Raw genomic sequence first — 45,510 nt, forward strand, 5'->3', positions numbered from 1 at the left:
AAGGTATAGAAGACTTACCTAGATTAGAGGTACTATGTTGTACTGATTATGATGCTAATCTACAACAAAGAAAATACGCTTTACTAGCAATACTAAGATGCAAACAAATACGACCAAGCAATAGCGATTTCGAACACTTTCCATGATGAATATGGAAGGTGTTTTTTCATGCCTGTATTCTCCGAAGGGAGAAAGCTGGGAGAGTCAAATTGTGTCGAAAAATATCGAAAATTAAAACGATTGTATAGCCAGAATTTGTATGATACATTGAGGGATACCGATATTGCAGATGAGAGAGAAGATAGATTCAGCCAGGGATCGGCTGTCCAGTCGCGCAAGAAGGATGTAAAGAGTAGAGAGGGTCAGGTGAAGTCATGAAAAGGATAATAAAACGGGCAACAGCCATGATGATGGTTGTTGTGCTCTCCATCGGTGTGATGGCAGCGACAGCTGGTGCAGCGGCATCGAAGTCAGGCATGCAAGCCAAGGAAATCGACGGTCAGGTGTATGTAAATACGAAAGATTTGGTGAAGATGTTCGGCGGTAGTGGACAATACAATGCCAAATCAGGAACGTATACGTATAAGGGAAGCGAAGCCATTCCTAAAGTGATTGAAAAGGTATCACCGTCTGTGGTAGGAATTATAGGCAAAACGACGGAAAACCAGAATGGATCGGCAAACGATCGTTATAATCTGGCACATGGTACAGGAGTTATCATTCGCGCTAATGGATGGATTGTGACGAATGCTCATGTGGTTGATCAGTTGGTCGATCCGGTCGTTGTGACGACAGATGGGAATACATATAACATTACAGAAACATTCAGTGATCCGTTAAGTGACCTTGCGCTGATTAAAATTAACGCCAAAGCACTCAAACCTGCGGTCTTTGCTAAAGCTTCGCAAGTGGCTGTGGGTGAAACCGTGATTGCGATCGGTACGCCAATCTCCTTTTCATTGCGTAACTCAGCTACAGTTGGCGTGATCAGTGGTCTGAACCGTGGCGTGGAAGCGTCCTACCGCTTGATTCAAACAGACACGGCGATTAATCCCGGGAACAGCGGAGGACCGCTTGTTAACTTGAAGGGAGAAGTCGTCGGTATTAACTCCATGAAATTTTCTGCAGTGGGCATCGAGAGCATGGGGTTCTCTATTCCTGTAGACACCGTGAACTTTGTCATCAATCAATTTTTTAAATATGGAACGATCAAACGGGCAAGTCTCGGATTACAGCTGGAAGAGAGCTGGTCGGCCATTGTAGGTCTGCCTGCGGAAGACCCGTTGACGGTTACGGGCGTACTGAGTCCGGAAGCGAAGAAAGCCAAGATCAAGGAAGGAGATGCCATCTACAGCGTCGCGGGCAAACGTGTATCGTCGGTAGTCGATATCAATGAGCTGCTCAAAGCCTACTTACCTGGACAAAAGGTAAAGTTGCTGGTGCAAACGGACGGCGACATTGTTACCCGCACATTAACACTTGTGGATCGAGCTTCGCTTGAGGGGCAGTCCGACGAATCGCTTCCAACGGATGAAGAACAATAAAGCCCGGCAAGCAACCCGAATCGAGAGAGGACGAATGAACGGAATGAAGAAGTCAGTGTTACGCGTGCTGAGCACGGGTGTATTAGCGGGAATGTTGCTGGCAGGCACAGCTCTGCCAGTATGGGCAACGGATAATTTGATCACCAATGAGCTGCGTGTCAAAGCAGGAAGTACAAGTGCTTTTATTAATGGCAAGAAACAAAACATCACGAAACCGCTCACGGTTAAAGGCGTGACACTAGTGCCTGTCGGTGTATTCAAAAAAGCCTTTGGCAGTGAAGTTCGACTGGAGAAAAACGATGTCATCAAAATCAAGGAAGGTCCGCACGTTGTGGCTTTGAGAATAGACAGTTCCATCGCATGGATTGACGGAGTCAAAGTGGAGATGGGCACTGCACCCAAAATGGTGAATGGTGTATTAATGGTGCCTCTTCGCCCGGTTGCGGCAGGAATCGGTGCGACGCTTGCGCCGAGCAGTTCGGGAGAGATCGTCATTCGTTTGCTGCAAGCGGGTGAGGGCGTGGATGAGGGCGGCATTGATCTGGACAAAGGGAAAACGAGAATTGGCAACAGCTATTATGGCTGGTCGATTCATTATCCAGCCGATCTTCTGGTGTTGCAAACGAATGAACAGGAACGGATGATGACCTTTGGCGCTGCGGATGAAAGTTATTATCTCGAAGTGTATGTGAGTGACCAGAATGTAGTATTGGACGCGGATGACTTGCTGACACAACTCGTGCAGGTGGCCAAACAGGCAGGAGATACGGTACTGGACCGTGAAGCGGTATCTAAAGGGAACAAACCTTATGCAAGAGTTGTCGTCAAAGATGCGGATGGCGTGTTATGGGAGTTGCGCCAATATATTTATGAAGGTCGTCAATATGATGTCTACTTGGCGGATTACGAGGCGATGAATTATAAAGATCTGGGCAAACATGCTTCATTACTCAATTCATTTGAACCAAGCTATTCACAGTCAGATCGAACCATTAAGGATCTTTCCACGGTGGAGGAAGGCATGCGCTCGGCATGGAATGATGATTACGGAATTGAATTAATGGTTCCAGCGGGCTGGTCCATGGACAATAATAATATGGTTTATAAAGATAAAGACGGTGCTTATTTGCAGCTTCGAGTGACTTCAGCCAAGTCCGGTGCAACGGTGAAGGACTGGAGTGACCAGCTCGAGAAGTGGATGCGTGAAACCTTTACAGCGGAGAGTTATCAGCAAGTAGGCTCGTTTACAACGGAAATCTCGGGTGAAACGGCCGAGGTGAATGAATTCCGTTATAACTTTGGATTAGGATGGCAGACCGAGTTTGACGTACTTTTGCAGAAGAACGGGTATCGTTACTACGCGGAATATACGTTCCCTGAAGGACAGGCCGTGGACCGGGCATGGTTTGAACGGATTATGAAGAGTGTGGAGATTGATTTTGACACGGTAAAAGATAATTTCGGTCAGCTGGATGAAGATCCATATCTGACAGATAAAATGAAAACGATCACGCGTACGTCCAAAAACTATCATTACAGCGTGGATATTCCGCGCTACTGGACGCCGTATAGTGATCGGTTTGAAAGCTCACCTGTCGTTTATACCTTCACGGGAGGCAACTTTTCCATTGCAGCTACAGAGGACAAGTCGATTGAGATGACGGTTAGTCAGCTGAGAGAGGCATATACAGAGGCAGCCAAAACGCGAAAAAACTTCAATCTGATCCGCAGCGAGGAACTGACTTTTGCAGGTGTACCTGCATTCTCCTTCACGTACCATGAAGTGGATAAGGGTGTGCCGTATACAGGTCGTCAGATTGTGTTTGAAAAGGATGGAATCACGTATACGATCACGAATGGTCTGAACGATGCGAACCGCACGCAAGTCCAGGCAGCCATGCTGGAAAAAGCAGTGAACTCATTTACTTTTATTAAATAAGAATATAGATGTGTAGAAATTGCCGGAGGGTTAAAGAACCTTCCGGTTTTTCTTTGGCTATGATTTCAAAATGGATGGGGGAAGAGGAAATGTGATGAGGATGAGTGGAATGCCTATGGAAAAATGATGAAAATGACAAACGGTTTTTTCAGGAAACCGTAGAAGAGTCGGTGCAGAAGTGGTACACTATACTAGTTCAGGAGTTATTACTGCTGATTTGAGAAATAGAGAGACTGTAGGCTTGGATTTCAGGCAATACAGACATAATGTATAGATATAGCGATACTTGACGTTGACAGCAATGCAGGCGTACCGAAATACAGGTACCAAGGGAAGAACACCGGCGTAGGCCGGTATGGGGAGGATCTACATGAAAACAGCAACAATACGAAGAGAAGACGTTGAGCTTCTGGCACCTGCTGGGGACTGGGATTGCATGCGTTCGGCGGTAGCCAACGGGGCGGATGCGATTTTCTTCGGGGTCGAAAAGTTTAATGCACGGGCTCGAGCGAACAATTTCCGTATGGACGAGCTGCCGGAGATTATGGCGTTTTTGCACAGTTATGGCGTGAAAGGGTTCCTGACCTTTAATATATTGATCTTTGAAAATGAATTGAAAGATGCCAAAGAACTCATCGATGCCTGCGTAGATGCCGGTGTGGATGCTGTAATCGTACAGGATCTGGGTCTGGTCAAAATGATTCGTGAGATTTCACCGGATTTCCCGATTCACGGTTCCACGCAGATGACGATTACGTCGCCTGAAGCGGTGGAGTTTACCAAGCCGTTTGACATGGAGCGTGTCGTACTTGGACGGGAAAACAATCTGAAACAGATCCAAAAGATTGGTGATCAAGCGAAACTTCCGATGGAAGTATTCGTGCATGGTGCACTCTGCGTGTCCTATTCGGGTCAGTGTCTGACTTCCGAAATGTGGGGCGGTCGTTCCGCGAACCGTGGAGAATGTGCGCAGGCGTGCCGTCTGCCGTACGATCTGATGGTGGATGGTGTTCACCAGCCGATGGGGGATGTCGCGTATCTGTTATCGCCAAAAGATCTGGCAGCCATTGATATCATGCCGGAATTGATTGAAGCGGGCGTAACGTCTTTCAAAATTGAAGGTCGACTCAAAACGCCAGAGTACGTGGCGAACGTAGTTAGCAAATATCGTAAAGCCATTGACCGTTATTTTGACGGTGACAGTACACGCGCAAGCAAGGAAGAGATTCGTGAATTGCAACAGAGCTTCTCGCGTGGATTTACACATGGTTTCCTGGACGGCACGAACAACAAACAGCTGGTAGACGGAACGTTCCCGAAAAGCCGCGGCGTTTACCTTGGTCGTGTAGACCAAGTGCTGCGTGATGGTGTGGTTCTGAAACTGGATGCACCCGTGAAACGTGGAGACGGCATCGTGTTTGACGCTGGTGATCCAACGAAAAAAGAAGAGGGCGGACGTGTATATGATGTACGCCGCAAAGGTGTGAAGATCGAAGGCGAAGCCGGCGAAGGCTGGATCGTGGACATCGTGCCAGGCCGCAGTGATGTGGATCTACGTCGTGTGAAAGTCGGCGATAAGGTATGGAAAACCAATGATCCTGCGCTTGACAAACGTCTGCGTCAAAGCTTTGAGACCGATAAGCCGTACCGTGTCTTCCCGGTCAAAGTGAAAGTCATCGGCAGCCCGGGCCAACCGCTCAGCACGTGGTGGACCGACGTGCAGAAGGGAACAACCGTGCGCGTGGATTCGGAGATGGAACTGGACATTGCCCAGAAACGTCCGATGACCCATGAATTGCTCGAGGAGCAATTCGGACGTCTCGGGGGCACCGTGTTCCAGCTGGAGGAACTGGACGTCAATCTGCACGGTGACGTCATCATCCCGATGCGCGAGTTGAACAATATTCGCCGTCAGGCGGTCGAACAACTCGCGGGCGAGCGCCCGAAACCGCCCGTCTACGTGAAACGGGCGGTGGACGTGTACGGCGATGCGGTACAACCGGCATCGCCAGTGGCTCGCGGTCAAGCAGAGCTGACCGCGCTGTGCCGCAGCCTGCCACAAGTGGAGGCAGCGCTGGAAGCTGGCGTCGGCATGATCTACGCCGACTTCGAGTTCATCAAGCAGTTCCCGGCAGCGGTGGAAGCTGTACATGCCGCAGGCCGCAAAATCGCGCTGGCTACGCCGCGTATTCATATGCCTGGCGAAAACGGCTATCACAACAATATCTTGCGTTTGGAGCCGGATGCGGTGCTCGTTCGTAATACAGGTGCGTTGTACTTCTACCTGCGTCACCGTAGAATGAACCCGGACGCGAAGCATCCGCAACTGATCGGGGACTTCTCCTTGAACATCGCCAACCATAAGGCAGTGGAACTGTTCCTTGAGGCAGGTTGCGACTGGATTACACCATCGTATGACCTGAACATTCAGCAAATGGTTGATTTGCTCGGTAACTCCCGTACAAGTCAGACCGAGGTGGTCATCCATCAGCATCTGCCGATGTTCCACACGGAGCACTGTGTATACTGTACGTTTATGAGTGAAGGAACGGACTATACGAACTGTGGACGTCCTTGCGAAGAAAAACGGGCATCCCTGCAAGACCGAATTGGTATGTCTCACCCGGTACGTGTGGATGAAGGCTGCCGTAACACGGTATATAACGCCGTGGAGCAGTCAGGTGCAGAGTACCTGACCAACTTTATGGATCTAGGTGTATCCCGCTACCGGGTAGAGTTCCTGGAAGAGACACCGGAGCAGGTGAAGGAAGTTATTGATCTGTATAACCGTGCACTGCGCGGCGAGATCAGCGGTACACAAGTATGGAAGACGCTGAAAGCAACGAACCAGCTGGGCGTTACACGCGGTCAATTGGTTAAATAAACGGAGCAACCCCAATCTCTGCTTTACGGAGCTCTTGGGGTTTTTTCTATAATAAGCGGCATCGGCAACCAAGGAGGTGTGAAGCGTGGCTCCATTTTCAATGATGGATATTAAATTGCTGTGCGGGGTCACGGCATTCAAACACGGTGAAGAATATCAACAGTCTGGGAGGATTGGCAAGCTCGTTGTAAGTGAGGACGGTCGTCATTATCAAGCCGTTGTTCGGGGGACAGAAGCCTACGAAGTGAAGGTGGATCTGGACGATGCGGGAGAAATTGAAGCGAACTGCAACTGCCCTGCATACGGCAACTATTATGACTATTGCAAACATATCGCGGCTGTCCTGCTTGCTATTCATGAACGTGAGGATACACCAGAACTGTCGGGTGGCAGAGGAACGAATTCAAAAGTAGGTACATTGGTCGAAGAAGAGACATGGGAGCGGCCTTATTCAACTTCAATGCCATCTCCATCCAAATCCGCAGGTTCTTCCTCTTTTTCATCAAAGGCTTCATCGGGTAGATCATCGGCGTTACCAGGCGAGAACGGGCATGTCCCCTCTGAACTATCAGCGGTGTCCCACCGTGCGAGCATCGAATCTCCCATATCTACAGCACTAGGTCAACAATCGGAGCATCCGCATCATTCGCAGCAGCACAAGCCGCAGACGTTGTCTCCCTCCCCTTTTGCACAGGCAGGTCGCCCAAGTTCAGCCTCAGGCTGGGGCCGCTCTGCGGATAAACCGTCCTACCGTACGGCAGACCAGATTTTATCCATGTTTGCGAAGGATCGCAGATTGCCACATGAACGGGAGCAAAAATATACAGCACCGGTTACCCGCTCCATGCTGCGAGAAGAATTGCAGGTACAGTTTATATGCAAACTGGTACATGTTCATAAAGGTGGAGCCAAGCTGGCACTTGAATTAAAAGTGGGCAACAAACGGCTCTATGTCGTGCAGAAGGTCAAGCAGTTCCTGAACTGTATTGAAAAGGGCGAGCCCATGTCCTTCACCAAGCTGTTTCATTATGATCCGCTGCTACATGTGTTTAGGGCTGAAGATCAGGCTATTCTTTCCATGCTCATTCGTATGAGACAGAGTGAAGAGGCATACCGTGAGTCCATTTCGGGGTATTTGGGTGCTTCGGACGGTCGCGATATCCTGATCGCTCCAATTGTCTGGAAGCCACTGCTGGAGTTGCTTATGCAAGCGGATAGCCGCATGGAGGGCACGGGCCTAGCGAACGGACCACTGACCCTGAGCGAGGGAGCATTGCCACTATTTTACCGGATCGCAGAGGGGGCGAATGAAGGGTATCAGCTGGAGGTGTCAGGACTGCGTGAGTTGATCCTGCTTCCGGCCTATGATGCGGCAGTCGTCGAGGGGCAGTTCTATATGTTAGAACCGACGCAGATGAGAAGTCTGGAGGACCTGAACCGTGCGCTCACATCCTACGGTATTAAAGAAAGCATTGATATCTCGGCACAGCAGGTGGATGAGTTTGTGCAGCATGTTGTACCGGAACTGCGGACGTTGGGGCATTTGTCGATTGATTCCCGTGTGCGCGAACAGATTGCCGAACCCGAGTTGTCACCGAAACTGTATATCGACTTTTACAGGGAACGCATTACAGCACGTCTGGAATTCGATTATGGCGTCATGGTCATTAACCCATTGGCAGAGTATTTGATTAACGAGGAAGAAAAGAAAGTCATCTTGATCCGCGACCGCTTCAAGGAACGCAATCTCATCGAGAGACTGGATCGTTCTTTTCTGGAGCGGGAGGGAAGTGTCTGGGCAAGCGAACGTGAGGACGCCATCTATGATGTGATGTATCACCTGTTGCCCGAGCTTGAGAAGCTGGCCGCTATCTATATGCCGAATGCTGTGAAAGCGATGATGCCAACGTACCCGGTACCGCCGAAGGTTCGCGCTGACCTGGGAAGAGGACTGGACTGGCTGGAGATTTCCTTCGAGATGGAGGGAGTCGACGAGCAGGAGTTGCAAGAACTGATGCGCAGCATTGTGGAAAAGAAAGCTTTCTTCCGCCTGCGAAGCGGTGTCTTTCTGTCACTTGAAAATGATGGCGCGAGCAGCTTCGCTCACATGGCTGACGCGCTTGGACTGGAAGCAAAGGATATCCAGAGCAGCCATATCCGGTTGCCTGCTGTGAGAGCGTTGCAACTTCCGGGCAGAGATGAGGTTTCCGGTCATGTGAAATGGGGAGGCTCGCTCAAACGTTTCCTTGATGATCTGCGTGATCCTGACCGGATGGACTTTCCGTTACCACAGATGCTGGCGCCTGTGCTGCGGGATTACCAGATGAGCGGGTATCAGTGGCTTCGTACGCTCGCACATTACCGATTTGGCGGTATCCTGGCCGATGATATGGGACTGGGCAAAACGCTACAAAGCATCGCCTACATCACAGCTTCGTTACGGGAGAGACCTGTGTATGAACAGGGACAAGAGGCAGGGTTGCCAGCTGATACAGACAATACCATCTCTAATGATTGGAACATGAATGGGTCTCAGCAGGCTTACTTGGCCAATGCCACTGGAACGATAGATGATGCATGGCACACCTCGCAACAAGACGGGCTGACCATTCGCACGCGAATGACACATCCGCCGGTATTGGTTGTTGCACCGGCTTCACTAACTTACAACTGGGCGAATGAGTTTGCACGGTTTGCTCCGCATCTGAACGTCTTAATCGCCGCAGGGCAAAAAGATGAACGTGCCAGCATGCTGGCGGATATGGACAAAGCGGATGTCATCGTGACATCGTATCCGTTGCTACGACGTGATCTGGATACGTATTTGGGAAGAACTTTTCATACCCTGATTCTGGACGAGGCACAGGCAGTCAAAAATGCATCGTCCCAGACAGCGCAAGCCGTCAAACAGATTCAGGCGCCGCGCCGCTTTGCCCTCACAGGTACACCCGTTGAGAATTCACTGGATGAACTGTGGTCTATTTTTGAAGCCGTATTTCCGGGTTTATTCCCGAGCTACAGAAGATTTCGTGACTTGCCGCCAGAACGCATCTCGCGCATGGTACGTCCGTTCATTCTCCGTCGCTTGAAGAAAGATGTATTGGAAGAATTGCCAGATCGGATTGAGACAGTACAACGCTCTGAGCTGACGGTGGAACAGAAAAAGCTATATGCAGCGTATCTCTCTCAGCTTCAGGATGAGACCACTAAGGACATGGAAGATAACGGTTTCCAGAAAAATCGGATTAAAATTTTGGCCGGTATCACTCGCCTGCGTCAGTTATGTTGTCACCCGGCACTATTTGTGGACGGATATCAAGGGGATTCCGGGAAAATGGAGCAGCTGCTGGAGACTGTCCAAGACTGTCTGGCTGCTGGCAAACGTATTCTGATTTTCTCCCAGTTTGCAAGTATGCTTAATCTCATTCGTCAGACCCTTTCGGCACAAGGGAACAGCTTGTTTTATCTGGATGGACAAACCCCTGCCCAGAGTCGTGTGGACATGTGCCGCAGGTTTAATGAGGGAGAAGCCGAACTGTTTCTGATCTCGCTCAAGGCTGGAGGAACCGGGCTGAACCTGACGGGAGCCGATACCGTCATATTGTATGATTTGTGGTGGAATCCCGCGGTGGAGGAACAGGCGATTGGACGAGCCCATCGGATGGGGCAGAAACAAGTCGTTCAGGTGATCCGCCTAGTGACGGAGGGGACTATTGAAGAAAAAATTCTGGAGTTGCAACAGCGGAAAAAGGACTTGATTGCCGAGGTGATTGAACCGGGCGATGGAGGATCAACGACATTATCCGAGCAGGATATTCGCGAGTTGTTGATGGTGTAGGGCAAACTTGATTTTTATACAACAATTGCCAATAAATTGTGGTAATGTATAGAGAAATGCACCACTTTTGCTAACCTGATTCATTGTTTATTTAATCCATTTGTCCTATTATATCTATACCTTATTGATCCAGCCAAAGGAGTGTTTCCTATACGTATCCGCAAAGCGATTATTCCAGCCGCCGGACTGGGAACCCGGTTTCTGCCTGCTACCAAGGCCATGCCGAAAGAAATGTTGCCCATCGTGGACAAGCCGACCATTCAATATATTATTGAGGAAGCCGTTGCCTCTGGGATTGAAGATATTATTATCGTGACAGGGAAAGGGAAACGAGCGATCGAGGACCACTTTGATTATTCCTTTGAACTTGAACAGAATCTCGCAGACAAACAGAAGTGGGATCTGCTGAACGAAGTGCGTAAACCTTCCGATATGGCTGACATTCATTATATCCGGCAAAAGGAACCGAAAGGACTTGGTCACGCGATCTGGTGTGCTCGCAAGTTCATTGGTAACGAGCCTTTTGCCGTCCTGCTCGGGGACGATATCGTAGAATCTGACAAGCCTTGTTTGCAACAGATGATGGAAGTCTATGACGAACTGCAGTCCCCGATTGTCGGCGTGCAACCTGTCGATTGGAGTGAAGTATCCCGTTACGGTATTATCGATGGAGAGTTGCTAACTCGTACGGATGAACGTGTCTTCCGTGCACGTCGTTTGATTGAAAAGCCGAAAACGGAGGATTCTCCTTCGAATCTGGCGATCATGGGCCGTTACATTCTTACTCCCGATATTTTCGAAATCTTGGGCAGGCAGTCTGCCGGTGTAGGCGGAGAGATTCAGTTGACCGATGCTTTATCCCGTCTGAATGAGCAAAGACAGATTCTCGCGTATCATTTTGATGGCTTGCGCCATGATGTGGGTGAGAAACTAGGTTTCATTGAAACATCCATTCACTATGCACTCCAGCGACCTGATCTGCGGGAGGATTTGCTGAAGTATTTGAAAGACATCGTGGTATCAGACTGATTAATGAATTTGTTCCTATACTTAAGTTATCAATCTGCTATTTCTTTAGAACGTTTCTACTAAGAACTGGACAAAAAAAGGTTTGCCTTATGAGGCAAACCTTTTTTATATAACACCATAACAACAAGTGTGGATGATTCTAATTAAAAGTTAATTCAGCGATTCGTTTTATTTCGTCTGCTTCACTAGATGAGATGGCAATCAGTTTATTATATAGAGCCTCGTCCATTTTAAATTCTCGTTTGAGCGAAGCGAGGTACCAACGAGCAATTTCACGATTTGTCGCATCCGTCAGATCTTCGGCAATTCCCGTTTTAAGTACAGCGGTAGCTCCTGGAAGGTCGTTGGACATATACTTCATTTTCCCAGCATTGAGAATCATCGTTGGAGTGACCTGGAATGGCTGACCTTGAAGCTGTCCTTTAGGGAGAGTTTTAAGGTGCTCCACTCCATCTACTACATGCTGGTATGCCTCAATTCCCGAAGAGAAATAAGCATTCTTTTTTGTAGTATCCCCTTGTCCCAGTGCCTGATACCCCAGATCGAATGAACGGCTAATCAATTGCTCATACCAATCCATATCCCAGATATAGTTGCTTGCATATTCTTTTCGTAGTGTGTACGCCTGCTCATTTTCACCCTTCAATTCGTATATGCCAATGAGTTGTTTTACCATACCTTTATTATATGGCTCTGCTTCGAGACCACGCTGCAACAATTGCACGGCTTCTGTGTAGAATTGCTCATCTTTCGTTTGCGTGTAGCCTTGTTGATAAAGTGACGCTAGAAGCATTAATGAGTCCGGATGTGTGCTACGGATGGACAAATCCTTGTCAAGTGGAGCTTTGATTTGCCGGAAATCTTGACTGCTTCGTGCGAGTTCATTACCTTCAATGGCATAATGATTAGCCTGTAAGAATCGAACAGAGATAATGAGAAGCACAATAATCGCTGTTCCAGCAACTGTACTGTACACTCCCCGTGCCGCAGCTTCTCCCATTTTCAAACGACGAGTGGGTTGAGGCTCAATCGCAGCACTCATGCCTCCAAGACCAAGGAATACCAGCATTCCAATAAAGACATAACTCATGTTGAAATCAAGAAGACTCAGCACGAGGATGGACATGGAAAGAATAAAGTACACGAAATGTGATTCGCGATCCTCTTCATTCCGTCTGACATACGAGCGTACATATTGATAGAAAACATATAGTATAAACGCCATAAATACTAAAAATCCAACGAGGCCAACTTCGACAAGATATTGCATGAAAAAGTTATGTGCCTGAGCACTGACATAAGGATTGTTCTGATATTTTTCATACAGTGCAGTCCATGCTCCGCCACCTGCCCCGATTACAGGATAATCAGCAAATAGTTTCGTGGCATCTTTGTAGAATGTGATACGCTCGAGCACACTGTGCTGCTGGAAGTTGATATTCTCAAGTCGTGTGCTAATACTGTCCGGCAAAATGTTACGTACGCCCGTACCGAGCAAAAGCACAGCAATCACAACGGTTAGAACTACAGAACCTAGCGGAATCCACACACTGGATGCTTTTCGAGCTGACCAAGATTGAAACTTGGCTTCCAGCATAGGGGCTACAAAACGCTGAATCGCCCAACACAACAACGCAACAACAAGCGAGGCTCCAATAAGGATCGCCCAGCTCTTGGCTGCAAGAGAACCTGTGAACTGCTTTTGAAGTTCAATTCCAGCAGTGTTAATCGGGTTTAAAACCAACAGCGTGCCAATAGCCGATACGGCACAATAGATAAACCATAGAATTTGTTTGGTTGGTTTAAGCAAAAGTAACAAGATAACAAATACGATTGGCAACATAACAAGTCCTGTACGAGAGAGCGTCAGAAGCAATGACAGGATAATGGGAACAAGCATGAAGCCATGCAACAGTTGTGTAAATATTCTTTTGGAACGAATCATGCTGAAGATGGAAATAAACAGAAAGGCCATTAGAAATGCTGCGTATGTATTGGGATACTGAAACACGGACGCAAGCCTCGCACCGTTGGAGTCGTTCCAGATCGCCTGGTTGTATACACCATTGATTACGCCTGCGGAAAACCATCCAACTAGTTTACCTGCAAAACTAAAGGCTCCTAGCCAATTTAACAAACCATATCCGACAATAACATATGCAATTCCTATTAAGGAAGATTGTATGATATGATTGATTTTGTTGTTTTGAAGCAGGTACATCGTCATCACGAAAATCATGGCATAAATACATTGGATGAGAATCATATTATTCGCCAAGTATTCTGATGCCGCATTAATTAGTGATAATACATAGGTAAGAGGGAGTAGTATAACGGCTACTTTGAGCCAATCTTGCTGTGTTTCTAACTTCATCTGTTTAAAGTAGATTGCCACCCATAATATAAATAGGAGGGTCGTAATGGCAACAGCCCAATAAATGGGTGCTTCAAATTGCAACAATTGACCATTAAATAACGCAACTTGGAACGCTGACCAGAGTAAAAATAAGATAAGTCCTACAGTCAGGAAGCATGAGAGAGGAGTAAGACCGGGGGAGGCTCTGTGAGGAGCATTCTCGGTTTTACCGTATACTGGATTAGACAAAATTAAAGTCTCCTTTGCTTGTAGATACTTTGATATTTTATCATAAGTTGAATCAACTAAGCTACCATATCCTACTTTGTTGACCTTTGATATGCTTAGTCATTTCTTTTACTTTTATGTTAATTAAATTAATTAAGTGAACCTTAGTTGTAACATGTTCATTTTGAATACCTGTTCCGGCATCGTAACGGAACTGTCAGAACCTATATTTTATCATGAAAGAGGAGATTAAAATGGAGGTAAACAGCGATAGTTACTGGAATAACAGATTCACACATGATTGGAAAGAGAAAGGGGGGAGAGATCAGACAAATTATTTTACAAACTTAGCTTGGAATAATTTACCTGAAAAATTTATCGAGTTGCTTAAATATAACAGAGGCCTTTCTATTTTGGATTGGGGATGTGCCGAAGGTGATGGAGTGAATTGCATTCAGGAGATGTTTCCGCTGATTAAGGTGAGTGGTCTTGATTTTTCAGCGGTAGCTATTGAAAATGCGAAAAAAAATTATCCTCAACATACATTCTATGATGGGTCATTAGAAGATTACGATAATAAATTCAGTATTATTTTTACTTCAAATACATTGGAGCATTTTGAGGATCCCTATCCCTGGATTAACCAGATTGCACGATATGCAGAACAATTTTTAATCATTATGGTTCCTTTTCAGGAGAAAGACCGGATTAAAGAACATTTTTTTTCATTTAATTATGATAGTTTCCCTTTGAAAATAAATGATTTTATGCTCGCATATTTTGCTGTTTTAGAAACTGATCCCGATTATTGGCCAGGTCAACAGTTATTACTGCTCTACTCAAGTATACATTCAGATTTGGTGAACGATTTTAACATAGAACAAGTTGTTCCTCCGAATCAAAATGATCGTTTCTCGAACTCTGAACTGGTTGTAAAACTTAAGGAAGAGTTGAGAAAGCGAGATCAGATTCATAAGTCATTGTTAAGCGAAAATCAAACGTATCGTGAATGGCTGGAGGCAGCCAAAGAGGAAACCAACGCTCGAGATCAAACAGTGACTATACTAAATGAAGATATCAAGACATATAAGCAGTGGTTAGAAGACTTACAAAATGCGAACTCGGATAAGGATAAAGTAGTGGCTTCACTACAGGCGGAAGTTAACACTTATCGCGAATGGGTAGAAAACCTCAAGAAAGAAGTGGAGTACAGGGATTTAGCTGTAGAAAATCTAAAAGAAACTAACGAAAAATTGAAAGGATGGGTGGAGCAACTTCAAGGGGAGGTAACTAAACGGGACGAAACGGTAAATTACTTTAAAAACAGGTTACATTCCGAAGACCGCTAATCAAATTAAACATAGCCCCGTAGTTAACAAGGCGAATGAATGGAGGATAAGTGCATGAAAGGTATAATACTTGCAGGGGGAACAGGTTCTCGATTATATCCATTAACTAAAGTGACGAATAAACATCTTCTTCCTGTAGGAAAGTACCCTATGATTTTTCACGCTGTCCACAAGCTCAAACAATCGAGGATCGAGGATATCTTGATTGTTACAGGTAAGGAACACATGGGAGACGTTGTGAATTTATTAGGTAGTGGAAATGAAATTGGAGTTAATTTTACGTATAAGGTTCAAGATGAGGCTGGTGGGATTGCGCAGGCTCTTGGTCTTGCTAAAGGTTTTGTGGGTAAAGATCAGATGATTGTAATTTTGGGGGATAACGTTTTTGCAGACGATATTGCCTCGTATGTTGAAAACTTTAAGATTCAGCAAACCGGTGCTAAAATTCTCATTCAGCAAGTGTCTGATCCTAATCGATTTGGTGTGCCCGAGATTGATGGGTCAAAGATCGTATCTATTGAAGAAAAACCTAAAACACCGAAGAGTAGTTATGCCGTTACAGGCATTTATATGTTTGATAGCCAAGTATTTGATATCATCCAAACATTAAAACCCTCGGCAAGAGGAGAACTTGAAATAACGGATGTAAATAATGCATATATTCAAAAAGGAGAACTCAGTTTTGATATATTGCACGGTTGGTGGACGGATGCGGGAACACATTCTTCACTTGCTCGAGCCAATGAGTTGGCTCAAGAAATCTTGTTTGGAGAAGAGTTTGGAAAGCTAAAACTATAGATGAAGGGGAATTATAAATGAAGGTGACGTCCTCCAAGCTACAAGGAGCCATTTTGCTTGAGCCAGTCGTTCACGGGGATCACCGTGGTTTTTTCTTGGAAAGCTATAATAGAGATAGCATGGGACAAAGCGGAGTTAAACATCATTTTATTCAAGATAATCAATCGTTGTCTGCGCAACCGGGCGTGCTCCGTGGTTTGCACTATCAATGTAACCCCAAGGCTCAAACAAAGTTGATTCGTGTTATTGCAGGTGCAATTTACGATGTCATCGTGGACATTCGTCAGGGTTCCCCTACTTTTGGACAGTGGGAAGGTTTTATTCTAAGCGAATATAATCTTCGGCAATTGCTAGTTCCGAAAGGATTTGCTCATGGCTTTTGTACACTTGTACCAAACACCCAAGTATTATACAAAGTAGACGAATACTATTCCCCCGAGAATGATCGAGGCATATTATGGAGTGACCCTGCACTCGAGATAGATTGGCCTATGACCAATCCGATTTTATCAGAGAAAGACCAGAAGCTTCCGTTGCTTAAAGATGCGGAGATGGACTTTATTTTCGGATAGAGAAATTACAGGAGGTTTCTGTCGAATGAAATTATTAATTACAGGCGGTGCCGGGTTTATTGGGAGCAATTTTGTATTATACATGTTGCAGCAGTATCCTGACTATGAAATTATTAACGTAGACACACTCACATATGCAGGAAATCTAGAAAATTTGAAATCACTTGAAGGGAATAAGAGGCATTCTTTCGTTAAAGCGGATATTACGGATTTATCTGAAATGGACCGTTTGATTGGACAGGGAGTAAATGTGATTGTAAACTTCGCGGCAGAGTCTCATGTTGACCGGAGTATTTTGGAGCCGGATGTATTCGTTCGTACGAATATAAATGGTACACAAGTTCTTTTGGAAGCTGCCAAGAAACATGCAGTCTCCAAATTTGTCCAGGTTTCGACAGACGAGGTATATGGTACACTAGGTCCAACTGGGTTGTTTACAGAAGAAACGCCTTTGAAGCCGAATAGTCCATATTCCGCTTCAAAAGCTGGAGGAGATTTGCTTGTTCGTGCGTATCATGAAACGTTTGATTTGCCAGTAAATATCACTCGATGCTCTAATAACTACGGGCCTTATCAGTTTCCTGAGAAGTTAATACCTCTCATGATTTCCAATGCACTTGCAAACAAAGATCTACCTGTGTATGGTGATGGATTGAACATTAGAGACTGGTTATACGTGGAAGATCACTGTAGTGCGATTGACTTAGTCATTCATCAGGGGCGTAATGGGGAAGTGTACAACATTGGCGGAAATAATGAGAGAACCAACATTCAAATTATAGAAACAATCTTGGAGCAACTTGGTAAACCTGAATCCTTGATTAAGTATGTTCAAGATCGTCCAGGTCATGATCGTAGGTATGGAATTGATCCAACGAAAACAATGTCTGAATTAGGCTGGAAGCCGAAACATACGTTCGAGACCGGAATTAAACAAACAATTCAATGGTATCTGGACAACAAGGAATGGTGGACCCGGATCCAATCTGGAGCGTATCAACAGTACTATGAGAAACAATATGGCTTTCGATTGGGAGAAGATGTATCGTGAAGGTGTTGGTCACAGGTGCTACTGGTCAAATGGGTAGAGATATAGTTCTACTATTACAGAAGGAAGGGTACAGTGTAGCTGCTTGCAGTCGCGAGCAACTGGATGTAACCGATCAGTCTGAGTGTCAAAAAGTTATCTCCTCTTATAATCCTGAAGTCGTTATTCATTGTGCGGCATATACAGCCGTAGATGCTGCAGAGAAAGATCATGTTGGGGCGTATAAAGTTAATGCGTTAGGAACACGTAATATCGCTCTTGCCTCTGAGAAATCGGATGCCAAGCTGATTTATATTAGCACTGATTACGTTTTTGATGGTAACAATGACATCCCATATCAGGAATACGATAACACTAATCCACAGAGCATATACGGAAAGTCTAAACGTGCAGGTGAAATGATGGTTCAGTCGTTTTCATCCAAATGGTTTATTGTTAGAACATCATGGGTGTACGGTCTGCATGGCAATAATTTTGTCAAAACAATGCTAAAACTTGGCCAAGAGAAACCAAAACTTCAAGTAGTCCACGATCAAAAAGGTTCACCTACGTATACCGTAGACTTGGCCAGACTGTTAATTGATCTCATGGTCACTGACAAATATGGAATATATCATGCATCAAATACGGGGGCTTGCACCTGGTATGAATTTACACAGGCCATCTTTGAGGAAGCCAAAGCTGTAGCTAACATTTCCATTCAAACTGAATTGGAGCCATGCACAACAGAACAATTTCCTCGTCCGGCACCGCGACCAAGAAATTCGGTGATGGATCATTTATCCATTCAAATAAACGATTTTCCCGACTTGCGCCATTGGCGCGAAGGACTTCGTGATTTTCTGATGAATTACTCAAATCATTCCTGAAACGCATAAAATATTGAACGGGTTGTTGGAGTGAATCCGGCAATCCGTATTTTAAGTTTGCTTTTTGCTGAATGTACCTCAAGTTACTTATGAATCAGGACGTGCAGATATGTTATTTAATTCACCACAATTCATTTTCCTCTTTTTTCCCGTTGTGTTTATAGGATATTTTGTTATTAGTACTTTTGTTTCACGGATAGGTTCAAGAGTCTGGCTCGTTGGATGTTCGTTATTTTTTTATAGTATGTGGAATACTAAATACATACCTCTTATTTTATTTTCTATCTTCTTGAATTACATTGTTGGAAGACTATTAATACAAAGACCTCGTAAATTTCTTCTTGTTATAGGTATTATATCTAATTTAAGTTTATTGGGCTATTACAAGTATCTTGACTTCATTATACAGAATGTAAATCAAATGTTTGCTTTCCATATTCCTCTTCTTAATCTGGCTTTACCACTAGCAATCAGTTTTTATACATTTCAACAAATATCTTATTTAGTGGATTGTTACAGAGGCAAAGTGGACAACTATAGTTTAGTAAACTACTTGTTATTTATAACATTTTTTCCTCACCTTATAGCGGGGCCGATTGTCCATCATAGAGTGATGATGCCACAATTCCAAAGTGTATCAAACGTTAAAATTAACTACCATAACATTGCGCTGGGCTTTTTCTGTTTTTCTATAGGTCTGTTTAAAAAAGTAATTCTGGCTGATAGATTATCCCTTACAGTTGCAGATGGGTTAGGTAATTTAAGTACACTGTCATTCTTTGATGCTTGGACAGTCATTCTATCGTATACATTTCAACTTTATTTTGATTTTAGCGGTTACTCTGATATGGCCATTGGATTGGCTTTGTTTTTCAATATTAAACTCCCTATTAACTTTAACTCTCCCTACAAAGCGAGTGATTTTCAAGACATGGTCTCTCGATGGCATATTACACTAACACGATTTCTATATGAATATGTATATGTCCCTATGATTAGATATCTAAGTCAAAAAGCGAGAAGAGGCTTTAGGATCAACTGGAGTACAAGTGTCAAAACGTCTTTCAATGTAATGTTGTTAATGCTGTTGAGTGGAATATGGCATGGCGCCGGCTGGAATTTTATGATTTGGGGGTTGCTTATGGGAGGAGGAATTATTGTTCACAGATTGTGGTCCAAACTAGGTGTTAAACTCCCAATTATACTTGGATGGGGTATAACTTTTTGTTACATAAATATCATTCTGGTGTTTTTTAGAACAGAAAGTTTGGAGCAGGCGGCAACTTTCTTAGAAGCTCTCTTAGGGTTGAATGGTTTTATTTTACCGCAACAATTACAAGAACCCTTGAATACTCTTACTGAGTTTGGTATTCGTTTTGAAAGCACACCTTTGCAAAATAAATATAAAGCTTTAGGTTATGTTGTTTTAAGTCTAATCATCGTGTTGGGATTTAAAAACACTGCTGAAAAAATGGAGAAATTCAAGCCGAGTTATCCAATGCTTATTTTTGTTGTATTAATTTTGTTTTACTCGATTCTTCATCTGACACAGGTATCAGAGTTTCTTTATTTTAACTTTTAGGGAATGTGGGCGTGACTGTGGTGACATATAAAAGGTGGGTTTTTTCCTTGATGGGCGTAGCTTTCCTACTGTTAGTTATCTGTGGGGGAGTTAATTACCTCATCGATCCTTATGGAGCTTATCAGGATATTCGAAAAAAGTATAATTACAGCAAACATATCAATAGTGATCCATATATGTTTAAAGCGATGCATATTAAAATGACTCAACCTGATTCGATCGTTCTCGGTACATCCAGAGCTATGAGGCTGGACCCAGCAGTAATTGAAAGATTAACAGGAGAAAATGCATATAATTTGGGTCTGCCCGCGGCAACGCCTTTCATTAATTATGAATATTTAAAATATTCGATTCAAAGTGACCCGAAATTGAAGACAGTATATCTTGGCCTGGATTTCGAGGTATTTGAGGAAAGTTACCCTGTTCACGCAAATTTTAACCAAAAAAGAATAGATTCGAATGTTCCATTTCAAGATATTTTTGCAACCCTTTTCTCGGAGAGGGCACTCAAAGATAGTTATGAAGTACTGATTGATAACTTGGAAGGTCGGTCTAGATTTACTGAATACCGATATCTAGCTGATGGTAGTTTTGATGAGAAGATGATCTTTCCACCTAATGGCAACCAATTGACATTAAACATGATGCCTTCAAAATATAGTTTGTCGAAAAATAGTATCCAGTATGTTTCCGAGATTAAAGAATTATGTGAGAAACATCAGATTAAGTTATACATCTATATTAGTCCGATTCATGCTATTCTTTTGGAACAACTATGGCAGAGTGGTTTATGGAGTGCTTATGAGGATTGGAAAAGAGCGTTAGTTGGTATCGCTCCAATATGGGACTTCTCAGGATACAACGAAATTTCAATGAGTGAGTTAAAAGGTAGCGCTAATTATAATGATTTATCTCATTTTTCTAAAAAGATAGGTACTCTCATACTAGCTCGAATTCTTGACGATTCAAGAGAATCGGGGAATCCTGCATTTGGAGTTTATGTTACTCCTCGTAATCTTGAAGATCATCTTAAAAATATAATAGCCAGCCGAAACTTATGGGAGCAAAGGGGAGAGGATATGGCAGATTTACTCAAAAATTATTGATTGAAGTCATTTGGAAATGAGAAAATCTTTTTTTCAATTTTTATTTACTGTTTAAAGTGAGTGCTTTCGACAAAGTTAGAGTTATTGAGTGCATGAGTAGATTTAATTTGTTACACTGTACAATAGGGAATTTTAAGAGGGACATGGTAGCAAGTCAGTGAGAGGGGTAAGGAACCGTTGATTGAAAAATATAGTGTTTATTTGAAAACATTCAAAAAGTATTCATATTTATTATCTTTATTAGTGAAGAAAGATATTAAAAAAAAGTATAAAGGTTCAGTTTTAGGAATCATATGGAGCTTTGTAAACCCTCTATTGAACATGATCATACTTTCGTTCGTATTTTCGACATTATTCAAGGGAACAATCGACAACTTGCCTGTGTATATTTTAAGTGGGTTGCTCTTGTTTAGTTTTTTTTCATTGAGTACAACCAGCGGCATGACGTCTATTATTGCCTCTGAGCATCTAATAAAAAAAATATATATTCCTAAGTATATTATTACCATATCCACGATTATATCAAACTTTGTATTCTTTTTAATTTCTCTGCTTGTTCTGTTAGTCGTCATGTTGACTTCTGGAACAGAAATTACACCGTATATTCTCTATTCACCGATTTATCTTGGCCTCTTGTTTGTATTTTGTGCGGGGATCAGTTTACTCCTAGCAGCAGGTACGGTTTTTTTTAGAGATATTGAACACATCTATTCGATACTTATTACTGCGCTGATGTATTCTTCAGCAATTTTTTATCCTAGTGAGATTATACCTGGGAAATACAAGTTTTTATTAGATTGGAACCCAGTTTATCATTTTATTCATGGTTTTAGAACTGTAGTGTATTATGGGCAACCACTGGATATGCAGAATCTGCTGATTTGTGTGGTAATGGCTTGTATCAGTCTTTTAATCGGAGTGCTTGTATTTGAGCGAAATCAAAATAAATTTATTTTCCACATATAAAAAAACAGAGGTGGCAAAGCCCTTGGAATACTCGGATATAATTTTAAATAATGTCACTGTAAACTTCAGATTGTCCAATGAAAAGGTGGATAGTCTAAAGGATTACATGATACGCCTTGTGAGAAATAAGTTGAAATACACCGAATTCCGCGCTCTGGATAGCATCAATATGCGAATTAAACGTGGTGAGCGAGTAGGGATTATCGGTCATAATGGAGCGGGGAAAAGTACTTTGCTTAAAGTTATATCAGGTGTGCTTAAACCAACTAATGGGCAAGTACATGTAAGTGGGAGTGTTGCTCCTTTGCTTGAACTCGGTGCAGGTTTTGATGAAGAATTTTCTGGGATGGATAACATTTATTTGAATGGTGCAATTCTTGGGAAGTCAAAAGCATATCTGGACAGCAAGCTTAAAGTAATCATTGACTTCTCGGAGTTAGAATCATTTATTCATCACCCCGTTAAAAATTACTCATCAGGAATGCGGGCAAAACTGGGATTTGCCATAGCAACTCACCTTGAGTCGGATATTGTAATTATCGATGAAATTCTGAGCGTAGGTGACGAGAACTTTAAAATTAAAAGTGAGAAAAAAATCGCTGATATAGTGAATAGTGGTAAAACACTATTGTTGGTTTCGCATAGCATAGAAAAAATAAAAGCTTTGACGGATAAGGTGATTTGGATGGAGAAGGGAAAGATTATTTTAGTCGGATCATCGAAAGAAGTATGTGATTCTTATTTGAAGTATATCCATGGCGAGCATTCGGATGGCTTGGTGCATCAACAGGGGACATAATTGAAAACGACGAGATTGTAACTGAAAGGTGAACTGTGAGATGAAAAATGTAGTATGTGTATTAGGGATGCATAGAAGCGGATCATCCTTATTAATGAGAGCACTGCATAATTTGGGGATCGATCTTGGTGAAGAAGAAAAGTATGTCTCGTATGGAGAAGACAATCCTGAGGGCTTTTGGGAGCATAAGGAGATTGTTGGAATTCATGAAAAGATATTAGCTGTTCTTAATCGGGGATGGGACAGCCTTCTGCCGTTGCCTGAAAATTGGCTACTTGATCCTCAAATCATAGAATACAAAAAAGAACTCATAAATCTCGTAAAGGAAGAATTCGGGACATCAACTTTATGGGGATGGAAGGACCCACGAACTTGCCTGTTTCTTCCATTATGGAAGGAAATTTTCGATATTTTAGATTTGAATGTAAAGTATGTAATCTCTTCGCGTAACCCATTAGATATTGCAGTCTCGTTAAACAAACGGAATAATATATCCAAAGAATACGGTGTAGCATTATGGTATCATTATATGATCAATGTATTGCACTACACGAAGGGTAGCGAACGAATACTTGTAAATTATGATGCTTTAATTGAAAATCCACATATTCAGATTGAGCAAATCGTAGAATTTTGTGATTTGAAACTTTCTGATGAAGCTGTAGAACAGGTTAGAAACAGCATTAAAATTGAACTCAGACATAGTTTGTCTTCCTATAAAGAGCTGACGTTATATGCACCTCGTTTCGTTATGGATCTGTACGTTAACTTAGAAAAGCTGATTCTTGATACTGATGAAGAGTACTCGCAACGTTATCTCACGTATCAATCTTACAACAAGTTGCTACAGACAGAAGTATTACAAGATCAAATTTCTGCGGCTAATCACTCGAATGAAAAGTTACAGCACCAATATGATGCACTTGCTACAGAGCTGAAAAGTGTCAATCAAAAATATGTTCAGCAATTAGAGTACGTTAATGTTAATAACGAACTCCGTGAATTGGAACAGGAGTTAAATGATTCCAAAACGGAGAATATACAATTGCGTACAGAAGCAACCGATAATAAACGTGAAGCAGAGGATGCCAACATTCAATTGGATCTGTTAAACAGAGAGCTCTGCTTAAAAAATCAATCGATGGAAAAAGCGGTAGCGCTCTCCATAGAGTTGTCAAAAACAAAGATGTTTAAACTTGTACACTTTATGTATCGCGTCAAGCATCAATTAATCAGAGGCGGCTATAAAGAGAAGAAGGAGTTTTTCGCCTGGTTACTGAAACGCAGAAATAAAAGGTTGTACATTAGTGATCATCGTTTCAATCCTTTGTATCAAGTCATTGACACGATCAATTTAAACTCATATGATTCACTGCCTATTCGCCAGAACCAACTTGAATCCAAACCACCAGCAGATTCTAAGGAATCTGTACATGCTTTCAAAGCGAGGTTTGATTATAACCGTATTTACAACAAGATGGATGTCATCATCTTATCTATTATTGACCATAGTTTTCGTTATCAACGACCACAACATTTGTCAAAGATATTTTCCTCTCAAGGGCATCGTGTCTTCTATATTAACGCGAATTTTACAAATGTTGAAAACAAGATTGAAGAAATATCCGAAAATGAGTGGATTGTTTCACTTCGATCTGACAAACAGCATATTTATAGTGTTGGTAATGAAGAAATGTCCTTTATTACTACTCAACTGGAGAAAATTATTGAAGAGTATGGTATTCGTGATTGCTTTGTTACAGTTCAGTATCCGACATGGTATAGCAGTGCTAATAGCTTAAAAGAGAAATTTGGTTTTAGTATGGTAACGGATTATTTGGACGATTTTACAGGCTTCCAGGAGACAGCCAACTCATATTTATCTGAAACGTCAACTAAACTACTTAAAAATAGTGACCTGATCGTTGCTTCATCCAACTATTTGGCGAATAAAGCCTTATATTATTCAGAACAGATATCTATTGTTCGCAATGGTACGGAATATTCCCGATTTAACAAGGCTTATCGCCCAGAACGAAAACCGAAAAAGAATAAAATTGTAGGGTATTACGGCGCTGTTTCTCACTGGTTCGATTTTGGAAAGGTTGAGTTTCTGGCTACTCATTTACCTGAAGTAGAATTTGTTATTATCGGTGATATTACTGATGGTAAAGAAAGATTAACTAATTTTTCGAACATTAAACTATTGGGCGAAAAGAAATATCAAGAACTTCCTGGATACTTGGAAACGTTTGATGTATGTTTAATTCCTTTTGATACTTCAACAGATCTAATTCAAGCGACCAATCCTGTAAAATTTTATGAATATTTGAGTGCAGGCAAAAAGATTGTAGCCACTGAACTCCCTGAATTAATGCCATACCGAAATAAATTTGTCTATCTAACTAATGAAAATGATTTATTTCTTGATTATGTGAATCGGTGTTTAGAGGGAAATGATGAGCTAGCTCCTGCAAGTGAATGCTTACAATTTGCAGAATCAAACGACTGGAAAAACCGAGGAATAGATTTCTTGGATGCAGTACACTCATCCTTACCACTAGTGTCAATAATTGTCCTGACATATAATCAGCTGGAGTATACAAAAAAATGTATCGATAGCATCATTAACAAAACGGCCTATTCTCGTTATGAAATAATCATTGTTGATAACATGTCTACTGATGGAACAAAAGAATACTTGATAGAGCTTGAAAAAAATGTTGAACAAGTAACCATAATTCTTAACGACACGAACTATGGATTCGCAGGTGGAAATAACATAGGTTTAAAAAAGGCCAAAGGAGATTTTTTCATTTTGCTGAACAACGATACTGTTGTTACGCGAGGGTGGTTAACAGGTTTGATTAAACACTTCAATGATGATCCTCAACTTGGACTGCTTGGGCCTGTAACGAACTCCATTGGAAATGAAGCGATGATTAAAACTTCATACGATACGATTAATGATATGGAGCAATTTGCGTATCAGTATACTTCTGAGCATAAGGGAGAGTTAAATACCAGAATCAGGGCTTTAGCCATGTACTGCGTAGTTATTCCACGGAGGGTATTTGAGACCATTGGTTTTCTTGACGAAAACTATAGGATTGGCATGTTTGAAGATGATGATTATTCCATGGCTGCACTACAATCTGGTTATAGTCTGGCTTGTGCTGAGGATGTTTTTATTCATCACTTTGGTAGTGTATCATTCAAAAAATTGGAAGATAAGAAGTACAAGGAGATATTTGACAGCAACAAAAGCTATTTCGAGAAGAAGTGGAATGCTACTTGGCTTCCTCATAAATATCGGGACGGGATTTGATATCGTTGAACATCGCTTATTTTTCGCCCATTCACTGGTCCTTTTTGAAGCAACGTCCGCAACACTTAGCTGAGGAATTTTCCAAGCATGATCACGTTTTCTTTATTGAGCCTTCAGTCAGTTTGTTGCATTCGATAAGGCATCGTAACAATGATTGTCGTCCTTTAGAATATCAAGTCAGTGATACTTTAAAAGTAGTAAGGCCAGACGGTCGATACCGCTTGCCCAAATTTTTTGATTTAGTGGATGTTACGGGTTTGAACTTGTGGCATGAGCAAAAAAGTCTACAATCGATTATACAGGCTGCTGATATTATATGGATCAGCAGTCCTCTCTATTATGGCTATATTTTAAATAGTAAAAAGCCAATTGTATATGACAAAATGGATAAATATGATCAATTAACGACCAATCCCTTTCTAAAACGTCTGATTTTGAAGAATGAATCTAAACTTTTGCAACGTGCAAATCTCGTTTTTGCCTCTTCTAAGCAATTGTATGATGATCTCGTAGTCCAAACCAATAATGTGAAGCTTATACGGAATGGACTTGATTCCAGTTTGTGTTGGAAAAGGGGAAGCGAGAAAGAGCCAGAAGTTCTTAATAAACTCAAGAATCTGAAGGGATATAGTAACGTTACATTGTTTGGTTACGTTGGGGCAGTGGATCATTGGTTCGACTATGAGGCAATTCAGTTGATATTAAATTATAGCCCGAATTTTCATGTTGTTATCGTAGGCTATAACAACCTTCCTCGAATAAATCATGATAATCTTCATTATATTGATAGCGTACCTAAACAAGAATTGGCAGAGATAATCCCTCAATTTGATGTTTGCTTATACCCTTTTAGACAGACGGATTGGTTGGATACCATTGATCCTGTCAAAATTTATGAGTATCTTAGTTTTAATAAGCCTGTAATATCTGTAAGAAGTATGGAAACAGTCAGATTCGCGGATTATATCCAGATTTATGGAACGTATAATGAATTTGTTGAAATTTTGGACAGGATCCCTGTTCTTTCAGTACCGTTTTTAGCTGAAGAGCAATTACATCAATTCATTGATGAGAACAGCTGGACAATGCGTGCAGAGGAAGTAAGAGAACACTTTCAACTGCTTGAATCTTAAAAATTGGTCAAACCCACTGATAGCAAGTGAGGTGAAGATGTGGGCTGGAACAGCGAAGTCAAAGTCGATATATTAATGGCAACTTACAACGGAGAAGCCTATCTTGCGCAACAGATCAGTTCAATCACCGATCAGGACTACAGTAATTGGAAGCTTATAATTAGGGATGATGGATCATCTGATGCAACCATTGATATCATTACTAGTTACATGAATTCATACCCTGACAAAATTGTACTCATTACTGATGAAGATCATTTGGGGGCGCGAGGAAGCTTCTCTAGATTGTTAACCTTATCAAGATCCGAGTATGTTATGTTCTGTGATCAGGATGATATTTGGTTGAGTCACAAAATTCGGGTTACTTTAGAGAAAATGCTTGAACTGGAAAAAGACAGGCCAGGCAGGCCGCTTATGGTTCACAGTGATTTAATCGTCGTTGGGAGAAACGAAGAGGCAATAGCTCCTTCTTTTTGGTCTTATCAATATCTAGATCCTTCTCAAAACTCATTAAATAATTTATTGATTCAAAATATAGTAACCGGATGCACAGTTATGATTAATGAAGGTTTGAAGAATTTGGTTGTGGATATACCGGATGATGTGATAATGCATGATTGGTGGCTTGCACTTATAGCTAGCTTGAGCGATGGTGTCTTTCACATTAACGAACCGACAATAATGTATCGCCAGCACGGGAGTAATAGTATTGGTGCTCAAAGGTATGGGATAAAGACATATTTCAAGAAATACGGAACAGCCAGGCAGACTTTGAACAAACTCATAGTTCAAGCATCTTCTCTTCAACAAAAATATATCCACAAATTCAACAATGAACAATCTCGTGTAGTTAAAGCTTTTGTGGAATTGCCGGAAACAGGAAAAATTCAACGATTAATTGTACTGAATCGTTATTCTATTCATAAGCAAGGATGGCTTAGGAAAATGGCGTTTTGCTTACTGTTATTATCTTGGAAAAAACAAAAAAAGCAATGAGGAGATAAGCATGTTTTTTAGACGAAAAAAACTTCCTGATTTTCTGATTATTGGAGCACAGAAAGCAGGAACAACTTCATTATACAATTATCTTACTCAACATCCTCAGGTAGAGCAGGCGATCGAGAAAGAATTACATTATTTTGACTTGAACTATGACAAGTCCTTTGAGTGGTATTTGAAATCTTTTCCTGAGCTGGGGAAGAGCAGAAAGAACATCACAGGTGAAGCTTCACCTTATTATATCTTTCATCCTAGCTGTGCGAAGCGAATAAAAGAAAAATTGCCTAAAGTCAAGTTGATTATTATACTTCGAAATCCTGTAGATCGAGCTTACTCTCATTATCATCATGCTGTACGTAATTTGGGGGAAACATTACCTTTTGAAGAAGCGATCGAAAGGGAGGAAGCACGCCTAGCAGGAGAACTGGAAAAGATGGAAACAGACCCGCTCTATTGCAGTTATAATTATCAGCACTATTCTTACTTAAGTAGAGGAATATACGTCGATCAGTTGAAGAAGTGGTACAGCCTCTTTCCCAATAAACAAATTCTATTGTTAAAATATGAGGATTTGTTATCTAATCCTTCTGATTATATGAAAAAAGTGTCTAACTTTTTGAAGATCTCTTCTCATGACTATACATTCGATATCTTTAATCAGGGTGCATATAGCAAGATAAGTGAAGAGACAAAAAAACAGTTAGAACAATTTTTCAAACCTCATAATGAGGAGCTTCATAAGTTTGTACAACATGATTTGAAGTTGACAGCTTTTTCTATTGCGGACTGGATGAATAAATAACCTATAAACGTAAAATTGACTTTTCTGAGGTGTGGTAGGTGTGAAAATATTAGTGATCGTACCAGCGTACAACGAGGCAGACAATATTCAAAACTTAATTATGAGTCTTAGACACGAAATTGAGGTGGAGTTCGATATTGTAGTCATTAACGATTGTTCTACTGATTCGACATCAAATGCAGCGTTTGAAGTGGGAGCAAATGTAATTGATCTTCCATGTAATTTAGGTATCGGGGGAGCAGTTCAGACAGGCTATAAATATGCCTATAAACATAATTATGATATAGCTATACAAGTAGATGGTGACGGGCAACATAATCCAAAGTTTATAAAAGATTTGATTGAGCCAATTATACTAAAAAAAGCTGATTTCGTTATAGGCTCCCGGTTTTTAGAGAGGGAGGGTTTTCAGTCTTCTGCACTGAGGAGAATAGGTATTGTATATTTTAGTAAAATTATATACTTACTTACTAAACAAAAAGTAACTGATCCAACATCTGGATTCAGAGCCTGCAATGCCAGTATCATAAAAATGTTCGCTAATAGTTATCCCATTGATTATCCAGAGCCAGAAACAATAGTTTTTCTAAAAAGGAATGAATTCACTATTAAAGAAATTCCTGTTGTGATGGAAGAGCGAGTAGGTGGGGTTTCGTCTATAAATCTGTTGAAGTCAGTGTATTATATGGTCAAAGTCTCCATCGCAATCTTAATTGACCTGATGAGAGATAGAAAAGGAGTCATCAAAAATGGTTCCGTTTAAACTACACATTATATTAATCATAATATCGTCAGTAGGGTTTTTGTTCATTTTGAATTTAATTAGGAGGAACAAATTAGAATTGAAGTTTTCATTAATATGGTTCTTTTTTAGTTTGTTTCTATTGCTGGTAGGATTATTTCCTAACCTTTCTGTTTTGATATCTTTATTATTTGGGATAGAAACGCCAGTAAACACCATTTTCCTTATTGTACATTTCGGGACAATTAGTACGCTTTTTAGTCTCACTATTGCTTTATCTAGAAGTCATGTTAGAAATAAGAATATAATACAAGAAATGGGATTATTGAAACAAGAAATCTCAGAACTGAAAAACAAACTTGAAAGATAAGAGGATCCTAGTAATGAAATCGCTGAAATTTTCGGTGCTAGCATTAGCCATTTTATTTGTTTTTGAATTGGTATATTTCAATATAATTTTTGATATCCTGCTTGTTGCCCTGTTATTACTGTTATCCTATGCCCTGGGCAGTTTCTTTAAAACACGTCTTGTGCAACTAGATAATGTTTTTATCCAACTATCCATAGGTATGGGAATCGTAGGGGCTTTCGTATGGATTTCTACATTCTTTTCCTTAGACAAAAAATCTATATTCCTGATTCTGTCTATATTAATTATATGTATTCGTTTTAAGAAAATAAAGCCGGCTTTAAAAAACATTCAAAGAGTTATATATTTTCACTCCAAAAAACAACCACTTTTTTTATGTTGCTGTCTCTTGATATTGATGATATATATTATTCCCGCATCTTATCCAATTTGGCAGTATGATTCGCTTTCTAAACATTTGGCTATACCAAATCAAATGGCGAATAGTCTATATGATTACAATGTAGTTGAGTTTGTTAGTTATGGTGACTATGCAATATTTCCACATTTACTGTATACATTTTTATTTACACTGGGTGGAACTAAGGCCTTAGTTTTATTAAACACAGTTTTGTCAGTGCTTATGTTTTTCCCGTTAATCCGATTGTTGAGGGAAATTACAAAATCAAAAACGCTACCTTACATGGTAGGGTTTCTTTATTTCAGTATGCCTCTAGCTGTTAATTTATCAACAACTCTATATATAGATATGTACCCAGTTTTCTTCATTATTATAGCTCTTTTGGGGATGAAATCATTTAATTCTAAGTTGTTAATAACGAATCTCCCATATATTTATTTCATTTTTGGCCTTGCATTTTTCTCCAAACCAATGGCTGTGTATTTTATTTTACCAGTAAGTATTGTTTTGTTTGGACTACTCCTGTACAAAGAAGGTTTAATTCCAACGCTCAAAAGATTTTTGTTAAGTTTGATAACATGTTTGTCCAGTTTTTTGCCTGTATTTCTTCTGATATGGTATAAAAGCGGGAATCCTTTCTTCCCGTTTATGAATGGCCTGTTCAAAAGTGAATATTTCCCTACATCCAATTTTTCTGACCCTTTTACTAATGTTTTGAATGTTTCATTTCATTCTTTATATGATGTTGTATTCAACACCTCCAAAAATATAGAACTTGAAAATGGTGGAGTAGGTTACTTTTTACTTGCTTTACCTGTAGCTTTTGCTTTAGTTATTTTTATAAGAAATAAAATATATTTACTCCTGGTTTATCTGATCTTCACTTCGTATTGGTTATCTACATTAATGACCTATAATATTCGTTATTTTTATGGTTCTATCATTTTAGCAACAATTGTTGTTGTTGTTGCAGTTCATTGGTTATTTTCTAGACTAATCAGGGTGAGATGGGCGGCTTCCTTGTCATTGATATCTATTCTTATTATTTGCCTCCCTAATATGTGGTTTAATGTGAATCCGAATAATTACTTATCACTAAAGAAGGGAATGTTAACTCCACATTCAGAGCTTACAATAAATAACAACGAGAGTATTCTAACAATTATAAACAAAAAAGGAATCAGGTTGTTGTCAAACAATGATGTCTTTCGCGGTACCTTCCTTGGGGAATTCTACACGTTAACATGGTACAATACCTTTTTTACTGAAAAACTAATGAATAGTCAAATAACTCCATTGGAATTTTTGGATTCATTTGATTATTATTTAGTTGATAAAACACAAAGAGTAAGGTTGCCTGAGTTATTTACTTTAGAAGAACACCCGGAGTTGCGGAGAAAACTTGATGTGGAAGCAGAAACAGGAACCCATATCTTATATCGGGTAAAGCATAATAATAATATTGTTTCAGAGAAATATAAAACTCCGCTTAAGGTGAATGTTGCAACTCCAACTATTGTTTCTTTCGATAATATTTATCAAAGTTATAAGATTGATTTAGAAATAGAAGGCCAGGCAAAGAATGAAATTGGAAGATGGCAGATCAATTGGATGGATCAAAAAGGGAATATGATTTCTACTAGTTTGGTTCCTTTTGATGTGAAAGATGGGATTCATCATTATATTAATCGAATCGATAATGTACCTTCGCGAGCGGTGCAAGGACTATTGTATATTACAAGTCATAATGAAGTTCCGATCAGAGTGTTGTCTGCCGAATTAAGTAGTGATTCACGTAGTAAGTTTAACGTTGTGGATCAAGCATTGAAGAAGTACAATGAAAAATGGCCACATTTGGTGCATTAAGTCGTCTGATCACATTTTGGGGGAATATAAGTTAATGTATGTTATTTTACTTTTAGTTAATGTAGTATTTTTAACTTCAGGACAGGTTCTGTGGAAAATGTCTGTTCGTAACATCGGTAACTTTAATCTTTCTTCATTATTTAGTGTTTTATTATCACCATATTTTATAATGGGTGGATTTCTTTATGTTATGGCTACTTTAATATGGATATATCTTTTAACCAAGTTGCCTTTAAGTACTTTATATCCCATGCAAAGTTTAGCGTACGTTTTTGGACTTCTTGCTGGTTACTTTATATTTCATGAATTTATTTCTTTCCAAAAAATAATAGGTGTAGCAATTATTTTGATCGGTGTATATTTTATTGCCAAATAACTATGGAAGGATGTTATTGTTTACATCATGAATAATGAGAATGGAAACATTGTTTATCATCAAAGCGTGGTCACCAAAGAAGATCGGCATAAACTTAATCAGCACAAGAGTTGTGTGCTTTGGTTGACAGGTTTGTCTGGCTCTGGAAAATCAACAATCAGTATGCAAGTAGAGAAGGAACTATATGAACGCGGAGTACACGCATATGTGCTTGATGGAGATAATCTTCGACATGGTTTGAATTCCAACCTCGGTTTTGCACCTCAAGACCGTAAAGAGAATATCCGGCGAGTAAGTGAAGTTTCTAAACTTTTTGTTGATTCTGGTGTGATTGTAATGGCGGCTTTTATTTCTCCATATAAAGAGGATAGGGAGAATGTTCGTAAAATGTTTGATGCGGAGGAGTTTGTAGAAATATACGTTAAGTGTGCTGTAGAGGAATGTATAAAACGTGATCCCAAGGGATTATATGAGAAAGCCTTAAAAGGACAGATAAGCAATTTTACAGGAGTTTCTGCTCCATATGAGGCGCCAGATCATCCCGACGTGATATTAGAAACTGATAAATACAGCATAAAGCAATGTGCTAATATTATTCTTCAATACTTGATAAATAAAAAAATGGTATAAATTAATTACTAAGGCGGCCAGTTGTTCAAAAGATCAGCTGGCCTTTGCCTGAATAAATTAATAATATGAAGATGATCATGAAGAGAATCGCTTTTTCCGTTGTAATCAGTTTATGCTATACTAATTAAACCAAATAAATAATCTCTATTAAAACTTTCTTGATAATGAAAGAGTCGAAATTCTCACAGTTCTATAGTCAGGAGTTTTTATATGTCTGAAAATAAAGACATCTCCGATTTAAGTGTTATTATTGTCAACTACAATACTCGTTTGCTTACACTCAACTGCATACAGTCTGTCTATGCTTCTAACACAGCATACAGCTACGAAATTATTGTCGTAGATAATGCTTCACGGGACGATTCGGTTCAAGCCATTCAAGATGCTTATCCGAATGTGCGAATGATCGCTAACTCTGCCAACACCGGCTTTGCCGTAGCCAACAATCAAGGAATGGACATTGCCAGCGGACGTTATATTCTACTCCTTAATTCCGATACGGTTGTTCAGCCAGATACGCTGCATACGATGGTCTATTTTATGGATCGTCATCCCGAAATGGGGGCCTCCGGTTGTAAAGTCATTCTTCCGGACGGCTCACTGGACAAAGCCTGCAAGAGAGGGTTTCCGACGCCATCCGCGTCATTCTATTACGCATTTGGGCTTTCACGGCTTTTCCCGGATCGGCCGAAGTTTAATCAATACCAATTGGGGCATCTTAGTCCAGATGATGAATATCCAGTAGATTGTCTGGTTGGTGCCTTTATGTTGGTACGTCGTGAGACCATTGAGCAGATTGGTGGATTGGACGAGACGTTTTTTATGTATGGTGAGGATATCGACTGGTGTTATCGTATTAAAGAGGCAGGGTGGGGCATTTATTACTATCCGCGTACATATATTGTGCATTATAAGGGCGGTAGTGCCCGTCGCAAACCTTTGAAAATTACGTATGAGTTTCATAGAGCAATGTGGGTGTTCCACCGCAAGCACTACGCAAAGAAATATAATCCATTGATGAACGGAGTCGTATGGATGGGCATCTCTTTAAAGTTTACGTTATCCCTCCTGCGTAACTGGGTATCTCTGCCTTCTCGTTCGAAGAGAACTGTTACACCGACGAGAGCAGAAAATGAAGTATCTTCCGAGGTGAAATCATGATTCGGCGTAATCAACGATTTTTAACTCAATTGTATATTGCGACTGACTTTGGTGTTATTCAGTTTTCATTTTTGTTGGCATGGTGGTTGAAGTTCGAGAGTGATCTGTTAACGAATCAGAATCCGCTGCCTATAGAGAAGTATTTGATGTGGAGCTTGGTCTATGCAGTGCTTGCCGTGTTGGCAGGTATGTTGTCTTCACTTTATGTACCTAAACGCAAAAAGCGTTTTGTTGATGAACTTTGGAAAATTATCCAATCTCACGGCATAGCCTTCTTCATGCTGATGAGTCTGATGTTCTTTTTCAAAGAAGTAAATATCTCACGCGCATATCTTGCGATGTATATGGTCGGTAACGTGTCTTTCACGTTGATGTATCGTTATATGGTGAAGTTGCAATTAAAACACTTGCGCAAAAAAGGATTCAACCGTCAGTTTGTGCTGATTCTTGGGGCAGGTTCACTTGGGAAACGTTTCTATGACAATCTCAAAAGTTATCCTGAACTCGGGTATGAAGTTACGGGTTTTCTGGATGATTACCGACATTGGGATCAAGTGGAACAAAAGAGATACAGCCCGATTCTAGGGAAAATCGACGAACTGGAAGAATTTTTGTCTACACACTATGTAGATGAGGTTATTCTGGCTTTGCCGCTGGATGCACATGATAAATATTCGCATATTATCAATGTGTGTGAGAAGGCCGGAGTGCGCACACTGATTATTCCGGATTTCTTTGATTATTTACCGGCTCGTCCTCACTTTGATAATTTTGCAGGCATGCCGATGATAAATGTGCGTGACATTCCGCTCGATATTACCATTAATCGTCTTATGAAACGTGCGTTTGATATTGTGTTCTCGCTCGCGGCAATCATCTTCACATCGCCTATTATGCTCATTGTAGCGTTGGGGGTGCGTTTGACCTCGGCAGGGCCGGTCATCTTTAAACAGGAGCGTGTTGGACTTAACAGACGTAATTTCATGATGTATAAGTTCCGTTCTATGAAGGCGATGCCTGAAGGTTTGGAAGACACAGGATGGTCAACTCAAAATGATCCACGTCGTACCGCCTTTGGAACGTTTATAAGGCGTACGAGTTTAGATGAACTGCCTCAATTTTTCAATGTATTGTTAGGTCATATGAGTGTAGTGGGTCCGAGGCCGGAACGACCGTATTATGTCAATCAGTTTCGGGATGAAATCCCTAAGTATATGATTAAACATCATGTTCGCCCAGGCATTACAGGATTAGCCCAGAGTAAGGGGTTACGAGGAGATACCTCTATTGAGGATCGGATTGAACAGGATATTTTCTATATTGAAAACTGGTCTTTATTATTTGATATTAAAATTATATGGGAAACCATTCGCAATGGTTTGAAAAATGCATATTGAGTTTTATGTTAGATGCAAGAAGGTTTAACGGATGAATTGAATGATTTCTCTTGTTTCCCTTATCTGAAACCTGTTTCACACCAGTGAGAGTCGCCTTTGGGCGGCTTTTTTGTTTTGTCCCTGCTTTATTCGGGTAGTTAGTTACCAAAAAGTAATGTTACACAACACGTTGCTCAACAAACCATGTACCATTGTGGCACGATACCCCCAGCGTAGCTTGATATCTCTTAGCGTTAAACAATCATGTTTCATACATTTTAGGGTTCGGATATTTCTAGTAAGTGCACAGCAATGAATAATTTGTGATACTTGTAAACTACTTTGACTAATACGTCTGCAAAGGATGTGTAAATGATATGAAACGTATTGCCGCCGTTTTGACACTTTTGCTCGTTACTGTGGGTACGCTCTTTTGGGCACATGACAGTCAGAGTGAGGAGCAACGTGATGGATTTGCGAACTATCGATTAATTGCCCATGCGATGGGCAGTATTCGGGAACAACCTTATACTAACGCGTATGAAGCGATGATTGCCAATTATGAAAAAGGGACACGGGTATTTGAAATAGACTTCATGCTCACTTCGGATCGCGTAGCTGTAGCAAGACATGAGTGGACAGCTAACATGAGCAAAATGCTCGGACAGGATGAAGAGTTGCCAGAGCATAAGCAGGCCGGGGCACTCACACACGATGAATTCATGAATACACCGATTCTTGGCATGTACCAGCCAATGGATGCCGATGGAATTATGAAAGTGTTATCCAAGTACCCGGATATGTATATTGTAACGGATACCAAAGAGCAGAAGGACGAAGATATCCAGCAAGTGCTTCGATCATTGGTTAATGCAGCGAAGAAACATGATTCGTCAGCTCTAAGCCGAGTGGTGGTACAGATTTATAATGAACCTATGCTTGAAAAGGTAAAGGAAGTTTATAACTTCCCCTCTATCATTTACACGTTATATGCCACACAGGATACAGAAGCCCAAGTGGTGCAATTTGTAGAGAACAATGATATTGATGCTGTAACGATGCCGGAATATAAAGTGAACCAGAACTTTGTTGCCAAACTAAAGAAGGCCGGGGCAGTCACCTATGTGCATACCATTAATGATACCCAGCAGGCAGCCAATTATGAAAAATGGGGTGTGTATGGTGTGTACTCCGATGTCCTGACAGAGCAAGAAATGGAAGAGATGAATACAAGGTTTGCTTGGAAGCCTTAAAAAATGAGGACTTAGAAAAACACTAAGGCTTATAAGAATCGAAAGACTCTAATCCAAGGACACAGACTTTCTAGGAAGATTAATCGTGAAAAGTCTGTGTTTTTCTGTTCGCCTTTTATACGAACATTGACACCTACTGTCTGCTGACTTAGACTTAGTTTACAAGCTATTTAAGATGCAGAAGAACCTCTGGAGGAATGTTCGTTGATAGACATGATTAAGCAGTGGAGACACGTATTTAAGCTCGACCCCGACAGGGAAATTACGGATGAGGCATTGGATCAAGTATGCATGTCTGGAACGGATGCGATTATCGTGGGTGGATCATCAGGTATTACGTATGATAATACGGTAGATCTGATGTCCCGGGTGCGTCGCTATGAACTGCCCTGTGTGTTGGAAGTATCCGATCTGGAGGCGGTTGTGCCTGGGTTTGACGGGTATCTGATCCCGATGGTGCTGAACACAACGGACAGCAGGTGGATTATTGGACAGCACCAGCAGGCTATCGAGCGCTACGGCTTTTTGATCCCGTGGGATTTGCTGATTACCGAAGGGTATATTGTTCTTCATGCGGACTCTACTGTGGCGAAGTTAACGGGAGCAGATACGGAACTGACGACAGAGGCTGCAGCGGCCTATGCTCAGGCTGGAGAACGATTGCTGAATCTGCCTATTATATATATGGAGTATAGTGGAACTTTTGGTGATATGGAGCTGGTTGGCGAGACGCACAGACAATTGGAGCGAGCGCATCTCATTTATGGCGGTGGAATTGATACAGTAGAGAAAGCAGGACAAGCTGCCCAAGTTGCGGATACCATTGTTGTTGGTAATATTGTGTACAGCCATTTGAGTCAAGCATTGGAAACGGTACAAGCTGTGAAAGGCGATCGAAGTGACACCTGACCGGTTTAGTTTACCATTCTCCCATATTCCCCGTAGAATCTGTTAAAATAGAACTTTGGCTTTTATAAATTTAATTTCATTCAAGTAATAATGCTTTCAGGTGCCTAATATCTCTTATGATCTATGTTTACACAGAAACGGAGAATCCGTTTAAACAAACTGAAGATTCATTACAGTTTTCTAGATATTCTTACCTACCCACAAAGTATAAGGCGACTACGTTTACACATGAACGGAGAGTGCGGAAGCGATCTGGAGAAACGAAGTGTTCGTATTTATCACCGGATTTTCCCTTTGTCAAAGGGGATCAAAAAATCTGGGATAACGACGATCGGAAGATGCTACTGCACTCGGAGTGACCTGTGTAACCCATAGTACTCTTATATGACCAACTAACGAAAGGAGCATGCATGCATGCAACCTGTAAATATACATGACGCCGTAGCACGGCTGAACACTCCTCAGCGGCAAGCTGTTGAGGCAACGGACGGGCCATTGCTTATTATGGCTGGTGCGGGCTCGGGTAAAACCAGAGTGCTGACACACCGGATCGCCTATCTGATCGCAACACGGAAAGCACCCCCGTGGGGCATTTTGGCGATTACGTTTACCAACAAAGCTGCTCGGGAGATGCAGGATCGGGTATCCCAACTGGTAGGCGGATCTCAAGGCCGCGATATTTGGGTATCCACGTTTCACTCTATGTGTGTGCGCATCTTGCGCCGTGACATTGAACGGATCGGTTTTACATCCAACTTTAGCATTTTGGACTCATCGGACCAGTTATCGGTTATTCGCAGTTGTATGAAAGATCAGAATATCGATACGAAGAAGTTTGAACCCAAAGCCGTTCAGGCGATGATGAGCACAGCCAAAAATGAACTGATCAGTCCTGAGCAATACGAGAAGCAGGCGGGCGACTATTTCGAAGGCATTGTAGCAAAGGTGTATACGATGTACCAGAAACGTCTCAGAGCCAACAACTCACTGGACTTCGACGACTTGATCATGGCCACGATTCAACTGTTCAAAGAAGTGCCGGAAGTGCTTGATTTTTACCAAAAGAAATTCCAGTACATTCACGTCGATGAGTATCAGGATACGAACCGTGCACAGTACATGCTGTGCCGCATGCTGGCTGACAGCCATCACCGCATTTGTGTCGTAGGGGATAGTGACCAGTCGATCTATCGCTGGCGCGGGGCGGACATTACCAATATCCTCAACTTTGAAAAAGATTACCCGGAAGCGCAGACGATCATGCTCGAGCAGAATTATCGTTCGACTTCCAACATCCTGAATGCTGCGAATGAAGTCATCGGCCTGAATACGGGCCGCAAGCCGAAGAAGCTGTGGACGGACAAAGAAGGCGGATCAAAGATCAAGGTGTATCGTGCCGATTCCGAGCATGATGAGGGGTATTTTGTAACCTCCGAGATTAGTAAAAATGTGAAGAACGGCAAATCCTATCAGCATCATGCGATCCTGTATCGTACCAATGCTCAGTCCCGGGTTATCGAGGAAATTTTGATCAAATCGGACATTCCGTACCAGATTGTCGGCGGCATCAAGTTCTATGATCGGAAAGAGATCAAGGATATTTTGGCTTATCTGCGCCTGTTGTCCAACCCGGATGATGATATCAGTTTGACCCGGATCATTAATGTGCCGAAGCGCAGCATTGGAGATACGACAGTAGCCAAGCTGGCTACAGCCGCTGGAGAGCGTGGGGTTTCCATTTTCCGTGTACTGCAAGTGGTTGATGATCTCGGTTTCGCTGGTCGCACGCGTAATGCACTGGTGGAGTTCTATGATATGATCGCGGCACTGCACCAGATGGTTGAATATCTGTCCGTGACTGAGCTGACCGAGAAGATTCTGGAGATGAGTCAGTACCGTGATGAGATGCAGAAGGAAAATACGATTGAATCTCGCGCAAGACTCGAGAATATCGAAGAGTTCCTGTCGGTAACGATGGAGTTTGAGAAAAACAATGAAGACAAAACGCTCGTTTCATTTCTCACCGATCTGGCACTCATTGCAGACATCGACAGCATGAACGATGAAGAAGAAGATCAGAGCGATGCGGTCACATTGATGACGATGCACAGTGCCAAAGGTCTGGAATTTCCGGTTGTCTTCATCATCGGTATGGAGGAAGGGGTCTTCCCTCACAGCCGTGCTTTTATGGACAATGAAGAGCTGGAGGAGGAACGTCGTCTGGCCTACGTAGGGATTACGCGTGCGGAAGAGCAGTTGTTCCTGTCATGTGCACAGATGCGGACCTTGTTTGGGCGTACAACGGCCAATCCGCCATCCCGTTTCCTGGATGAAATCCCGGATGAGCTTAAAGAAGATACTTCAATTGCACGCGACCGTTACCGTCGTGGAACCAGCAAAGGCGGAGGTTCTTATGGCGGACGTGGGTTAGGCTCCAGTGGTGGAAGCAATTTCGGAGGCGCTGCGAGTGCATCCAAGCTGTTTGAACAGCAGAGTCGAAGTGGTTCATCCGCAAAGGCTTCATCTGGGCCGACATCCCGTGTGACGACCAGCACTTCTCGTCCTACCTTTGCTGCACCAGCTTCTGCTTCGAAGTCTGTCTCTTCAGACAGTGCGGCAGGGTTTAAGGCAGGCGACAAAGTGCAGCATGGCAAATGGGGGACAGGTACCATCGTTGCGGTCAAAGGTAGTGGTAATGATACCGAGCTGCAGATTGCATTCCCAGCTCCAGTTGGCGTGAAACGTCTACTCGCTGGATTTGCCCCGATTACCAAAGTGGAATAAGAATAAACGGCCTATTGCAAAATACCGAACTGACATGAGATCTGATTCTACACATTCGGTTATTGCAATAGGCGTGTTCGTTCTACATATATTAATTATACGGAGGGATGGCCCAATATGGACCCGATGCACCGGATGGAGCAACTCGTTACCGAGCTGAACCAGCACAACTATCAGTACTACACGATGGATCAGCCGCAGATCAGTGATAAGGAGTATGACCTTCTATACGATGAACTGGTTACGCTGGAGCAGGAGAGCGGTATGGTATTGCCGGATTCTCCCACACAACGTGTAGGGGGCGAACTGCTCAAGGGATTTACCCCGCATCGTCATTTATCCCCATTATGGAGCTTGGACAAAGCACAGAACATTGAACAGCTTCGCAATTGGAATACACGTGTCCTAAAGCTGGTCAATGACTACAATAGCAAAAACCCAGGTAATCCCTTACCTGAACCGGGTTATGTCATTGAGTTGAAGTTTGACGGACTGACCTTGAACCTGACCTATACCAACGGTGAGTTGGTGCAGGCTTCTACGCGTGGAAACGGAACGGTGGGCGAAGGCATTTTGGCACAAGTGAAAACCATCAAATCTGTTCCGCTCAAAATTCCATATACCGGAGGTACGATTGAAGTGCAGGGAGAGGGCATTATGAACCTTTCTGTACTGAATCGATATAATGAAACGGCTGCCGAGCCGCTCAAAAATGCACGAAATGCAGCCGCAGGAGCGCTGCGTAACCTGAATCCGAAAACGACTGCTGAGCGTCGGTTGAATGCTTATTTTTATAACATTGGATACTCGGGCGACCTCCAGTTTGCCAACCATCAGGAAATGATGGACTTCTTGCGCGAGAACCGTTTTAAAGTTAATCCATCCCTCACCTATTTCCATGAATTTGATGACGTTATGGAGCAGCTCGAAGCAATTCAGGAAAATCGGGGGCAACTGGATTACCTGATTGATGGAGCGGTTATTAAGCTCACGGACATGCGAACTCGTGAAGTGCTGGGGTATACGGACAAGTTCCCGCGTTGGGCGGTTGCCTATAAATTCGAAGCGGAAGAGACCACAACCGTACTAAACGAAGTCGTGTGGAATGTCGGCAGGACGGGTAAAGTGACACCGCTGGCCCGAGTAGAACCGGTCGAGCTCGCTGGAGTTACCGTGCAGAACTGCACGCTGAACAATGTGGGCGATATTGAACGTAAAAATCTGAAATATGCGCTGGGTTCGCGTGTCTTTATTCGTCGTTCCAATGATGTTATTCCTGAGATTCTCGGCAAAGTGACCGAAGAGAATGACGGCGAAGAAATTATATATCCAGAGCAATGTCCGGCATGTGGATTCCCGTTAGAGCAACGCGGAGCACACTTGTTCTGTAATAACAAGCTGGCATGCAAACCGCAGACAGTCGCTCGTATTTCTCATTTTGCTTCCAGAGACGCGATGGACATCGAGACCTTTAGTGAGAAAACAGCGATTCAGTTATATGATGAATTGAATGTTCGCGAACCCGCCGATCTGTATACATTGCAGTTCGATGATCTCGTGAAGCTGGAGCGATTTGGCGAAAAGAAAGCGAACAACCTCCTTGTTGCGCTCGAGCAGAGTAAAGAACGGGACCTGGCTTCTTTCCTGTATTCCTTGGGCATTCCGAACACGGGCAAATCGACCACGCGTATGCTCGCCGATCATTACCGTGATCTGCATGCCATCATGAATGCTACCGTAGAGGAACTGGTTGAGCTCCCTGATGTAGGTGGTATTGTTGCGGAGAGTATTGTGAATTTCTTTGCTGATCCGTTCACACAGGCTGCTATTGAGAAGATGCTGAATCTAGGTGTGAAAGCACAGGCACCAGAAGCGCCAGCGGTTGTGGTGGAGGATTCCTTCTTTAGTGGTAAAACGGTCGTGCTTACAGGAACACTGCATCAACTAACGCGTGAAGAAGCAACGCAGAGACTTGAAGCACTTGGTGCGAAGGTCACAGGCAGTGTATCCAAAAAAACAGACCTTGTTATTGCTGGAGAGAAGGCAGGCAGCAAATTAACGAAGGCTCGTGATCTCGGTATTCCGACCATCGAAGATGAGGACGAACTGGTACGCCTGCTGAATCCGTAGGATGTGAAATATAGACGTGTTGTGTCTGCTCTTGTCATAAACTAGTCTAACCCTAATAAGAAGAAAGCCTCCAAAAACACGCTTGCTGTGTTTGGAGGCTTTTTTTTGCTATGAACCACTTATATTCGAAAAACGTTGAGAAGCGCCGGATAACCATGCATCTTTATCATAACCTCGTTCTTCCCAATACCCAATATGCTCGCTATCGATGACTTCAATACGGTTCAGCCACTTGACCGATTTGTAGGCGTACATCTGCGGGATCACGAGTCGTACAGGACCACCAAGATCCGCAGGGATAGGTTTGCCGTCATGCATGACAGCAATCATAATGTCATCCATCTGTGCCTGCTCTAGTGTGATCGCATCGGTATATACCCCGTCACCGGAATAAAATTTGACACTGTGTGCTCCAGATTTTACACCGGCTTTCTCTAGTAAATGCTTCAAGGGTATACCTTCCCATGTATTCTTGTAAACGGACCAGCCAGTAACGCAGTGAAAGTCACTGACTTGTACTGTGCGTGCAAGTTTGACAAACTGTTCCCAATTCCAGATCTGAGCACGTTCTACAAGACCATCTACCCGAAATGACCAGTTTGCATTGGAGAAGGATGGAATGGGTGTGACCGTATATACGCGAAAGTGTCCCTCGGCACCCCCGCCAATCGGCGGAGATGATGAAGATAAAGGTTGCGGAAGTGGAACCATTCGATTGGGGTCTGTCTCAAGCATGTTGTCTATGCTGTTATCAAACTTGAGGTTTTTACCTACCCATGATACAAATGTAGGTCCGAGAGTTACGGCGAGTCCTATACCCACAGCAGAACGGATGAAGGCTCGACGGGTGTATACAGGTTGCGGTTTCTCTATGTTTGGGACGTTATTTCTATTAGAGTCTTTGTGTGCATGGAGAACAGATGAGGCTGCTGGTCTGTTATCCGTGTCTGATTCCTCTTCCTTGGAATAGGGACTTCCGGCTTTTTCCACACTTGGTTTCTGTATGGATGGTTCATTATGGATCGTACGGCGTGTAGAGTCTTTTAACCAGCGCGTACGTGTGATGGAGTGATAGATAATATAAGGTAAACCAACCCATGTGAGTAAATCGTGAATCAGAAGTGCGGCATTGGACCATCGTGGCCCCACTAGCTTGAACTGCCATAAGACGATGCCAGATAATAGCCATCCGATCAGAAGTGCAAGAACGATGATGGTATTTGCCTTTTGCCATGGCTTATTGCGAAGTTGCTTCCAATGCTTACCGGCCAAAAATAAGTAATACACGACAGGCGCAAGCATAGCAATGCCCACGGCAATATGTAACCATTTTAACCAAACACGTCCGATACCCAGAGTTTCACGCCAAAAGCCACCAATTAATATGAGACCCGTAATGGCAAGAACCACAACAATCCAGGCATTCCAGGCATGAATAGAAACGAGCTTCTTGCCGTAGCCTTTACGCATCACTTTTAACCATTGTTTCAAATGTTTTCACCTCGCGTCATGGATTTGAACTAGAAATCGAAATCGTAGGCTAAAAGTAGAATCATGATAGATCGATTTTCAAAAAAATCAAAAGCGGATCTAAAACGAGTGCAGGAAGGTTGTTTATAAAATGTGATCCCGGTGTTGCACAGTTAGAACTTTTATCAACCTAGGCTACTTCCTCTAATTAAAGATACCTTATTATAAAGTTTTTGGATCACTTACTTCAAATTCGTTCTTGTTCGAGCTGTTTCTTCTTTTGTTTTGCTTTGCAAAGCAAAATGTCGCTCCGTTTCAATCTTTCATTCCTAGCAACTTACAACGTTCTTACTGGAATATGATAAAAGTTGAATAAAACACTTGCTAAATGAATGACAGCATGATATATTATTTCTTGTCGCTTCAAACGGAAGGTAATTGAGTAGCTTTGAAGAGTGACGAAAAAGATTGTTGACAGAAATTAAGTTGACATGATATGATAAATTTCCTGTCTGGTCGACGCAAGTTGTCGCAAGATAAGGTGAACAAGTTCCTTGAAAACTGAACAAATGGGTAGTAACTTTTGATTTAAAATGAATCGTCAGATTCAAAATGAGCTTATCGCTCTTTTCAATACCCCGATGAGTTTCACAGTGTTTAACGACGCTGATGAAATTCATCTTTATTGGAGAGTTTGATCCTGGCTCAGGACGAACGCTGGCGGCATGCCTAATACATGCAAGTCGAGCGGACTATCAGAGAAGCTTGCTTCTCTGATAGTTAGCGGCGGACGGGTGAGTAACACGTAGGCAACCTGCCCTCAAGCTTGGGACAACTACCGGAAACGGTAGCTAATACCGAATACTTGTTTTCT

At 42.1% G+C, this 45,510-nt stretch carries 31 protein-coding genes and 1 rRNA gene; 30 read left to right on the forward strand and 2 right to left on the reverse strand.

The window, feature by feature from the left end; translation table 11 throughout:
• Window positions 1-374 precede the first annotated feature (374 nt).
• The 5 genes from ABIE27_RS07520 to galU all read left to right on the forward strand — a co-directional run bounded on the left by ABIE27_RS07520 (window position 375) and on the right by galU (window position 11,234).
• A complete protein-coding gene (locus ABIE27_RS07520; RefSeq protein WP_429350217.1) occupies window positions 375-1,544 on the forward strand; it encodes a S1C family serine protease in 1,170 nt (389 codons plus the stop codon).
• On the forward strand, window positions 1,531-3,483 hold the full coding sequence (locus ABIE27_RS07525) for a stalk domain-containing protein (RefSeq protein ID WP_429350218.1): 1,953 nt from the start codon (window positions 1,531-1,533) through the stop codon (window positions 3,481-3,483). The genes ABIE27_RS07520 and ABIE27_RS07525 overlap by 14 nt, the downstream gene beginning before the upstream one ends.
• 370 nt (window positions 3,484-3,853) lie before the next feature.
• Complete coding sequence (locus ABIE27_RS07530) at window positions 3,854-6,367, forward strand: U32 family peptidase (RefSeq protein WP_123065394.1); 2,514 nt, start codon at window positions 3,854-3,856, stop codon at window positions 6,365-6,367.
• An 85-nt stretch (window positions 6,368-6,452) separates the two neighbouring features.
• Window positions 6,453-10,205: an SNF2 helicase associated domain-containing protein gene (locus ABIE27_RS07535; protein ID WP_429350219.1), complete on the forward strand. Its 3,753-nt coding sequence runs from the start codon at window positions 6,453-6,455 to the stop codon at window positions 10,203-10,205.
• 150 nt (window positions 10,206-10,355) lie between these two features.
• Entirely contained in the window at window positions 10,356-11,234 is an 879-nt protein-coding gene (galU, locus tag ABIE27_RS07540) for a UTP--glucose-1-phosphate uridylyltransferase GalU (protein WP_123065436.1), read from the forward strand.
• A 139-nt stretch (window positions 11,235-11,373) separates the two neighbouring features.
• On the opposite strand, the gene ABIE27_RS07545 is transcribed toward galU, so the two are convergent.
• Entirely contained in the window at window positions 11,374-13,839 is a 2,466-nt protein-coding gene (locus tag ABIE27_RS07545; protein ID WP_429350220.1) for an O-antigen ligase family protein, read from the reverse strand.
• A gap of 215 nt (window positions 13,840-14,054) precedes the next feature.
• Between ABIE27_RS07545 and ABIE27_RS07550 the strand changes: the two genes are divergently transcribed.
• From ABIE27_RS07550 to ligA, 24 genes are all read left to right on the forward strand, one after another.
• Window positions 14,055-15,167 carry a methyltransferase domain-containing protein gene (locus ABIE27_RS07550; protein ID WP_429350221.1) on the forward strand — a complete coding sequence of 371 codons (1,113 nt, stop codon included), beginning with the start codon at window positions 14,055-14,057 and terminating at the stop codon, window positions 15,165-15,167.
• A gap of 54 nt (window positions 15,168-15,221) precedes the next feature.
• Window positions 15,222-15,965: a sugar phosphate nucleotidyltransferase gene (locus ABIE27_RS07555; protein WP_429350222.1), complete on the forward strand. Its 744-nt coding sequence runs from the start codon at window positions 15,222-15,224 to the stop codon at window positions 15,963-15,965.
• A gap of 17 nt (window positions 15,966-15,982) precedes the next feature.
• On the forward strand, window positions 15,983-16,537 hold the full coding sequence (rfbC, locus tag ABIE27_RS07560; RefSeq protein ID WP_429350223.1) for a dTDP-4-dehydrorhamnose 3,5-epimerase: 555 nt from the start codon (window positions 15,983-15,985) through the stop codon (window positions 16,535-16,537).
• Window positions 16,538-16,562: 25 nt separating this feature from the next.
• The gene (rfbB, locus tag ABIE27_RS07565) at window positions 16,563-17,588 is read left to right on the forward strand and encodes a dTDP-glucose 4,6-dehydratase (protein ID WP_429350224.1); all 1,026 of its coding nucleotides are present in this window, start codon (window positions 16,563-16,565) and stop codon (window positions 17,586-17,588) included.
• Window positions 17,585-18,454 (forward strand): dTDP-4-dehydrorhamnose reductase, encoded by an 870-nt coding sequence (gene rfbD, locus ABIE27_RS07570; RefSeq protein ID WP_429350225.1) that lies wholly within the window; start codon window positions 17,585-17,587, stop codon window positions 18,452-18,454. The genes rfbB and rfbD overlap by 4 nt, the downstream gene beginning before the upstream one ends.
• A 64-nt stretch (window positions 18,455-18,518) precedes the next feature.
• The gene (locus ABIE27_RS07575) at window positions 18,519-20,036 is read left to right on the forward strand and encodes an MBOAT family O-acyltransferase (RefSeq protein WP_429350226.1); all 1,518 of its coding nucleotides are present in this window, start codon (window positions 18,519-18,521) and stop codon (window positions 20,034-20,036) included.
• Between the two features lie 47 nt (window positions 20,037-20,083).
• Entirely contained in the window at window positions 20,084-21,142 is a 1,059-nt protein-coding gene (locus tag ABIE27_RS07580) for a hypothetical protein (RefSeq protein ID WP_429350227.1), read from the forward strand.
• Between the two features lie 177 nt (window positions 21,143-21,319).
• A complete protein-coding gene (locus ABIE27_RS07585) occupies window positions 21,320-22,108 on the forward strand; it encodes an ABC transporter permease (RefSeq protein WP_429350228.1) in 789 nt (262 codons plus the stop codon).
• A complete protein-coding gene (locus ABIE27_RS07590) occupies window positions 22,071-22,907 on the forward strand; it encodes an ABC transporter ATP-binding protein (protein ID WP_429350229.1) in 837 nt (278 codons plus the stop codon). Before ABIE27_RS07585 ends, ABIE27_RS07590 begins: the two co-directional genes overlap by 38 nt.
• 40 nt (window positions 22,908-22,947) lie before the next feature.
• The gene (locus ABIE27_RS07595) at window positions 22,948-26,235 is read left to right on the forward strand and encodes a glycosyltransferase (RefSeq protein ID WP_429350230.1); all 3,288 of its coding nucleotides are present in this window, start codon (window positions 22,948-22,950) and stop codon (window positions 26,233-26,235) included.
• Between the two features lie 5 nt (window positions 26,236-26,240).
• The gene (locus ABIE27_RS07600; RefSeq protein ID WP_429350231.1) at window positions 26,241-27,368 is read left to right on the forward strand and encodes a hypothetical protein; all 1,128 of its coding nucleotides are present in this window, start codon (window positions 26,241-26,243) and stop codon (window positions 27,366-27,368) included.
• Between the two features lie 39 nt (window positions 27,369-27,407).
• Entirely contained in the window at window positions 27,408-28,364 is a 957-nt protein-coding gene (locus ABIE27_RS07605) for a glycosyltransferase family 2 protein (RefSeq protein ID WP_429350232.1), read from the forward strand.
• Between the two features lie 10 nt (window positions 28,365-28,374).
• Complete coding sequence (locus ABIE27_RS07610; protein WP_429350233.1) at window positions 28,375-29,169, forward strand: sulfotransferase domain-containing protein; 795 nt, start codon at window positions 28,375-28,377, stop codon at window positions 29,167-29,169.
• A 40-nt stretch (window positions 29,170-29,209) separates the two neighbouring features.
• Complete coding sequence (locus tag ABIE27_RS07615; protein ID WP_429350234.1) at window positions 29,210-29,932, forward strand: glycosyltransferase family 2 protein; 723 nt, start codon at window positions 29,210-29,212, stop codon at window positions 29,930-29,932.
• Window positions 29,919-30,281, forward strand: a complete 363-nt coding sequence (locus ABIE27_RS07620; protein WP_429350235.1) for a DUF2304 domain-containing protein — start codon at window positions 29,919-29,921, stop codon at window positions 30,279-30,281. The genes ABIE27_RS07615 and ABIE27_RS07620 overlap by 14 nt, the downstream gene beginning before the upstream one ends.
• A gap of 13 nt (window positions 30,282-30,294) precedes the next feature.
• Entirely contained in the window at window positions 30,295-32,547 is a 2,253-nt protein-coding gene (locus ABIE27_RS07625) for an ArnT family glycosyltransferase (RefSeq protein WP_429350236.1), read from the forward strand.
• A 34-nt stretch (window positions 32,548-32,581) separates the two neighbouring features.
• Window positions 32,582-32,923 carry an EamA family transporter gene (locus ABIE27_RS07630; protein WP_429350237.1) on the forward strand — a complete coding sequence of 114 codons (342 nt, stop codon included), beginning with the start codon at window positions 32,582-32,584 and terminating at the stop codon, window positions 32,921-32,923.
• A gap of 27 nt (window positions 32,924-32,950) precedes the next feature.
• Window positions 32,951-33,553, forward strand: coding sequence for an adenylyl-sulfate kinase (gene cysC / locus ABIE27_RS07635; protein ID WP_429350238.1), 603 nt, complete (start codon window positions 32,951-32,953; stop codon window positions 33,551-33,553).
• Window positions 33,554-33,763: 210 nt separating this feature from the next.
• Window positions 33,764-34,714, forward strand: coding sequence for a glycosyltransferase family 2 protein (locus ABIE27_RS07640; protein WP_429350239.1), 951 nt, complete (start codon window positions 33,764-33,766; stop codon window positions 34,712-34,714).
• Entirely contained in the window at window positions 34,711-36,111 is a 1,401-nt protein-coding gene (locus ABIE27_RS07645) for an undecaprenyl-phosphate glucose phosphotransferase (RefSeq protein ID WP_429350240.1), read from the forward strand. The genes ABIE27_RS07640 and ABIE27_RS07645 overlap by 4 nt, the downstream gene beginning before the upstream one ends.
• A gap of 356 nt (window positions 36,112-36,467) precedes the next feature.
• Window positions 36,468-37,343 (forward strand): phosphatidylinositol-specific phospholipase C/glycerophosphodiester phosphodiesterase family protein, encoded by an 876-nt coding sequence (locus ABIE27_RS07650; RefSeq protein ID WP_429350241.1) that lies wholly within the window; start codon window positions 36,468-36,470, stop codon window positions 37,341-37,343.
• A gap of 213 nt (window positions 37,344-37,556) precedes the next feature.
• Complete coding sequence (locus ABIE27_RS07655; RefSeq protein ID WP_429350262.1) at window positions 37,557-38,252, forward strand: heptaprenylglyceryl phosphate synthase; 696 nt, start codon at window positions 37,557-37,559, stop codon at window positions 38,250-38,252.
• Between the two features lie 414 nt (window positions 38,253-38,666).
• Window positions 38,667-41,036 (forward strand): DNA helicase PcrA, encoded by a 2,370-nt coding sequence (gene pcrA, locus ABIE27_RS07660; RefSeq protein WP_429350242.1) that lies wholly within the window; start codon window positions 38,667-38,669, stop codon window positions 41,034-41,036.
• A 117-nt stretch (window positions 41,037-41,153) separates the two neighbouring features.
• Entirely contained in the window at window positions 41,154-43,166 is a 2,013-nt protein-coding gene (ligA, locus tag ABIE27_RS07665; RefSeq protein WP_429350243.1) for an NAD-dependent DNA ligase LigA, read from the forward strand.
• A gap of 108 nt (window positions 43,167-43,274) precedes the next feature.
• Here ligA and ABIE27_RS07670 read toward each other — a convergent pair whose 3' ends face one another.
• Entirely contained in the window at window positions 43,275-44,657 is a 1,383-nt protein-coding gene (locus ABIE27_RS07670; RefSeq protein WP_429350244.1) for a molybdopterin-dependent oxidoreductase, read from the reverse strand.
• Between the two features lie 661 nt (window positions 44,658-45,318).
• On the opposite strand from ABIE27_RS07670, the gene ABIE27_RS07675 reads away from it, so the two are divergent.
• A 16S ribosomal RNA gene (locus ABIE27_RS07675) occupies window positions 45,319-45,510 on the forward strand; the annotation flags it as partial.

Source organism: Paenibacillus sp. 4624 (assembly GCF_050435065.1).
Taxonomy (GTDB): Bacteria; Bacillota; Bacilli; order Paenibacillales; family Paenibacillaceae; genus Paenibacillus; species Paenibacillus amylolyticus_D.

What these genes read in the sequence shown, in the direction of transcription:
- ABIE27_RS07555 (WP_429350222.1), top strand. Translation starts at nt 15,222, where the DNA reads ATGAAAGGTATAATACTTGCAGGGGGAACAGGTTCTCGATTATATCCA.
- ABIE27_RS07595 (WP_429350230.1), top strand. Translation starts at nt 22,948, where the DNA reads ATGAAAAATGTAGTATGTGTATTAGGGATGCATAGAAGCGGATCATCC.
- rfbC (WP_429350223.1), top strand. Translation starts at nt 15,983, where the DNA reads ATGAAGGTGACGTCCTCCAAGCTACAAGGAGCCATTTTGCTTGAGCCA.
- ligA (WP_429350243.1), top strand. Translation starts at nt 41,154, where the DNA reads ATGGACCCGATGCACCGGATGGAGCAACTCGTTACCGAGCTGAACCAG.
- ABIE27_RS07525 (WP_429350218.1), top strand. Translation starts at nt 1,531, where the DNA reads ATGAAGAACAATAAAGCCCGGCAAGCAACCCGAATCGAGAGAGGACGA.
- ABIE27_RS07530 (WP_123065394.1), top strand. Translation starts at nt 3,854, where the DNA reads ATGAAAACAGCAACAATACGAAGAGAAGACGTTGAGCTTCTGGCACCT.
- ABIE27_RS07625 (WP_429350236.1), top strand. Translation starts at nt 30,295, where the DNA reads ATGAAATCGCTGAAATTTTCGGTGCTAGCATTAGCCATTTTATTTGTT.
- ABIE27_RS07620 (WP_429350235.1), top strand. Translation starts at nt 29,919, where the DNA reads ATGGTTCCGTTTAAACTACACATTATATTAATCATAATATCGTCAGTA.
- ABIE27_RS07650 (WP_429350241.1), top strand. Translation starts at nt 36,468, where the DNA reads ATGAAACGTATTGCCGCCGTTTTGACACTTTTGCTCGTTACTGTGGGT.
- ABIE27_RS07610 (WP_429350233.1), top strand. Translation starts at nt 28,375, where the DNA reads ATGTTTTTTAGACGAAAAAAACTTCCTGATTTTCTGATTATTGGAGCA.
- ABIE27_RS07550 (WP_429350221.1), top strand. Translation starts at nt 14,055, where the DNA reads ATGAAAGAGGAGATTAAAATGGAGGTAAACAGCGATAGTTACTGGAAT.
- ABIE27_RS07655 (WP_429350262.1), top strand. Translation starts at nt 37,557, where the DNA reads ATGATTAAGCAGTGGAGACACGTATTTAAGCTCGACCCCGACAGGGAA.
- ABIE27_RS07520 (WP_429350217.1), top strand. Translation starts at nt 375, where the DNA reads ATGAAAAGGATAATAAAACGGGCAACAGCCATGATGATGGTTGTTGTG.
- rfbB (WP_429350224.1), top strand. Translation starts at nt 16,563, where the DNA reads ATGAAATTATTAATTACAGGCGGTGCCGGGTTTATTGGGAGCAATTTT.
- pcrA (WP_429350242.1), top strand. Translation starts at nt 38,667, where the DNA reads ATGCAACCTGTAAATATACATGACGCCGTAGCACGGCTGAACACTCCT.
- ABIE27_RS07630 (WP_429350237.1), top strand. Translation starts at nt 32,582, where the DNA reads ATGTATGTTATTTTACTTTTAGTTAATGTAGTATTTTTAACTTCAGGA.
- ABIE27_RS07640 (WP_429350239.1), top strand. Translation starts at nt 33,764, where the DNA reads ATGTCTGAAAATAAAGACATCTCCGATTTAAGTGTTATTATTGTCAAC.
- ABIE27_RS07645 (WP_429350240.1), top strand. Translation starts at nt 34,711, where the DNA reads ATGATTCGGCGTAATCAACGATTTTTAACTCAATTGTATATTGCGACT.
- cysC (WP_429350238.1), top strand. Translation starts at nt 32,951, where the DNA reads ATGAATAATGAGAATGGAAACATTGTTTATCATCAAAGCGTGGTCACC.